Source organism: Pseudomonas emilianonis (assembly GCF_023072625.1).
GTDB classification, from domain to species: domain Bacteria; phylum Pseudomonadota; class Gammaproteobacteria; order Pseudomonadales; family Pseudomonadaceae; genus Aquipseudomonas; species Aquipseudomonas paraveronii.
Window position 1 is genome coordinate 1 of sequence record NZ_JAKNRV010000009.1, and the last position, 42868, is coordinate 42868.

The 42868-nt window shown below is 55.9% G+C and carries 50 protein-coding genes, 4 tRNA genes, 1 rRNA gene and 2 pseudogenes; 54 read left to right on the forward strand and 3 right to left on the reverse strand.

The features are described 5' to 3' along the window. Positions 1-208: 208 nt before the first annotated feature. From rrf to bfr, 50 genes are all read left to right on the forward strand, one after another. Positions 209-324: ribosomal RNA gene (gene rrf, locus L9Z73_RS02215) — 5S ribosomal RNA — on the forward strand. Between the two features lie 168 nt (positions 325-492). Beyond that, the gene (gene birA, locus L9Z73_RS02220; protein ID WP_247396012.1) at positions 493-1452 is read left to right on the forward strand and encodes a bifunctional biotin--[acetyl-CoA-carboxylase] ligase/biotin operon repressor BirA; all 960 of its coding nucleotides are present in this window, start codon (positions 493-495) and stop codon (positions 1450-1452) included. Further along, on the forward strand, positions 1442-2191 hold the full coding sequence (locus tag L9Z73_RS02225; RefSeq protein WP_247396013.1) for a pantothenate kinase: 750 nt from the start codon (positions 1442-1444) through the stop codon (positions 2189-2191). Before birA ends, L9Z73_RS02225 begins: the two co-directional genes overlap by 11 nt. A gap of 7 nt (positions 2192-2198) precedes the next feature. Beyond that, complete coding sequence (locus L9Z73_RS02230; RefSeq protein ID WP_247396014.1) at positions 2199-2645, forward strand: hypothetical protein; 447 nt, start codon at positions 2199-2201, stop codon at positions 2643-2645. 142 nt (positions 2646-2787) lie between these two features. Beyond that, positions 2788-2872: transfer RNA gene (locus L9Z73_RS02235), tRNA-Tyr, on the forward strand. A gap of 24 nt (positions 2873-2896) precedes the next feature. Next, positions 2897-2970 (forward strand) — tRNA-Gly (locus L9Z73_RS02240). Between the two features lie 26 nt (positions 2971-2996). Then, positions 2997-3072, forward strand: a tRNA-Thr gene (locus tag L9Z73_RS02245). Positions 3073-3233: 161 nt separating this feature from the next. Then, positions 3234-3309 (forward strand) — tRNA-Trp (locus tag L9Z73_RS02250). A gap of 45 nt (positions 3310-3354) precedes the next feature. Further along, positions 3355-3723, forward strand: coding sequence for a preprotein translocase subunit SecE (gene secE, locus L9Z73_RS02255; protein WP_003194658.1), 369 nt, complete (start codon positions 3355-3357; stop codon positions 3721-3723). 9 nt (positions 3724-3732) lie between these two features. Beyond that, positions 3733-4266 (forward strand): transcription termination/antitermination protein NusG, encoded by a 534-nt coding sequence (gene nusG, locus L9Z73_RS02260; protein WP_003176436.1) that lies wholly within the window; start codon positions 3733-3735, stop codon positions 4264-4266. A gap of 116 nt (positions 4267-4382) precedes the next feature. Next, a complete protein-coding gene (gene rplK, locus L9Z73_RS02265) occupies positions 4383-4814 on the forward strand; it encodes a 50S ribosomal protein L11 (RefSeq protein WP_003210097.1) in 432 nt (143 codons plus the stop codon). Further along, the gene (gene rplA / locus L9Z73_RS02270; RefSeq protein ID WP_150642949.1) at positions 4814-5509 is read left to right on the forward strand and encodes a 50S ribosomal protein L1; all 696 of its coding nucleotides are present in this window, start codon (positions 4814-4816) and stop codon (positions 5507-5509) included. The genes rplK and rplA overlap by 1 nt, the downstream gene beginning before the upstream one ends. A 199-nt stretch (positions 5510-5708) precedes the next feature. Beyond that, entirely contained in the window at positions 5709-6209 is a 501-nt protein-coding gene (gene rplJ / locus L9Z73_RS02275) for a 50S ribosomal protein L10 (protein ID WP_247396016.1), read from the forward strand. Between the two features lie 78 nt (positions 6210-6287). Continuing rightward, on the forward strand, positions 6288-6653 hold the full coding sequence (gene rplL / locus L9Z73_RS02280) for a 50S ribosomal protein L7/L12 (protein ID WP_247396017.1): 366 nt from the start codon (positions 6288-6290) through the stop codon (positions 6651-6653). 219 nt (positions 6654-6872) lie between these two features. Further along, positions 6873-10946, forward strand: coding sequence for a DNA-directed RNA polymerase subunit beta (rpoB, locus tag L9Z73_RS02285; RefSeq protein WP_247396018.1), 4074 nt, complete (start codon positions 6873-6875; stop codon positions 10944-10946). Positions 10947-11010: 64 nt separating this feature from the next. Then, a complete protein-coding gene (gene rpoC, locus L9Z73_RS02290; RefSeq protein ID WP_247396019.1) occupies positions 11011-15210 on the forward strand; it encodes a DNA-directed RNA polymerase subunit beta' in 4200 nt (1399 codons plus the stop codon). A 217-nt stretch (positions 15211-15427) separates the two neighbouring features. Continuing rightward, positions 15428-15799 (forward strand): 30S ribosomal protein S12, encoded by a 372-nt coding sequence (rpsL, locus tag L9Z73_RS02295; protein ID WP_002555494.1) that lies wholly within the window; start codon positions 15428-15430, stop codon positions 15797-15799. Between the two features lie 118 nt (positions 15800-15917). Then, positions 15918-16388: a 30S ribosomal protein S7 gene (gene rpsG / locus L9Z73_RS02300; protein ID WP_002555493.1), complete on the forward strand. Its 471-nt coding sequence runs from the start codon at positions 15918-15920 to the stop codon at positions 16386-16388. 30 nt (positions 16389-16418) lie between these two features. Further along, positions 16419-18524 carry an elongation factor G gene (gene fusA, locus L9Z73_RS02305; RefSeq protein WP_247396020.1) on the forward strand — a complete coding sequence of 702 codons (2106 nt, stop codon included), beginning with the start codon at positions 16419-16421 and terminating at the stop codon, positions 18522-18524. Between the two features lie 30 nt (positions 18525-18554). Continuing rightward, positions 18555-19748: an elongation factor Tu gene (gene tuf, locus L9Z73_RS02310; protein WP_247396021.1), complete on the forward strand. Its 1194-nt coding sequence runs from the start codon at positions 18555-18557 to the stop codon at positions 19746-19748. Between the two features lie 158 nt (positions 19749-19906). Continuing rightward, positions 19907-20218: a 30S ribosomal protein S10 gene (gene rpsJ, locus L9Z73_RS02315; protein WP_003186070.1), complete on the forward strand. Its 312-nt coding sequence runs from the start codon at positions 19907-19909 to the stop codon at positions 20216-20218. An 81-nt stretch (positions 20219-20299) separates the two neighbouring features. Then, complete coding sequence (rplC, locus tag L9Z73_RS02320; RefSeq protein ID WP_007253310.1) at positions 20300-20935, forward strand: 50S ribosomal protein L3; 636 nt, start codon at positions 20300-20302, stop codon at positions 20933-20935. Between the two features lie 12 nt (positions 20936-20947). Then, a complete protein-coding gene (gene rplD / locus L9Z73_RS02325) occupies positions 20948-21550 on the forward strand; it encodes a 50S ribosomal protein L4 (RefSeq protein WP_003210082.1) in 603 nt (200 codons plus the stop codon). Continuing rightward, positions 21547-21846: a 50S ribosomal protein L23 gene (rplW, locus tag L9Z73_RS02330; protein WP_002555488.1), complete on the forward strand. Its 300-nt coding sequence runs from the start codon at positions 21547-21549 to the stop codon at positions 21844-21846. Before rplD ends, rplW begins: the two co-directional genes overlap by 4 nt. A 14-nt stretch (positions 21847-21860) precedes the next feature. Beyond that, positions 21861-22685, forward strand: a complete 825-nt coding sequence (gene rplB / locus L9Z73_RS02335) for a 50S ribosomal protein L2 (RefSeq protein ID WP_003210080.1) — start codon at positions 21861-21863, stop codon at positions 22683-22685. 16 nt (positions 22686-22701) lie between these two features. Further along, the gene (gene rpsS / locus L9Z73_RS02340) at positions 22702-22977 is read left to right on the forward strand and encodes a 30S ribosomal protein S19 (RefSeq protein WP_003232420.1); all 276 of its coding nucleotides are present in this window, start codon (positions 22702-22704) and stop codon (positions 22975-22977) included. An 11-nt stretch (positions 22978-22988) separates the two neighbouring features. Continuing rightward, a complete protein-coding gene (rplV, locus tag L9Z73_RS02345; protein ID WP_003103908.1) occupies positions 22989-23321 on the forward strand; it encodes a 50S ribosomal protein L22 in 333 nt (110 codons plus the stop codon). Positions 23322-23334: 13 nt separating this feature from the next. Continuing rightward, positions 23335-24021, forward strand: a complete 687-nt coding sequence (rpsC, locus tag L9Z73_RS02350; protein WP_003176422.1) for a 30S ribosomal protein S3 — start codon at positions 23335-23337, stop codon at positions 24019-24021. 12 nt (positions 24022-24033) lie between these two features. After that, entirely contained in the window at positions 24034-24447 is a 414-nt protein-coding gene (gene rplP / locus L9Z73_RS02355) for a 50S ribosomal protein L16 (protein WP_003232424.1), read from the forward strand. Then, on the forward strand, positions 24447-24638 hold the full coding sequence (gene rpmC, locus L9Z73_RS02360; RefSeq protein WP_002555481.1) for a 50S ribosomal protein L29: 192 nt from the start codon (positions 24447-24449) through the stop codon (positions 24636-24638). Before rplP ends, rpmC begins: the two co-directional genes overlap by 1 nt. Before the next feature lie 2 nt (positions 24639-24640). Then, positions 24641-24907 (forward strand): 30S ribosomal protein S17, encoded by a 267-nt coding sequence (gene rpsQ / locus L9Z73_RS02365; protein ID WP_003176419.1) that lies wholly within the window; start codon positions 24641-24643, stop codon positions 24905-24907. A gap of 23 nt (positions 24908-24930) precedes the next feature. Continuing rightward, positions 24931-25299: a 50S ribosomal protein L14 gene (gene rplN, locus L9Z73_RS02370; protein ID WP_002555479.1), complete on the forward strand. Its 369-nt coding sequence runs from the start codon at positions 24931-24933 to the stop codon at positions 25297-25299. Between the two features lie 11 nt (positions 25300-25310). Continuing rightward, positions 25311-25625, forward strand: coding sequence for a 50S ribosomal protein L24 (gene rplX / locus L9Z73_RS02375; RefSeq protein WP_003176416.1), 315 nt, complete (start codon positions 25311-25313; stop codon positions 25623-25625). A 20-nt stretch (positions 25626-25645) separates the two neighbouring features. Further along, positions 25646-26185 carry a 50S ribosomal protein L5 gene (gene rplE, locus L9Z73_RS02380; protein WP_003176415.1) on the forward strand — a complete coding sequence of 180 codons (540 nt, stop codon included), beginning with the start codon at positions 25646-25648 and terminating at the stop codon, positions 26183-26185. 13 nt (positions 26186-26198) lie between these two features. Beyond that, complete coding sequence (rpsN, locus tag L9Z73_RS02385; RefSeq protein WP_003176414.1) at positions 26199-26504, forward strand: 30S ribosomal protein S14; 306 nt, start codon at positions 26199-26201, stop codon at positions 26502-26504. 208 nt (positions 26505-26712) lie between these two features. Continuing rightward, positions 26713-27105 (forward strand): 30S ribosomal protein S8, encoded by a 393-nt coding sequence (gene rpsH / locus L9Z73_RS02390; protein WP_003186040.1) that lies wholly within the window; start codon positions 26713-26715, stop codon positions 27103-27105. A 12-nt stretch (positions 27106-27117) separates the two neighbouring features. Next, positions 27118-27651: a 50S ribosomal protein L6 gene (gene rplF, locus L9Z73_RS02395; protein WP_003176412.1), complete on the forward strand. Its 534-nt coding sequence runs from the start codon at positions 27118-27120 to the stop codon at positions 27649-27651. Between the two features lie 10 nt (positions 27652-27661). Then, a complete protein-coding gene (gene rplR, locus L9Z73_RS02400) occupies positions 27662-28012 on the forward strand; it encodes a 50S ribosomal protein L18 (protein WP_003186037.1) in 351 nt (116 codons plus the stop codon). A 3-nt stretch (positions 28013-28015) separates the two neighbouring features. Next, entirely contained in the window at positions 28016-28516 is a 501-nt protein-coding gene (rpsE, locus tag L9Z73_RS02405; protein WP_003186035.1) for a 30S ribosomal protein S5, read from the forward strand. A 2-nt stretch (positions 28517-28518) separates the two neighbouring features. Continuing rightward, the gene (gene rpmD / locus L9Z73_RS02410) at positions 28519-28695 is read left to right on the forward strand and encodes a 50S ribosomal protein L30 (protein ID WP_003176408.1); all 177 of its coding nucleotides are present in this window, start codon (positions 28519-28521) and stop codon (positions 28693-28695) included. Positions 28696-28698: 3 nt separating this feature from the next. Then, on the forward strand, positions 28699-29136 hold the full coding sequence (gene rplO / locus L9Z73_RS02415; protein WP_003176407.1) for a 50S ribosomal protein L15: 438 nt from the start codon (positions 28699-28701) through the stop codon (positions 29134-29136). Further along, positions 29137-30465, forward strand: coding sequence for a preprotein translocase subunit SecY (gene secY, locus L9Z73_RS02420; protein WP_003176406.1), 1329 nt, complete (start codon positions 29137-29139; stop codon positions 30463-30465). A 27-nt stretch (positions 30466-30492) separates the two neighbouring features. Continuing rightward, a complete protein-coding gene (gene rpmJ / locus L9Z73_RS02425) occupies positions 30493-30609 on the forward strand; it encodes a 50S ribosomal protein L36 (protein ID WP_002555468.1) in 117 nt (38 codons plus the stop codon). A gap of 129 nt (positions 30610-30738) precedes the next feature. Continuing rightward, positions 30739-31095 carry a 30S ribosomal protein S13 gene (gene rpsM, locus L9Z73_RS02430; RefSeq protein ID WP_003210063.1) on the forward strand — a complete coding sequence of 119 codons (357 nt, stop codon included), beginning with the start codon at positions 30739-30741 and terminating at the stop codon, positions 31093-31095. A 30-nt stretch (positions 31096-31125) separates the two neighbouring features. Further along, positions 31126-31515, forward strand: a complete 390-nt coding sequence (gene rpsK, locus L9Z73_RS02435) for a 30S ribosomal protein S11 (protein WP_002555466.1) — start codon at positions 31126-31128, stop codon at positions 31513-31515. Positions 31516-31533: 18 nt separating this feature from the next. Then, positions 31534-32154, forward strand: a complete 621-nt coding sequence (gene rpsD / locus L9Z73_RS02440; RefSeq protein WP_003176404.1) for a 30S ribosomal protein S4 — start codon at positions 31534-31536, stop codon at positions 32152-32154. Between the two features lie 22 nt (positions 32155-32176). Then, positions 32177-33178 (forward strand): DNA-directed RNA polymerase subunit alpha, encoded by a 1002-nt coding sequence (locus L9Z73_RS02445; RefSeq protein ID WP_003176403.1) that lies wholly within the window; start codon positions 32177-32179, stop codon positions 33176-33178. Between the two features lie 41 nt (positions 33179-33219). Beyond that, on the forward strand, positions 33220-33606 hold the full coding sequence (gene rplQ / locus L9Z73_RS02450; protein WP_247396022.1) for a 50S ribosomal protein L17: 387 nt from the start codon (positions 33220-33222) through the stop codon (positions 33604-33606). A gap of 238 nt (positions 33607-33844) precedes the next feature. Further along, the gene (locus L9Z73_RS02455) at positions 33845-35293 is read left to right on the forward strand and encodes a catalase (protein ID WP_247396023.1); all 1449 of its coding nucleotides are present in this window, start codon (positions 33845-33847) and stop codon (positions 35291-35293) included. Between the two features lie 155 nt (positions 35294-35448). Next, the gene (gene bfr / locus L9Z73_RS02460) at positions 35449-35913 is read left to right on the forward strand and encodes a bacterioferritin (protein ID WP_247396024.1); all 465 of its coding nucleotides are present in this window, start codon (positions 35449-35451) and stop codon (positions 35911-35913) included. 66 nt (positions 35914-35979) lie between these two features. Here bfr and uvrA read toward each other — a convergent pair whose 3' ends face one another. Next, positions 35980-38814: an excinuclease ABC subunit UvrA gene (gene uvrA, locus L9Z73_RS02465; RefSeq protein ID WP_247396026.1), complete on the reverse strand. Its 2835-nt coding sequence runs from the start codon at positions 38812-38814 to the stop codon at positions 35980-35982. A 178-nt stretch (positions 38815-38992) separates the two neighbouring features. On the opposite strand from uvrA, the gene L9Z73_RS02470 reads away from it, so the two are divergent. Next, positions 38993-40387: an MFS transporter gene (locus L9Z73_RS02470; RefSeq protein WP_247396028.1), complete on the forward strand. Its 1395-nt coding sequence runs from the start codon at positions 38993-38995 to the stop codon at positions 40385-40387. A 9-nt stretch (positions 40388-40396) separates the two neighbouring features. Beyond that, the gene (locus L9Z73_RS02475; protein ID WP_099235124.1) at positions 40397-40924 is read left to right on the forward strand and encodes a single-stranded DNA-binding protein; all 528 of its coding nucleotides are present in this window, start codon (positions 40397-40399) and stop codon (positions 40922-40924) included. A 73-nt stretch (positions 40925-40997) separates the two neighbouring features. Here L9Z73_RS02475 and L9Z73_RS02480 read toward each other — a convergent pair. Further along, positions 40998-41174, reverse strand: a pseudogene (locus L9Z73_RS02480) (alpha/beta fold hydrolase); the annotation flags it as partial. Positions 41175-41243: 69 nt separating this feature from the next. Here L9Z73_RS02480 and tam point away from each other — a divergent pair. After that, positions 41244-42005, forward strand: a complete 762-nt coding sequence (tam, locus tag L9Z73_RS02485; protein ID WP_247396031.1) for a trans-aconitate 2-methyltransferase — start codon at positions 41244-41246, stop codon at positions 42003-42005. A 21-nt stretch (positions 42006-42026) separates the two neighbouring features. Here tam and L9Z73_RS02490 read toward each other — a convergent pair whose 3' ends face one another. Further along, positions 42027-42587 carry a cysteine hydrolase family protein gene (locus L9Z73_RS02490; protein WP_247396033.1) on the reverse strand — a complete coding sequence of 187 codons (561 nt, stop codon included), beginning with the start codon at positions 42585-42587 and terminating at the stop codon, positions 42027-42029. A gap of 96 nt (positions 42588-42683) precedes the next feature. Here L9Z73_RS02490 and L9Z73_RS02495 point away from each other — a divergent pair. Further along, positions 42684-42868: pseudogene (locus L9Z73_RS02495) on the forward strand (GlxA family transcriptional regulator); the annotation flags it as partial.

Here is a 42868-nt window from a genome sequence, read left to right on the forward strand (position 1 = left end):
CTGTGAGGCGTTGAGCTAACCAATACTAATTGCCCGTGAGGCTTGACCATATAACACCCAAGCAATTTGACTACTCGAAAGAGCATCAGATTGCGGTGTGTGAAGACGAAACGAACCGAAAGTTCGAGATCTCACAAAACACCGAAAGCTATCACATACCCAATTTGCTGAAGCGAGGCCATCAGGTCACGACTCAGTACCCGAATTTCTTGACGACCATAGAGCATTGGAACCACCTGATCCCATCCCGAACTCAGTAGTGAAACGATGCATCGCCGATGGTAGTGTGGGGTTTCCCCATGTGAGAGTAGGTCATCGTCAAGATTAAATTCCAGAACCCCTGTTTGCTCACGCAGACAGGGGTTTTGTTTTGCGCGCTCGGAAAGTGCGAAGAGGCTCATCGCGATAGTCTTCAGTGCTAAGGTCCGGCCTTTCTATGCAATGACCCTGCGCATGGCTATCATGCGTGCCTCATTGTGAGGCGATACTTGCATGCTGACGTTGTTAAAACTTCTGAAAGATGGCCGATTCCACTCCGGGGAAGCACTTGGCGCCGCCCTGGGCGTCAGTCGCAGTGCTGTATGGAAGCAGCTTCAGCATCTTGAGGCTGAGTTGAACTTGCCCATCCACAAAGTGCGTGGCAGGGGGTATCAGTTGGCATCGCCGCTGGTGTTCTTGAATGCTGAAGACATTGCGCTAAAGGCGCCTTCATTGGCATGGCCCGTCCACATCTCTGATTCCATTGACTCCACCAATGCCGAGGCCTTGCGCCTTGTCGATGCGGGGTGCGCAGCGCCATTTCTAGTGCTCGCGGAGCAACAAACCGCAGGAAGAGGCCGGCGGGGGCGCAAGTGGGTCAGTCCGTTCGCTCAGAATGTGTATTACAGCCTCGTGCTGCGCATCGAGGGCGGCCTACGGCAACTAGAGGGGCTGAGCCTGGTTGTGGGGCTTGCGGTTATGCAGGCCCTGCGTGAGTCGGGCGTGCAAGGGGCTGCCTTGAAATGGCCAAACGACGTCCTGGTTGGGCAGAAAAAAATTGCCGGAATCCTGTTGGAGTTGGTGGGCGATCCTGCTGATATCTGTCACGTTGTTCTCGGAATCGGCATTAACGTGAATATGCAGAAAGCCACTGCAGTTGATCAGCAGTGGACGTCGGTGCAGCTGGAAACAGGCCTTCCTGTGGATCGTAATCTACTTGTGGCGCAGCTGGGTCTGCAGTTGCAAAACTACCTGCAGCGACATACAGCCTCCGGCTTTGCGGCGCTTCAGGAAGAGTGGGAGCAGAATCACCTATGGCAGGGCAGGGCGGTGTCCCTCATTGCTGGAGTCAATCGTATTGACGGGGTGGTCCTGGGTGTCGACCGCCAGGGGGCGTTGCGTTTGAACGTGGATGGTGTTGAAAAAATATATAGCGGTGGTGAGTTAAGCCTGAGGTTGCGTGATGATTCTTGAGCTCGACTGTGGGAATAGCTTTATCAAATGGCGCGTACTTGAATCGGATCAGGCGAAAGCATCCGCCGAAGGTGTTGTAGGTTCGGATTTCGCATTGATTGAAAGCCTGGCGGCGCTACCTGGGCTGTCGTTGACGCGTTGCCGCTTGGTGAGCGTTCGGGCTTTGGAAGAAACCAATAAGCTGGTCGAGGTGTTGCAAGGGGCTTTCGGTGTTGCCGTATCCTGTGCTGTGTCCGCGCGTGAGATGGCCGGAGTGCGCAATGGCTACGAGGACTTCGAGCGTCTCGGTCTTGATCGCTGGTTGGCGATGCTGGGTGGCTTCAAGCTGGCGCCGGGCGCGTGCCTGGTGCTGGATTTTGGTACCGCGGCCACGGCAGATTTCATCGCGGCGGATGGAGAGCACCTGGGAGGCTTCATTTGCCCCGGCATGCCGTTGATGCGCAACCAGTTGCGAACGCACACCCGCAAGATACGCTACGACGACGCGGCTGCTGAGCGTGCCCTGGAGCGGCTTTCCCCTGGGCGCACGACCGCAGAGGCTGTCGAGCGAGGCTGTACTCTGATGCTCAGAGGGTTCGTGTTGACCCAGCTTGAGTTGGCCCGAAGCTACTGGGGTGATGATTTCACCGTATTCCTCACGGGTGGGGATGCTGATCTAGTCTCGGATGCTGTGCCGCAGGCGCGGTTGGTTCCGGACCTGGTTTTCGTTGGTCTGGCAATGGCGTGTCCTTTGTCCTGAGGTGCTTATGCGTTGGCTGTTTTTACTTTTACTCGTTCTTAATGCCTTCTATTACGTTTGGCATCAGCAAGAGGCTCCGTTGCGCGCCAAGGATGTCACGCCCCTGAGTCTTTATCGTGGCCCTCAGCAGGATATTCGGCTGCTGAGTGAATCCTCGGATTCGGTGTCTCGGCGCGACCGAGCAAAAGCGCCTGACGCGCAGAATACCTGCTTATACATCGGCGGCTTTGCCGACCAGCGTCAGGCACAGTCTGTTGAGCAGCGTCTTACAAGCCTGGATATAAAGGTCAAGGTTCAGCTGTTGAGCACGCCTGAGGCATCCGGTTACTGGCTTCGTGTGGCCCCTGAAAGCCGACGCCTGGCTGAGGATCTGCCGTTTGAAAACCTTGCTAAAGAATTCAATGAGTTAAAACATAAAATAATGCTGTGCGAAGGCATTGCAACTCTCGAATAGTTTGCATAGAATGGCGCCCGCTTCGCAGTGAAGACCTTTAAGGTCTGCAGCGTGAAGCGAACGTCAACGCAGCTAACCTCATATTTTTAATGAGAAAATGCTTGACAGAAGGCCGGCGTGATGTAGAATGCCGGCTCGCTTAGGAGGGGTTCCCGAGCGGCCAAAGGGATCAGACTGTAAATCTGACGTCTACGACTTCGAAGGTTCGAATCCTTCCCCCTCCACCATTTTTAGCGTGAGCTGCAAGCTCCGCGGGTATAGTTTAGTGGTAGAACCTCAGCCTTCCAAGCTGATGATGCGGGTTCGATTCCCGCTACCCGCTCCAAGTTTGCAGGTTGTGCAGCGTGTTTTGCTCTTGTAGCTCAGTTGGTAGAGCACACCCTTGGTAAGGGTGAGGTCAGCGGTTCAAATCCGCTCAAGAGCTCCATATAACAAGGCAGATATGAAAATATCTGCCTTTGTTTTAACGGCTATCTCGGCTTGATCCTGTTGTAGTTGGCGTTTATGCCAGGTGGTATCAAGTCTCTTGGGGTTGGCTGTTGTAAAGTCTTTTTCAGGCCTGCATAATGGTCGGCCTGATTTTGTTTTAGGTCAGTAGCTCAATTGGCAGAGCGACGGTCTCCAAAACCGTAGGTTGGGGGTTCGATTCCCTCCTGACCTGCCAGATTCACGTGGTGTATCTGGCTTTCTTTTCACAGGATCTTCATAGATGACTCCTAAGGCTGAAGCTCAAAGCTCTCGTTTCGATCTGGTCAAGTGGCTTGCTGTAGTCGCATTGGTGGTCGTAGGCGTTGTTGGCAATCAGTACTATTCTGCTTCGCCGATCCTGTACCGTGTGCTCGCTTTGCTCGCCCTCGCTGCTGTAGCTGCCTTTGTAGGCCTGCAGACTGCCAAAGGCAAGTCTTTCGCGGTCCTGGTAAAGGAAGCTCGCACCGAGATTCGTAAAGTCGTTTGGCCGACTCGCCAAGAAACCACGCAGACCACGTTGATTGTTGTGGCTGTTGTTCTGGTTATGGCGTTGCTGTTGTGGGGGCTTGATTCCCTGCTCGGCTGGCTTGTTTCCTTGATTGTTGGCTAAGGGTGTACCGTGGCTAAGCGTTGGTACGTTGTGCATGCTTACTCGGGTTACGAGAAGCATGTTATGCGCTCTTTGCTGGAGCGCGTAAAGCTGGCAGGCATGGAAGATGGCTTCGGCGAAATTCTGGTTCCCACTGAAGAAGTGGTTGAAATGCGGAATGGTCAGAAGCGCAAGAGTGAACGCAAGTTCTTCCCTGGCTACGTGCTGGTTCAGATGGACATGAATGAAGGTACTTGGCACTTAGTCAAGGATACCCCTCGTGTCATGGGTTTCATTGGCGGTACTGCCGATAAGCCTGCTCCGATCACCGACAAAGAAGCAGAAGCGATTCTGCGTCGTGTTGCTGACGGTAGCGACAAGCCCAAGCCGAAGACGTTGTTCGAGCCGGGTGAGGTTGTTCGTGTTACCGATGGTCCGTTTGCTGATTTCAACGGCACCGTCGAAGAAGTTAACTACGAAAAGAGCCGGATCCAAGTGGCGGTGCTCATTTTCGGACGCTCTACTCCGGTAGAGTTGGAGTTCAGTCAGGTCGAGAAGGTCTAGCTGAGCAAGCATCCCAACCCCGCAGCCTAGGCTGTGGGGTTTTGTCGTCACTGGGATAAACGCGCAAGTAACCGGGGAGCCTTTCGAGGCGTTCGAACCCGTAATTGGAGTGCCTCATGGCCAAGAAGATTACCGCTTACATCAAGCTGCAAGTGAAGGCCGCTCAGGCCAACCCTAGCCCACCCGTCGGCCCAGCTCTGGGTCAGCACGGCGTGAACATCATGGAATTCTGCAAGGCCTTCAACGCCCGTACACAGGGTATTGAGCCAGGTCTGCCGACTCCAGTGATCATCACTGTATACAGCGACCGTAGCTTCACCTTCGAAACCAAGTCGACCCCGGCTTCGGTTCTGTTGAAGAAAGCTGCTGGTCTGACTAGCGGTTCCGCTCGTCCTAACACCGTTAAGGTTGGCACCGTGACTCGTGCTCAGCTGGAAGAAATCGCGAAAACCAAAAACGCGGATCTGACTGCAGCTGATATGGATGCAGCCGTGCGTACCATCGCCGGTTCTGCTCGTAGCATGGGCCTTAACGTGGAGGGTGTGTAATGGCTAAGCTGACCAAACGCCAAAAGGCTATCGCCGGCAAAATCGAAGCAGGCAAGGCCTACAACTTTGTAGACGCTGCTGCACTGCTGACCGAGCTGTCGACTGTCAAGTTCAGCGAGTCCGTTGACATTGCTGTAAACCTGGGTGTTGACCCACGTAAATCCGACCAGGTCGTTCGTAGCGCTACTGTGCTGCCACACGGTACTGGCAAGACTGTACGTGTTGCTGTCTTCACCCAAGGTCCAGCAGCTGAAGCTGCTCTGGCCGCTGGCGCCGATCGCGTTGGCATGGACGACCTGGCTGCCGAAATGAAAGGCGGCGACCTGAACTATGACGTCGTTATTGCTTCCCCGGATGCAATGCGCGTTGTAGGTCAGTTGGGTCAGATCCTCGGTCCACGTGGTCTGATGCCTAACCCGAAAGTCGGCACCGTAACCCCAGACGTAGCTACCGCGGTTAAAAACGCCAAGGCTGGTCAGGTTCGTTATCGCACTGACAAAAACGGCATCATTCACACTTCCGTTGGCAAAGTCGGCTTCGATGCCGTCAAGCTGAAGGAAAACGTTGAAGCCCTGATCGCTGATCTGAAGCGTATCAAGCCAGCTTCTTCGAAAGGCATCTACGTCAAGCGCGTTACCCTGAGCACCACTATGGGCCCAGGTCTGGTCATCGACCAAGGCTCGCTGGACGTATAAGACACACGTTGGCGTGAGCGATCGCGCCAATTGAAAAAATTGGGGTCCCTGCCTGGCGGGGGCTATCCAAGACCGTAGGCGGCGCAAGTCTTAAACCTCAAGCCTACGCAGATGGTGCTCCCGGTTCCTTACCGAATCAGACACCAAAACGACATCCGGCTTCGGCCAGATGAAACGGTAACAAGCAGGAGTTTAACCCGTGGCAATTAATCTCGAAGACAAGAAGGCCATCGTCGCTGAAGTCAACGAGGCTGCCAAAGCTGCTCTGTCCGCTGTCGTGGCTGATGCCCGTGGTGTGACAGTAGGCGCTATGACCGGACTCCGTAAAGAGGCTCGTGAAGCTGGCGTATACGTACGTGTTGTACGTAACACCCTGCTCAAGCGCGCTGTTGCTGACACTGAATACAGTGTTCTCAACGACGTGTTCACCGGCCCGACTCTGATCGCGTTCTCCACAGATCATCCAGGCGCTGCTGCCCGTTTGTTCAAGGAATTTGCCAAGAGTCAGGATAAGTTCGAGATCAAGGCAGCTGCGTTCGAGGGCAAGTTCCTCGCAGCTAACCAAATCGACGTACTGGCAACACTGCCGACCCGTAACGAAGCTATTTCGCAGCTGATGAGCGTGATTCAAGGCGCTACCAGCAAGCTGGCTCGTACTCTGGCTGCAGTTCGCGAGCAAAAAGAAGCTGCCGCAGCCTAAGGCTGAGCATTTTCTCTCGCGTATTTTTGTTTATTTCGATGGCCGCGTAGGCCGTCCCCCAATTCAGGAAATACAGTAATGTCTATCTCCCAAGAAGATATCCTCAACGCCGTAGCTGAAATGTCGGTTCTGCAGGTTGTTGAGCTGATCAAAGCTTTCGAAGAAAAATTCGGCGTTTCCGCTGCCGCTGCTTCCGCTGGCCCAGCCGCTGTTGCTGCTGTTGCTGAAGAGCAAACCGAATTCAACGTCATGCTGCTGGAAGCTGGCGAGAAGAAAGTAAACGTGATCAAGGCAGTTCGTGAACTGACCGGTCTGGGCCTGAAAGAAGCCAAGGCTGTAGTTGACGGCGCTCCTGGCGTTGTTCTGGAAGCTGTGTCGAAAGACGCCGCTGACAAAGCCAAAGCTGCTCTGGAAGAAGCAGGCGCTAAAGTCGAGCTGAAGTAAGCATCGACCTTGCGTCTCCAGCCCAAGCGTTAAGCTGAAGGCTGATGGCTGGTGGCTCATGCCACCGGCCTTTTTCCGTTCTTGGCTGTCGACTCGGTCGCCGCCATTAACGCGCTGTAGCCACCCGATGCGGTGGTGCAAACCAAGGGGTTTGCAAGATTTTCTGGCTGCTCCCGTCGGGAGGGCCAAACAAGCAGGTGACCAAGCTGGGGAACGCTGATGGCTTACTCATATACTGAGAAAAAACGTATCCGCAAGGACTTTAGCAAGTTGCCGGACGTCATGGATGTCCCGTACCTTCTGGCTATCCAGCTGGATTCGTATCGTGAATTCTTGCAGGCGGGAGCGACCAAAGATCAGTTCCGCGACGTGGGCCTGCATGCGGCCTTCAAATCCGTTTTCCCGATCATCAGCTACTCCGGCAATGCTGCGCTGGAGTACGTCGGTTATCGCCTGGGCGAACCGGCATTTGATGTCAAAGAATGCGTGTTGCGCGGTGTTACGTACGCCGTACCTTTGCGGGTAAAAGTCCGTCTGATCATTTTCGACAAAGAATCGTCGAACAAAGCGATCAAGGACATCAAAGAGCAAGAAGTCTACATGGGCGAAATCCCACTGATGACTGAAAACGGTACCTTCGTTATCAACGGTACCGAGCGTGTTATCGTTTCCCAGCTGCACCGTTCCCCGGGCGTGTTCTTCGACCACGACCGCGGCAAGACGCACAGCTCCGGCAAGCTCCTGTACTCCGCGCGGATCATTCCGTACCGCGGTTCGTGGTTGGACTTCGAGTTCGACCCGAAAGACTGCGTGTTCGTGCGTATCGACCGTCGTCGCAAGCTGCCGGCCTCCGTGCTGCTGCGCGCGCTCGGCTATACCACTGAGCAAGTGCTGGACGCTTTCTACACCACCAACGTATTCAGCCTGAAGGATGAAACCCTCAGCCTGGAACTGATTGCTTCGCGTCTGCGTGGTGAAATTGCTGTCCTGGATATCCAGGACGAAAATGGCAAGGTCATCGTTGAAGCCGGCCGCCGTATCACTGCGCGCCACATCAACCAGATCGAAAAGGCCGGTCTCAAGTCGCTGGACGTGCCTCTGGACTACGTCCTGGGTCGCACGACCGCCAAGGTCATCGTTCACCCGGCTACAGGCGAAATCCTGGCTGAGTGCAACACCGAGCTGAACACCGAAATCCTGGCAAAAATCGCCAAGGCTCAGGTTGTTCGCATCGAAACCTTGTACACCAACGATATCGACTGCGGTCCGTTCGTCTCCGACACCCTGAAGATCGACTCCACCAGCAACCAATTGGAAGCGCTGGTCGAGATCTATCGCATGATGCGTCCTGGCGAGCCACCTACCAAAGACGCTGCCGAAACCCTGTTCAACAACCTGTTCTTCAGCCCTGAGCGCTATGACCTGTCTGCGGTCGGCCGGATGAAGTTCAACCGTCGTATCGGTCGTACCGAGATCGAAGGTTCGGGCGTGCTGTGCAAGGAAGACATCGTTGCGGTCCTGAAGACTCTTGTCGACATCCGTAACGGCAAAGGCATCGTCGATGACATCGATCACCTGGGTAACCGTCGTGTTCGCTGCGTAGGCGAAATGGCCGAGAACCAGTTCCGCGTTGGCCTGGTACGTGTTGAGCGTGCGGTCAAAGAGCGTCTGTCGATGGCTGAAAGTGAAGGCCTGATGCCGCAAGACTTGATCAACGCCAAGCCAGTGGCTGCAGCGGTGAAAGAGTTCTTCGGTTCCAGCCAGCTCTCGCAGTTCATGGACCAGAACAACCCGCTCTCCGAGATCACCCACAAGCGCCGTGTATCCGCACTGGGCCCGGGCGGTCTGACCCGTGAGCGTGCTGGCTTTGAAGTCCGTGACGTACACCCGACGCACTACGGTCGTGTTTGCCCGATCGAAACGCCGGAAGGTCCGAACATCGGTCTGATCAACTCCCTGGCTGCCTATGCGCGCACCAACCAGTACGGCTTCCTTGAGAGCCCGTACCGTGTGGTGAAAGACGCTCTGGTCACCGACGAGATCGTGTTCCTGTCCGCCATCGAAGAAGCTGATCACGTGATCGCCCAGGCTTCGGCCACGATGAACGACAAGAAAATGCTGATCGACGAGCTGGTAGCTGTTCGTCACTTGAACGAATTCACCGTCAAGGCGCCTGAAGACGTCACCTTGATGGACGTTTCGCCGAAGCAGGTAGTTTCGGTTGCAGCGTCGCTGATCCCGTTCCTGGAACACGATGACGCCAACCGTGCGTTGATGGGTTCCAACATGCAGCGTCAAGCTGTACCGACCCTGCGCGCTGATAAGCCGCTGGTAGGTACCGGCATGGAGCGTAACGTTGCGCGTGACTCCGGCGTTTGCGTCGTGGCCCGTCGTGGCGGTGTGATCGACTCCGTTGACGCCAGCCGTATCGTGGTTCGTGTTGCTGATGACGAAGTTGAAACTGGCGAAGCCGGTGTCGACATCTACAACCTGACCAAATACACCCGCTCGAACCAGAACACCTGCATTAACCAGCGTCCGCTGGTGCGTAAGGGTGATCGCGTTCAGCGTAGCGACATTATGGCCGACGGTCCTTCCACCGATATGGGTGAGCTGGCTCTGGGCCAGAACATGCGCATCGCGTTCATGGCCTGGAACGGTTACAACTTCGAAGACTCCATCTGCTTGTCCGAGCGTGTTGTTCAAGAAGACCGTTTCACCACGATCCACATCCAGGAACTGACCTGTGTGGCGCGTGACACCAAGCTTGGGCCTGAGGAAATCACTGCAGACATCCCGAACGTGGGTGAAGCTGCACTGAACAAGCTGGACGAAGCCGGTATCGTTTACGTAGGTGCTGAAGTTGGCGCAGGCGACATTCTGGTCGGTAAGGTCACTCCGAAAGGCGAGACCCAACTGACTCCGGAAGAGAAGCTGCTGCGTGCCATCTTCGGTGAAAAAGCCAGCGACGTGAAAGACACTTCCCTGCGTGTACCGACCGGTACCAAGGGCACTGTCATCGACGTACAGGTCTTCACCCGCGACGGCGTTGAGCGTGATGCTCGTGCTCTGTCCATCGAGAAGATCCAACTCGACGAGATCCGCAAGGACCTGAACGAAGAGTTCCGTATCGTTGAAGGCGCGACCTTCGAACGTCTGCGTTCCGCTCTGGTAGGCCGCAAGGCTGAAGGCGGCGCCGGCCTGAAGAAAGGTCAGGACATCACCGACGAAGTACTCGACGGTCTTGAGCACGGCCAGTGGTTCAAACTGCGCATGGCTGAAGACGCTCTGAACGAGCAGCTCGAGAAGGCCCAGGCCTACATCGTTGATCGTCGCCGTCTGCTGGACGACAAGTTCGAAGACAAGAAGCGCAAACTGCAGCAGGGCGATGACCTGGCTCCAGGCGTGCTGAAAATCGTCAAGGTTTACCTGGCAATCCGTCGCCGCATCCAGCCGGGCGACAAGATGGCCGGTCGTCACGGTAACAAGGGTGTGGTCTCCGTGATCATGCCGGTTGAAGACATGCCGCACGATGCCAATGGCACCCCGGTCGACGTCGTCCTCAACCCGTTGGGCGTACCTTCGCGTATGAACGTTGGTCAGATCCTTGAAACCCACCTGGGCCTCGCGGCCAAAGGTCTGGGCGAGAAGATCAACCGTATGATCGAAGAGCAGCGCAAGGTTGCTGACCTGCGCAAGTTCCTGCACGAGATCTACAACGAGATCGGCGGCCGCAAAGAAGAGCTGGATACCTTCACCGACCAGGAAATCCTGGATCTGGCGAAGAACCTGCGCGGCGGCGTTCCAATGGCTACCCCGGTGTTCGACGGTGCCAAGGAAAGCGAAATCAAGGCCATGCTGAAACTGGCAGACCTGCCGGAAAGCGGCCAGATGCAGCTGTTCGACGGCCGTACCGGCAACAAGTTCGAGCGCCCGGTTACTGTTGGCTACATGTACATGCTGAAGCTGAACCACTTGGTAGACGACAAGATGCACGCTCGCTCTACCGGTTCGTACAGCCTGGTTACCCAGCAGCCGCTGGGTGGTAAGGCTCAGTTCGGTGGTCAGCGTTTCGGGGAGATGGAGGTCTGGGCACTGGAAGCATACGGTGCTGCTTACACTCTGCAAGAAATGCTCACAGTGAAGTCAGACGATGTGAACGGTCGGACCAAGATGTACAAAAACATCGTGGACGGCGATCACCGTATGGAGCCGGGCATGCCCGAGTCCTTCAACGTGTTGATCAAAGAAATTCGTTCCCTCGGCATCGATATCGATCTGGAAACCGAATAACACGTGACGCGAATCGAGAGCGGGGCTATTTAGCCCGCTCTCTGCTCCGCCAGGAGGAAAGGCCTTGAAAGACCTACTGAATTTGCTGAAAAACCAGGGTCAAGTCGAAGAGTTCGACGCCATCCGTATTGGACTGGCATCGCCTGAGATGATCCGTTCGTGGTCGTTCGGTGAAGTTAAAAAGCCGGAAACCATCAACTACCGTACGTTCAAACCTGAGCGTGACGGCCTGTTCTGCGCCAAGATCTTTGGCCCGGTAAAGGATTACGAGTGCCTGTGCGGTAAGTACAAGCGCTTGAAGCACCGTGGTGTGATCTGCGAGAAGTGCGGCGTTGAAGTCGCACTGGCCAAGGTTCGTCGTGAGCGCATGGCGCACATCGAACTGGCTTCGCCGGTTGCCCACATCTGGTTCCTGAAATCGCTGCCGTCCCGTATCGGCTTGCTGATGGACATGACCCTGCGTGATATCGAACGCGTTCTCTACTTCGAGAGCTATGTCGTTATCGATCCAGGCATGACCACCCTTGAAAAAGGTCAGCTGCTGAACGACGAGCAGTACTTCGAAGCGCTGGAAGAGTTTGGCGACGATTTCGATGCCCGCATGGGTGCCGAAGCTGTCCGCGAACTGCTGCACGCTATCGACCTGGAACACGAGATTGGCCGCCTGCGTGAAGAAATTCCGCAAACCAACTCCGAAACCAAGATCAAGAAGCTGTCCAAGCGTCTGAAGTTGATGGAGGCCTTCCAGGGTTCCGGCAACTTGCCAGAGTGGATGGTGCTGACCGTTCTGCCGGTTCTGCCGCCAGACCTGCGTCCGCTGGTACCGTTGGACGGTGGTCGTTTCGCGACGTCCGACCTCAACGACCTGTACCGCCGCGTGATCAACCGTAACAACCGCTTGAAGCGCCTGCTCGATCTGTCCGCTCCGGACATCATCGTGCGCAACGAAAAGCGTATGTTGCAAGAAGCCGTCGATGCCCTGCTCGACAACGGTCGTCGTGGCCGCGCTATCACCGGTTCGAACAAGCGTCCTCTGAAATCCTTGGCTGACATGATCAAGGGTAAGCAAGGTCGTTTCCGTCAGAACTTGCTCGGTAAGCGTGTTGACTACTCCGGTCGTTCGGTAATTACCGTAGGCCCGACCCTGCGTCTGCACCAGTGCGGTCTGCCTAAGAAGATGGCCCTTGAGCTGTTCAAGCCGTTCATCTTCGGCAAGCTGGAAATGCGTGGTCTCGCGACCACCATCAAAGCGGCCAAGAAAATGGTCGAGCGCGAACTGCCAGAGGTTTGGGACGTTCTCGCTGAAGTGATTCGCGAACACCCGGTTCTCCTCAACCGTGCACCGACCCTTCACCGTCTGGGTATCCAGGCGTTTGAGCCGGTACTGATCGAAGGTAAGGCTATCCAGCTGCACCCTCTGGTCTGTGCTGCGTACAACGCCGACTTCGACGGCGACCAAATGGCCGTGCACGTACCGCTGACACTGGAAGCCCAGTTGGAAGCGCGTGCGTTGATGATGTCGACCAACAACATCCTGTCGCCAGCCAACGGTGAGCCAATCATCGTTCCGTCGCAGGACGTTGTATTGGGTCTGTACTACATGACCCGTGAAGCGATCAACGCCAAGGGCGAAGGTCGTGTATTCGCTGACCTGCAGGAAGTTGACCGTGTGTTCCGTGCCGGCGAAGCCGCACTGCACGCCAAGGTCAAAGTGCGGATTCACGAAACCGTGAACGACCGTGACGGCGGCAGCGTGAGCAATGTCCGTATCGTCGACACCACTGTCGGCCGTGCGCTGTTGTATCAGGTTGTGCCAAAAGGTCTGTCTTACGACGTCGTCAACCTGCCGATGAAGAAAAAGGCGATCTCCAAGCTGATCAACCAGTGCTACCGCGTGGTTGGTCTGAAAGAGACCGTGATTTTCGCTGACCAGTTGATGTACACCGGTTTTGCTTATTCGACCATTTCCGGCGTTTCCATCGGTGTTAACGACTTCGTTATCCCGGATGAAAAAGCCCGCATCATCAGTGCTGCTACTGATGAAGTGAAAGAGATCGAAAGCCAGTACGCCTCCGGCCTGGTAACCCAGGGCGAGAAGTACAACAAAGTGATCGACCTTTGGTCCAAGGCCAACGACGAAGTGTCGAAGGCGATGATGTCTAACCTCTCAAAAGAGAAGGTTATCGACCGTCATGGCGTGGAAGTCGATCAAGAGTCGTTCAACTCGATGTACATGATGGCTGACTCGGGCGCACGGGGTTCTGCTGCGCAGATCCGTCAGCTCGCCGGTATGCGTGGCCTGATGGCCAAGCCGGACGGCTCCATCATCGAAACGCCAATTACTGCGAACTTCCGTGAAGGTTTGAGCGTACTTCAGTACTTCATCTCCACTCACGGTGCTCGTAAAGGTCTGGCGGATACCGCGTTGAAAACCGCGAACTCCGGTTACCTGACTCGTCGTCTGGTAGACGTGGCACAAGATCTGGTTGTAACCGAGATCGATTGCGGCACCGAACACGGTCTGCTGATGACACCGCACATTGAAGGCGGTGACGTTGTAGAGCCGCTGGGTGAGCGCGTATTGGGTCGTGTTATTGCCCGTGACGTATTCAAACCAGGTACCGAGGAAATTATCGTTCCTGCCGGCACCCTGGTTGACGAGAAGTGGGTCGAGTTCATCGAACTCAACAGCATCGACGAAGTGATCGTTCGCTCGCCGATCAGCTGCGAAACCCGCTTCGGCATTTGCGCCAAGTGCTATGGCCGTGACTTGGCTCGTGGTCACCAGGTGAACATCGGTGAAGCGGTCGGCGTTATCGCTGCCCAGTCCATCGGTGAGCCGGGTACCCAGCTGACCATGCGTACATTCCACATCGGTGGTGCGGCAAGCCGGACCTCCGCAGCCGACAGCGTTCAGGTGAAGAATGGCGGTACCGTCCGCCTGCACAACCTGAAACACGTTGAGCGAGTGGATGGTTGCCTGGTTGCTGTGTCCCGTTCGGGTGAGCTGGCAATCGCTGATGACTACGGTCGTGAGCGTGAGCGTTACAAGCTGCCGTATGGTGCTGTGATTTCGGTTAAAGAAGGTGACAAGGTCGACGCTGGCGCAATCGTGGCCAAGTGGGATCCGCACACTCACCCAATCGTTACCGAAATGAAAGGTACCGTGACCTACGTGGGCATGGAAGAAGGCATCACGATCAAGCGTCAGACTGACGAATTGACCGGTATGACCAACATTGAAGTACTCGACGCGAAAGATCGTCCAGCTGCCGGTAAAGACATCCGTCCTGCCGTGAAGATGGTCGATGACAACGGCAAGGATCTGTTGCTGCCAGGCACTGACGTAATCGCTCAGTACTTCCTGCCAGCCAACGCCCTGGTCGGTGTAGCGGATGGTGCGAAGATCGCGATCGGCGACGTTATCGCGCGTATCCCGCAAGAGACTTCGAAGACCCGTGACATCACCGGTGGTCTGCCGCGTGTTGCCGACTTGTTCGAAGCTCGTCGTCCGAAAGAAGCGTCGATTCTGGCTGAAGTCAGCGGCACCATCGCGTTCGGTAAAGAGACCAAGGGCAAGCGCCGCCTGGTCATTACCCCGAACGACGGTAGCGATCTGTATGAAGAGCTGATTCCGAAGTGGCGTCACCTGAACGTGTTCGAAGGCGAACAGGTAAACCGCGGCGAAGTTATCTCCGACGGTCCTAGCGATCCACACGACATCCTGCGTCTGCTGGGTGTGAGTGCGCTGGCCAAGTACATCGTTAACGAGATCCAGGACGTTTACCGCCTGCAAGGCGTGAAGATCAACGATAAGCACATCGAGACCATCCTGCGTCAGATGCTGCGTAAAGTTGAAATCGCTGAATCCGGCGATTCTACTTTCATCAAGGGCGACCAGATGGAACTGACTCACGTACTGGTAGAGAACGAGCGTCTGGCAGCCGACGAGAAATTTGTTTCCAAATTTACTCGTGTACTGCTGGGTATCACCAAGGCGTCGTTGTCCACTGAATCGTTCATCTCGGCGGCCTCCTTCCAGGAGACCACTCGTGTACTGACCGAAGCAGCGGTAACCGGCAAGCGCGATTACCTGCGCGGCCTGAAAGAAAACGTGGTTGTGGGTCGTCTGATCCCAGCCGGTACCGGTTTGGCTTACCACAGCGAGCGCAAGCGCCGCCGTGAAGCTGACAAGCCGTTGCGCGTAAGCGCCAGTGAAGTGGAAGCTGCACTGACCGAAGCGCTGAACTCAAGCGGTAACTGAGTTCTGCGATAAATAAGTCTGGGCCCTGGCAGCCCCCATTCGTCGGATCGAGGCAGTTTTGCCCCGGTTCGTTGAGAGGGGAGGTCGGGGCCTTGCCTTGACTGGGGACAAGATCCTCTTTAGACTCTTGTACCCCTAAATTTGGCGGGAATTCGTTCCTGCCATTTTGCTTTTCTTGCAAGACAATAGCGTCGCAAGACAACAGTGGAGCTAGTAGATGGCAACTATCAACCAGCTGGTACGTCAGCCGCGTAAGCGTATCGTCGAGAAATCCGACGTGCCTGCGCTGCAGAACTGCCCGCAACGTCGTGGCGTATGCACTCGCGTGTATACAACTACGCCGAAAAAACCTAACTCGGCACTGCGTAAAGTATGCCGTGTGCGCCTGACCAACGGTTTCGAGGTTTCCTCGTACATCGGCGGTGAAGGCCACAACCTGCAAGAGCACAGCGTGGTACTGATCCGCGGCGGTCGTGTAAAAGACTTGCCAGGTGTTCGTTACCACACCGTACGCGGCTCCTTGGATACTTCCGGCGTTAAAGGTCGTAACCAGGGTCGTTCGAAGTACGGTACCAAGAAGCCTAAGTAGTAGCGGCTTTTTGTAAAACTGAATCATCTTATTTTCTGAGTCGATAAGAGTAAGGTCGGAGGCGTCCCGAAAGGGCACCGATTCCGAGCGAACCTGAAGACCGTTTGAGGGCTTATCCATGCCAAGAAGACGCGTAGCAGCCAAGCGCGAAGTGCTTGACGATCCAAAATACGGAAGCCAAATTCTGGCCAAGTTCATGAACCACGTGATGGAAAGCGGCAAGAAAGCCGTTGCCGAGCGTATCGTTTATGGCGCGCTGGAAAAGGTTAAAGAACGCAAGAACAGCGACCCCCTGGAAATCTTCGAGAAAGCTCTCGACGCCATCGCTCCGCTGGTCGAAGTGAAGTCGCGCCGTGTAGGCGGTGCTACTTACCAGGTTCCGGTCGAAGTTCGTCCGTCCCGTCGTAACGCCCTGGCAATGCGCTGGTTGGTAGACTTCGCCCGTAAGCGTGGCGAGAAGTCTATGGCTCTGCGTTTGGCTGGCGAACTGTTGGACGCTGCTGAAGGTAAAGGTGCTGCTGTTAAGAAGCGTGAAGACGTGCACCGTATGGCTGAAGCTAACAAAGCTTTCTCGCACTACCGCTTCTAATTCTAGCTTCACTAATTTTGCGAGGGCTTTATGGCTCGTACTACTCCGATTAGTCGCTACCGTAACATCGGTATCGTCGCTCACGTGGATGCTGGTAAAACCACCACCACCGAGCGCGTCCTTTTTTACACCGGCAAAAGTCACAAGATGGGCGAGGTGCATGACGGCGCCGCGACCACAGACTGGATGGTTCAGGAGCAGGAGCGTGGTATTACCATTACTTCTGCTGCTATTACCGCCTTCTGGAAGGGTTCCGAGAAGCAGTACAAAGATGAGCACCGCTTCAACGTAATCGATACCCCGGGCCACGTAGACTTCACCATTGAAGTTGAGCGTTCCCTGCGTGTACTCGACGGCGCTGTCGTTGTGTTCTGCGGCACCTCGGGTGTTGAGCCTCAGTCGGAAACCGTATGGCGTCAAGCCAACAAATACGGCGTTCCACGTCTTGTTTACGTAAACAAGATGGACCGTGCTGGTGCGAACTTCCTGCGCGTGATCGGTCAGATCAAGCAACGTCTGGGTCACACCCCGGTGCCAATCCAGTTGGCTATCGGTTCCGAAGACAACTTCCAGGGGCAGATCGATCTGCTGGCCATGGAAGCTGTTTACTGGAACGATGCTGACAAAGGTATGGTTCCTCGTCGCGAAGCTATCCCAGCAGACATGCAGGAATTGGCTGACGAGTGGCGCAATAACATGGTTGAGGCTGCAGCCGAAGCCAACGAAGAGCTGATGAACAAGTACCTCGAAGGTGAAGAACTCACCAACGCGGAAATCAAGGCCGCTCTGCGTCAGCGTACTATCGCTGGTGAGATCGTCTTGGCTGTTTGCGGTTCTTCCTTCAAGAACAAGGGTGTTCCCCTGGTTCTCGACGCCGTGATCGACTACCTGCCGGCGCCGGTTGATATTCCTGCCATCAAGGGTACTGACCCGGATGACGAGACTATCGAGCTGGAGCGTCATGCAGACGACAGCGAGCCGTTCTCGGCTCTGGCGTTCAAGATCGCTACCGACCCATTCGTGGGTACCCTGACCTTCGTCCGCGTTTACTCGGGCGTGTTGAACTCCGGCGACGGCGTGATCAACTCGGTCAAGGGCAAGAAAGAGCGCGTGGGTCGTATGGTGCAAATGCACGCAAACGCCCGTGAAGAGATCAAGGAAGTACGCGCTGGTGACATCGCGGCCTTGATCGGCATGAAGGACGTCACCACTGGTGAAACTTTGTGCAACGCTGACAAGCCAATCATCCTGGTTCGTATGGACTTCCCGGAGCCGGTTATTTCGGTTGCCGTAGAGCCTAAGACCAAGGATGACCAGGAAAAAATGGGTATCGCTCTGGGCAAACTTGCTCAGGAAGATCCATCTTTCCGCGTCAAGACTGATGAAGAGACTGGTCAAACGATCATCTCCGGCATGGGCGAGTTGCACCTGGACATCCTGGTTGACCGGATGCGCCGTGAGTTCAACGTCGAAGCCAACATCGGTAAGCCTCAGGTTTCCTATCGTGAGCGCATCACGAAGAACTGTGAAATCGAAGGCAAGTTCGTTCGTCAGTCCGGCGGTCGTGGTCAGTTCGGTCACTGCTGGATCCGTTTTGCTCCTGCTGATGAAGGTCAGGAAGGTTTGCAATTCGTGAACGAAGTAGTGGGTGGTGTTGTTCCTAAGGAATACATCCCTGCTATCCAGAAGGGTATCGAAGAGCAGATGAAGAACGGTGTTGTTGCCGGCTATCCGCTGATCGGCCTGAAAGCAACCGTTTTTGACGGTTCTTACCACGACGTCGACTCCAACGAGATGGCGTTCAAGGTGGCTGCTTCCATGGCAACCAAGCAACTGGCCCAGAAGGGCGGTGGTGAGTTGCTTGAGCCAATCATGGCGGTAGAAGTTGTTACACCTGAAGACTATATGGGTGATGTCATGGGCGACCTTAACCGTCGTCGCGGCATGATCTTGGGTATGGAAGACACGGTTTCCGGCAAAGTGATTCGCGCCGAGGTTCCGTTGGGTGAGATGTTCGGTTATGCGACCGACGTTCGCTCCATGTCCCAGGGTCGCGCAAGCTACTCTATGGAATTCAAAAAATACAACACAGCTCCGGCGCACATCGCTGAAACTGTATCCAAAAAACAAGGCTGATTCAGTCCTTTAGGCAAGGAGTTAATTGTCGTGGCTAAAGAAAAATTTGATCGTTCCCTACCGCACGTCAACGTTGGCACTATCGGTCACGTTGACCACGGTAAAACCACTCTGACTGCTGCTCTGACTCGCGTTTGCTCCGAAATTTTCGGTTCTGCAATCGTTGATTTCGATAAAATCGACAGCGCACCAGAAGAAAAAGCTCGTGGTATCACCATCAACACCGCTCACGTTGAATACAACTCGCTGATCCGTCACTACGCTCACGTTGACTGCCCAGGTCACGCTGACTATGTGAAGAACATGATCACCGGTGCTGCCCAAATGGACGGCGCGATCCTGGTTTGCTCGGCCGCTGATGGTCCGATGCCACAAACCCGTGAGCACATCCTGCTGTCCCGCCAGGTTGGCGTTCCGTACATCGTGGTTTACCTGAACAAGGCTGACCTGGTAGACGACGCTGAGCTGCTGGAACTGGTTGAGATGGAAGTGCGCGATCTGCTGAGCACTTACGACTTCCCAGGCGACGACACTCCGATCATCATCGGTTCTGCTCGTATGGCTCTGGAAGGCAAAGACGATAACGAAATGGGCACCACGTCCGTTCGTAAACTGGTTGAGACTCTGGACAGCTACATCCCAGATCCAGTTCGTGTTATCGACAAGCCGTTCCTGATGCCAATCGAAGACGTATTCTCGATCTCCGGTCGTGGTACTGTTGTTACCGGTCGTATCGAGCGCGGTATCGTTAAGGTTCAAGATCCACTGGAAATCGTTGGTCTGCGTGACACTACCGTCACCACCTGCACCGGTGTTGAAATGTTCCGTAAGCTGCTCGACGAAGGTCGTGCTGGCGAGAACTGCGGCGTTCTGCTGCGTGGTACCAAGCGTGACGACGTTGAGCGTGGCCAGGTTCTGGTTAAGCCAGGTTCGGTTAAGCCGCACACCAAGTTCGAAGCTGAAGTGTACGTGCTGAGCAAAGAAGAAGGCGGTCGTCACACTCCGTTCTTCAAAGGCTACCGTCCACAGTTCTACTTCCGTACTACTGACGTGACTGGTAACTGCGAACTGCCGGAAGGCGTTGAAATGGTAATGCCAGGCGACAACATCAAAATGGTTGTCACCCTGATCAAAACCATCGCAATGGAAGACGGTCTGCGCTTCGCTATCCGTGAAGGCGGCCGTACCGTTGGTGCTGGCGTTGTAGCTAAAATCATCGAGTAAGCTCTTTTTTGAGTTAGCTTCGAGGTTTTGAGAAAGCCCCCGCTTAGCGGGGGCTTTTTTTATTGGGTTGACACCCATCTGGGGCGTCTATAGAATTGCGCCTCCTTTTAACGGGCGTATTGCGCTCGCTGGGAATAGCAGCCGGAGTCTGAAATCCAATGCAAAATCAGCAAATCCGTATCAGGTTGAAGGCTTTTGACCATCGCCTGATCGACCAATCCACCCAGGAAATCGTGGAAACCGCGAAACGTACTGGTGCTCAAGTGCGTGGTCCAATTCCACTGCCTACCCGTAAAGAGCGGTTCACCGTTCTGGTCTCCCCGCACGTCAACAAAGACGCGCGTGACCAGTACGAGATCCGTACTCATAAGCGCGTACTGGACATCGTCCAGCCAACGGATAAAACCGTTGATGCACTTATGAAGCTTGATCTGGCGGCCGGTGTGGAAGTACAGATCAGCCTCGGCTAAGACTTGGGTCTTAGTCGTGTAACGCTCTGAAATGGGCGGCCATAGCGGGTGAAAGCCCCGTACACTCATGAGGTTTACAACATGACTATTGGTGTAGTCGGTCGTAAATGCGGTATGACCCGTATTTTCACCGAAGAAGGTGTCTCCATTCCGGTTACGGTCATTGAGATCGAGCCGAATCGCGTCACCCAGTTTAAAACTGAAGAAACCGATGGCTATCGTGCAGTGCAAGTCACTGTCGGCGAGCGTCGTGCTTCGCGCGTGACTGCTGCTCAAGCAGGTCACTTCGCTAAGGCAAACGTTGCAGCTGGTCGCACTGTTATGGAGTTCCGTCTTGAAGAAGGCGACTACCAGGCTGGCGATCTGATCAACGCTGAAATCTTCGCCGCTGGTCAACTGGTTGATGTAACCGGTCAGTCCAAAGGTAAAGGCTTCCAGGGTACGATCAAGCGTTGGAATTTCCGTGGCCAAGACAACACTCACGGTAACTCCGTTTCCCACCGCGTCCCGGGCTCTATTGGCCAGTGCCAGACTCCTGGTCGTGTATTCAAGGGCAAAAAAATGTCCGGTCATATGGGCGCTGAGCGCGTGACCGTGCAGTCCCTCGAAGTAGTGCGCGTCGACGCTGAACGCAATCTGTTGTTGGTCAAGGGTGCTGTTCCTGGCGCTACTGGCGGCAACCTGGTTGTACGTCCAGCGGCCAAGGCTCGCGGTTAAGGGGAAGCTGACATGCAATTAAATGTAAATGACGCTCAAGCGATCGAAGTTTCCGAACTGACATTTGGCGGCGAATTCAACGAGACGCTCGTTCACCAAGCAGTCGTGGCCTACATGGCCGGCGGCCGTCAAGGTAGCAAGCAGCAAAAGACCCGTTCCGACGTTCGTGGTGGCGGTAAGCGCCCTTGGCGTCAGAAAGGTACTGGCCGTGCTCGTGCCGGTACTATCCGTAGCCCAATCTGGCGCGGCGGCGGTACCACTTTCGCAGCTCGTCCTCAGGATCACACTCAGAAGCTCAACAAGAAGATGTACCGCGCAGCACTGCGCTCCATCCTTGCTGAACTCGTGCGTACTGATCGTCTGGTCGTGGTTCAGGACTTCGCTGTTGAAGCACCGAAAACCAAAGATCTGCTGAACAAGCTGAACGGCATGGGCCTGACTGACGTCCTGATCGTGTCTGAAGCTGTTGATCAGAACCTGTACCTGGCTGCTCGCAACCTGCCACACGTTGATGTACGTGACGTGCAAGGTTCCGATCCAGTTAGTCTGATCGCATACGACAAGGTGTTGATCACCGTGTCGGCCGTGAAGAAATTCGAGGAGCTGCTGGGATGAACCAGGAACGCGTATTTAAAGTTCTGCTTGGCCCGCACGTTTCCGAAAAGGCTACGGTTCTGGCTGACAAGAAAGGCCAGTTCGTTTTCAAGGTTGCAACTGACGCAACCAAGCTGGAAATCAAGAAGGCCGTCGAAAGCCTGTTCAGCGTGAAAGTAGAGCGTGTTACTACCCTGAATGTTCTGGGTAAGAGCAAGCGCACTGCTCGCGGTCTGGGCAAGCGTAATGACTGGAAGAAGGCGGTTATCTCCCTTCAGCCAGGCCAAGATCTCGATTTCAGCAGCAGTGCTGAGTAAGGAAGGGGTGCATCATGGCAATCGTTAAATGCAAACCGACTTCCCCTGGCCGCCGTTTTGTGGTCAAGGTGGTCAACCAGGAGCTGCATAAAGGCGCTCCTCACGCACCGCTGCTCGAGAAGAAATCGAAGACTGGTGGTCGTAACAACAATGGTCGCATTACCACTCGTCACATCGGTGGTGGCCATAAGCAGCATTATCGTCTGGTCGACTTCCGTCGCAACGACAAAGATGGCATCGCTGCCACTGTCGAGCGTATCGAATACGATCCAAACCGTACTGCTCACATCGCTCTGCTGCTGTACGCAGATGGCGAGCGTCGCTACATCATCGCCCCTAAAGGCGTGAGTGCTGGCGACCAGCTGATCGCAGGTGCCCTGGCACCGATCAAGCCGGGCAACGCTCTGCAACTGCGTAACATTCCAGTTGGTAGCACCGTACACGGCATCGAATTGAAGCCAGGTAAAGGCGCGCAAATCGCTCGTTCCGCTGGTGCTTCGGCTCAGCTGATCGCTCGTGAAGGTGTCTACGTGACCCTGCGTCTGCGTTCTGGTGAGATGCGTAAAGTGCTGGCTGAATGCCGCGCGACCTTGGGCGAAGTCTCGAACTCCGAGCACAGCCTGCGTTCGCTGGGTAAAGCTGGTGCCAAACGCTGGCGTGGCGTTCGCCCAACCGTTCGTGGTGTTGCCATGAACCCGGTTGACCACCCACACGGTGGTGGTGAAGGTCGTACCTCTGGTGGTCGTCATCCGGTATCGCCATGGGGCTTCCCGACTAAGGGCGCGAAGACTCGTGGTAATAAGCGTACCGACAAAATGATCGTCCGTCGTCGCAAGTAAATAGAGGGATACGACAGTGCCACGTTCTCTGAAAAAAGGTCCTTTTATTGATCTTCACCTACTGAAGAAGATCGAAGTGGCGGCGGAAAAGAACGATCGCAAGCCGGTGAAAACCTGGTCGCGTCGTTCGATGATCCTGCCACAAATGGTCGGTTTGACCATCGCAGTACACAACGGTCGCCTTCACGTCCCAGTTCTCGTGAACGAAGACATGGTCGGCCACAAACTAGGCGAGTTTGCCGGTACCCGCACATATCGTGGGCACGTGGCAGACAAGAAAGCCAAGCGTTAAGGGGTTAGGAAATGGAAGTAGCCGCTAAGTTGTCGGGCGCTCGAATCTCCGCCCAGAAAGCCCGCTTGGTCGCCGACCAGATCCGCGGGAAGAAGGTGGGCGAAGCGCTCAACCTGTTGGCTTTCAGCAGTAAGAAAGCCGCCGAGATCATGAAGAAAGTGCTGGAGTCGGCCGTAGCCAACGCCGAGCATAACGAAGGCGCAGACGTTGATGACCTGAAGGTCAGCACCGTTTTCGTCAACGAAGGGCGTTCGCTGAAGCGTATCATGCCGCGTGCCAAAGGCCGTGCTGATCGCATCGTCAAGCGGTCTTGCCATATCACTGTCAAGGTTGCTGACAAGTAACGGAGTCGAAGAGATGGGTCAGAAAGTACATCCCATTGGCATTCGCCTGGGAATCGTCAAGGAGCACACCTCCGTCTGGTACGCAGACGGTCGGACTTATGCGGACTATTTGTTCGCTGATCTGAAGGTGCGTGAGTATCTCCAAGACAAACTAAAAAGCGCGTCCGTAAGCCGTATCGATATCCATCGTCCGGCACAAACTGCACGTATCACCATCCACACCGCTCGTCCAGGTATCGTTATCGGGAAGAAAGGTGAAGATGTTGAGAAACTGCGTCAGGACCTGACCAAGCAAATGGGTGTGCCTGTGCACATCAATATCGAAGAGATCCGCAAGCCGGAGCTCGACGGTATGCTGGTTGCGCAGAGCGTAGCTCAGCAGCTGGAGCGTCGCGTCATGTTCCGTCGCGCTATGAAGCGCGCCGTACAGAACGCCATGCGCATTGGTGCCAAAGGCATCAAAATCCAAGTGAGCGGTCGTCTCGGCGGTGCTGAAATCGCACGTACTGAATGGTATCGCGAAGGTCGTGTGCCATTGCACACCCTGCGTGCCGACATCGACTATGCCAACTACGAAGCTCACACCACTTACGGTGTGATCGGTGTAAAGGTTTGGATCTTCAAAGGCGAAGTAATTGGTGGTCGCCAAGAAGAACTGAAACCACAAGCACCAGCGCCTCGTAAAAAAGCTGCTAAGTAAGGGGTACGCCAAATGTTGCAACCAAAGCGTACGAAGTTCCGCAAGCAGATGACAGGCCACAACCGTGGTCTGGCTCAGCGCGGTAGCAAAGTCAGCTTCGGCGAATTCGCGCTGAAGTCTGTAGCTCGTGGTCGTCTCACCGCTCGTCAGATCGAGTCAGCGCGTCGTGCTCTGACCCGTCACGTAAAACGTGGCGGCAAGATCTGGATCCGTGTATTCCCGGACAAGCCAATCTCCAAAAAGCCCCTCGAAGTTCGGATGGGTAAAGGTAAGGGCAACGTGGAATACTGGGTTGCCCAGATTCAGCCAGGCAAAGTCCTGTATGAAATCGAGGGTGTAACTGAAGAGCTGGCGCGTGAGGCTTTTGCCCTGGCTGCTGCAAAGCTGCCGCTCGCCACCGCCTTTGTTAAACGGACGGTGATGTGATGAAAGCGAATGAACTTCGTGAAAAATCCGCACAGCAGCTGAACGAGCAACTGCTCGGCCTGCTGCGCGACCAGTTCAATCTGCGCATGCAGAAAGCAACTGGCCAGTTGGGGCAGTCTCATCTGCTCTCGCAAGTTAAGCGTGACATCGCTCGCGTGAAGACTGTGCTCAACCAGCAGGCAGGTAAGTGATCATGGCTGAAGCCGAAAAGACTGTCCGTACGCTGACTGGCCGTGTTGTCAGCGACAAGATGGACAAAACCATCACCGTTTTGATCGAGCGTCGCGTTAAGCACCCGATCTACGGTAAATATGTTAAGCGTTCGACTAAGCTGCACGCGCACGACGAAACCAACCAGTGCCACATCGGCGACAAGGTCACTATTCGTGAAACTCGTCCGCTGGCCAAGACCAAGTCTTGGGCACTGGTTGATGTTCTCGAACGCGCTGTGGAAGTCTAAGGACTAGGGGTCGGAGAAATTATATGATTCAGACTCAATCCATGCTCGATGTGGCCGATAACAGCGGCGCTCGCCGTGTTATGTGCATCAAGGTGCTGGGTGGCTCCCATCGTCGTTACGCTGGTATCGGTGACATCATCAAGGTTACCGTGAAGGAAGCAATTCCTCGCGGTAAAGTGAAAAAAGGCCAAGTGATGACTGCTGTTGTAGTCCGCACTCGTCACGGTGTTCGCCGTGCAGATGGCTCCATTATCCGCTTTGATGGCAACGCTGCTGTTCTTCTGAACAACAAGCAAGAGCCGATCGGCACCCGTATCTTTGGGCCAGTGACCCGTGAACTTCGTACTGAGAAGTTCATGAAGATCGTCTCGCTCGCCCCAGAAGTGCTGTAAGGAGATCCGACATGCAAAAGATTCGTCGTGACGACGAGATCATCGTGATCGCCGGCAAAGACAAAGGTAAGCGCGGTAAGGTGCTTAAGGTTCTCGCTAATAACCGTCTGGTTATTGGTGGTCTGAACCTGGTTAAGCGTCATACCAAGCCTAACCCGATGTCGGGCGTACAAGGCGGTATCGTCGAAAAAGAAGCTCCGCTGGACGCTTCTAACGTCGCCATTTTCAACGGCGAAACCAACAAGGCAGACCGCGTTGGTTTCAAAGTAGAAGATGGCAAGAAAATTCGTGTCTTCAAGTCGACCCAAAAAGCGGTTGATGCTTGAACACTGCTAGGTAGAAGACCATGGCACGACTAAAAGAGATTTATTGGAAAGAAATCGCACCGAAGCTTAAGGAAGAACTTAAGCTTTCGAACGTGATGGAAGTTCCACGCGTTACCAAAATCACCCTGAACATGGGTCTGGGCGAAGCGGTCGGCGACAAAAAAGTCATCGAGCACGCTGTTGCTGACCTGGAAAAGATCACCGGTCAAAAAGTCGTTGTGACTTACGCTCGGAAATCCATCGCTGGCTTTAAAGTCCGTGAAGGTTGGCCGATCGGCGTCAAAGTGACTCTGCGCCGTGAGCGTATGTACGAATTCCTGGATCGTCTGCTGTCGATCTCCCTGCCTCGGGTCCGCGACTTCCGCGGCCTGAATGCCAAGTCCTTCGATGGTCGTGGTAACTACAGCATGGGCGTGAAAGAGCAGATCATCTTCCCGGAAATCGACTACGACAAGATCGATGCTCTCCGCGGTCTGGACATCACCCTGACCACCACTGCCAAGAACGATGATGAAGGTCGCGCCCTGCTGCGTGCTTTCAAATTCCCGTTCCGCAACTGATTGGAGTAGGACCATGGCCAAGATGAGCATGAAAAACCGCGAGCTGAAGCGTCAGCTCACGGTTGCCAAGTACGCCAAGAAGCGTGCAGCACTGAAAGCAATCATCGTTGATCTGAACGCAAGTCCAGAAGCACGTTGGGAAGCGACAGTAGCACTGCAGAAGCAGCCACGTGACGCAAGCGCCTCGCGCATGCGTAACCGCTGCCGCCTGACCGGTCGTCCACACGGCGTTTACCGCAAGTTCGGCCTCGGCCGTAACAAACTGCGTGAAGCGGCAATGCGTGGTGACGTACCAGGTCTGGTTAAAGCTAGCTGGTAAGTACTTTCAACGTCCAGGCGGTCGGTTTCGCAAGATACTGACCGCCGGTGGCCTTGAATCTGGAACAAGCCCCTTTTGGGGCTTGTTTCATTTCCGTAGTGTGTCTAAAATACGCGGCTCGCCTGAGCCCGTGTGTTTTATGCTCGGAGATTCTCGGTGACATATGTAGCCGCAAGGCTAATTTTTTTGTATTAGGAGCGTCTAGCCCATGAGTATGCAGGACCCGTTAGCGGACATGCTAACTCGTATCCGTAATGCCCAGATGGCTGAAAAGTCCGTCGTAAGCATGCCATCTTCCACGTTGAAGGTTGCTGTTGCCAAAGTCCTGAAAGACGAAGGCTACATTGCGGGTTATCAGATCAGCAGCGAAATCAAACCACTGCTGTCCATCGAGCTGAAGTACTTCGAAGGCCGTCCGGTCATCGAGGAAGTGAAGCGCGTTAGCCGTCCAGGCCTGCGTCAGTACAAGTCCGTCGATGATCTGCCAAAAGTTCGTGGCGGTCTCGGTGTGTCTATCGTCTCCACCAACAAAGGTGTGATGACGGATCGTGCTGCGCGCGCTGCCGGTGTCGGCGGCGAAGTTCTTTGCACTGTGTTCTAAGGGGGGATAAGCATGTCACGCGTCGCTAAGAACCCCGTTAAGCTGCCAGCCGGTGTCGAAGTAAAATTCGCAGGCCAACAGCTTTCGGTGAAGGGTGCCAAGGGTACCCTCGAACTGAACATCCATTCGTCGGTTGAGATCGTTGAAGAAGCTGGTGAGCTGCGTTTCGCTGCTCGCAATGGCGATCAACAAACTCGCGCAATGGCCGGTACCACTCGTGCGTTGGTAAACAACATGGTCCAAGGCGTAAGCCAAGGCTTCGAGCGTAAGCTCCAGCTGGTCGGTGTTGGTTACAAAGCGCAAGCAAAAGGCACGGTTTTGAACCTGGCCCTTGGCTTCTCGCACCCAGTGGATTACGAACTGCCGGAAGGCATCACCGCTGAGACCCCGAGCCAAACCGATATCCTGATCAAGGGTATTGATAAGCAGCTGGTAGGTCAGGTGGCCGCTGAGATCCGCGACTTCCGTCCACCAGAGCCGTACAAAGGCAAAGGTGTGCGCTACGCGGACGAAGTCGTCCGTCGTAAAGAAGCCAAGAAGAAGTAGGGCATAGCAAATGACCGACAAAAAAGTTACTCGACTGCGTCGCGCTCGCAAAGCACGCCTGAAAATGCACGAACTCGAAGTCGTGCGTCTCTGCGTGTTCCGCTCGTCGCAGCACATCTACGCCCAGGTCATCTCGGCCGACGGCAACAAAGTCCTGGCGAGCGCCTCGACTTTGGATAAAGAACTGCGTGATGGTGCCACTGGCAACATCGACGCGGCCACTAAGGTTGGCCAGCTGGTCGCTACGCGTGCAAAAGCCGCTGGCGTCTCGCAGGTGGCTTTCGACCGCTCTGGCTTCAAGTATCACGGTCGCGTCAAGGCGCTGGCTGATGCTGCTCGTGAAGCTGGGCTGGAGTTCTAAGTTATGTCAAATAACGACCAAAAGCGCGACGAAGGCTACATTGAGAAGCTGGTTCAAGTTAACCGCGTAGCCAAAACCGTTAAAGGCGGCCGTATCTTCACTTTCACCGCGTTGACCGTGGTTGGTGATGGTAAAGGGCGTGTTGGCTTCGGCCGTGGCAAGTCACGTGAAGTGCCTGCTGCGATCCAGAAGGCAATGGAAGCTGCTCGTCGCAACATGATCCAAGTTGATCTGAACGGCACTACTCTGCAGTACGCAATGAAGTCCGCCCATGGCGCTTCGAAGGTGTACATGCAGCCTGCTTCTGAAGGTACCGGTATCATCGCTGGCGGCGCTATGCGTGCTGTCCTCGAAGTTGCTGGCGTTCAGAACGTTCTGGCCAAGTGCTACGGCTCGACTAACCCAGTAAACGTGGTTCACGCCACTTTCAAGGGTTTGAAAGCAATGCAGTCTCCTGAATCCATTGCCGCCAAGCGTGGCAAAAGCGTCAAGGAGATCTTCTGATCATGGCTACCGTTAAAGTAACGCTGATCAAAAGCATGACCGGTCGCATCCCTAACCACAAATTGTGCGTTAAGGGTTTGGGTCTGCGTCGCATCGGTCACACTGTAGAAGTCCAGGATACTCCCGAGAATCGCGGGATGATCAACAAGGCTTACTACATGCTGCGTGTCGAGGGTTAATCGATGAAACTCAATGATCTGAGTCCAGCGCCGGGTTCCCGTCGCGAAAAGCATCGTCCGGGCCGTGGTATCGGTAGCGGTTTGGGTAAGACTGGTGGCCGTGGCCACAAAGGTCAAACCTCCCGCTCCGGTGGCACCATCGCTCCAGGCTTTGAAGGCGGTCAACAGCCGCTGCATCGTCGCCTGCCTAAGTTCGGTTTCGTATCCCTGAAAGCTATGGATCGCGCAGAAGTGCGTTTGTCCGAGCTGGCTAAAGTGGAAGGCGACATCGTTACTGTGCAGACCCTGAAAGATGCCAACGTGATCAACGTCAACGTACAGCGTGTGAAAATCATGCTGTCCGGTGAAGTGACCCGCGCTGTCACTATCGGCAAGGGAATCGGCGCCACCAAAGGTGCGCGTTCGGCTATCGAAGCAGCTGGCGGCAAGTTCGAGGAATAAATGGCTAAGCAAGGTGCTCTCTCAGCGCTCGGCAAAGGCGGTATGTCTGAACTTTGGGCTCGTCTGCGTTTTCTGTTCCTGGCGATTATCGTCTACCGAATAGGCGCACACATCCCGGTTCCAGGTATCAACCCGGACCGACTCGCAGACCTGTTTCGACAGAATGAGGGGACCATTCTTAGCTTGTTCAACATGTTTTCCGGCGGCGCGCTGGAACGGATGAGCATCTTTGCACTGGGGATCATGCCGTACATTTCGGCATCGATCATCATGCAGTTGATGACCGCCGTCAGCCCGCAGTTGGAACAGTTGAAGAAGGAAGGTGAAGCTGGCCGTCGCAAGATTAGCCAGTACACCCGCTACGGCACTGTCATCCTTGCCCTGGTTCAAGCTATCGGCATGTCCGTTGGCTTGGCGGGGCAGGGTGTTGCGTTCACTGGTGACTTTGGCTTCCATTTCGTCGCGGTATCCACATTTGTGGCTGGTGCGATGTTTATGATGTGGCTGGGTGAGCAGATTACTGAGCGTGGTGTTGGTAACGGTATCTCGATGTTGATTTTCGCAGGTATCGTCGCCGGTCTTCCGAGAGCAATCGGGCAGTCTTTCGAGTCTGCGCGTCAGGGTGATATCAATATTTTTGCCCTGGTTGCCATCGGTTTGCTGGCAGTAGCGATTATCGGTTTTGTGGTGTTCATTGAGCGTGGCCAGCGTCGTATTGCTGTTCACTACGCCAAGCGTCAGCAGGGCCGCAAGGTTTTTGCTGCGCAGACCAGCCACTTGCCGCTGAAAGTGAATATGGCCGGTGTTATTCCGGCAATTTTCGCGAGCAGCATTTTGCTGTTTCCGGCTTCGTTGGGTACCTGGTTTGGTCAGTCTGAAAACATGGGCTGGCTGCAGGACCTTTCTCAGTCGATCGCTCCTGGTCAGCCGTTGAATATTCTGCTGTTTAGTGCAGGGATTATTTTCTTCTGCTTCTTCTATACGGCGTTGATGTTCAATCCGAAAGACGTAGCGGAAAACCTGAAGAAGTCCGGTGCCTTTATTCCGGGCATCCGTCCAGGTGAGCAGTCTGCACGCTACATTGATGGCGTTCTGACTCGTTTGACCCTGTTCGGTGCTCTATATATGACGGCCGTGTGCTTGTTGCCCCAGTTCCTGGTGGTTGCAGCAAACGTACCGTTCTACCTTGGCGGGACCTCGTTGCTGATCGTCGTCGTGGTTGTGATGGACTTCATGTCCCAAGTACAATCGCACCTCGTTTCGCACCAGTACGAATCCCTGATGAAGAAAGCCAACCTGAAGGGTTACGGCAGCGGCATGTTGCGCTGAGTACCCATAAGGTTCGAGGAGTTGGTGATGAAAGTTCGTGCATCGGTGAAAAAGCTGTGCCGTAACTGCAAAATTATTCGCCGCGAAGGTGTTGTTCGAGTAATTTGCAGCGCGGAACCGCGTCACAAACAGCGCCAAGGCTGAGTGTGATCCGCTTGAAGCCCGGCAGCTAGTGCGCTGCCGGGTTGATTATTTGTTATTACAGCGATATTATCTCGCGCCCTATTTCTTGGCTTCCGGGGCGTAGGTAGCTGTCAATTGGAGTCCCACTGAATGGCCCGTATTGCAGGCGTTAACATTCCAGATAACAAGCACACTGTTATCTCGCTGACCTACATCTATGGTGTTGGTCGCACTACTGCGCAGAAAATTTGCGCAGATACTGGGGTAAACCCAGCCGCAAAGATTAAAGATCTGAGCGACGAGCAGATTGAGCTGTTGCGTGGCGAAGTGGCGAAGTTCACCACTGAAGGTGACCTGCGTCGCGAAATCAACATGAAAATCAAGCGTTTGATGGACCTCGGTTGCTACCGTGGTCTGCGTCATCGTCGTGGTCTTCCAGTGCGCGGTCAGCGTACCAAGACTAACGCGCGTACCCGTAAAGGTCCGCGTAAGCCGATCCGCAAGTAATCGCCCACGCGAATCGACAGGAAATTAATCATGGCAAAACCTGCTGCTCGTCCTCGTAAAAAAGTTAAAAAGACAGTGGTTGATGGCATCGCCCACATCCATGCTTCTTTTAACAACACAATCGTGACCATCACCGACCGTCAAGGTAACGCGCTTTCTTGGGCTACCTCCGGTGGTTCGGGTTTCCGCGGTTCCCGCAAGTCCACCCCGTTTGCTGCTCAAGTAGCTGCTGAACGTGCTGGTCAAGCTGCGCTGGAATACGGCCTGAAAAACCTTGACGTTAACGTCAAAGGTCCAGGTCCAGGTCGTGAGTCTGCTGTCCGTGCTTTGAACGGCTGTGGCTATAAGATCGCCAGCATCACCGACGTGACGCCAATCCCGCACAACGGGTGCCGTCCGCCGAAGAAGCGCCGCGTGTAATCCAGGAGATTGTAAAGAATGGCTCGTTACATTGGTCCAAAATGCAAACTCGCTCGTCGCGAAGGCACCGATCTCTTCCTGAAGAGCGGCGTGCGCGCGATCGAATCGAAGTGCAACATTGAAGCAGCACCTGGTATCCACGGCCAACGCCGCGGTCGCCAGTCCGATTACGGCACCCAACTGCGTGAAAAGCAGAAGGTCCGTCGTATTTACGGCGTTCTCGAGCGTCAGTTCAGCGGCTACTACAAAGAAGCTGCTGGCAAGAAAGGTGCAACCGGTGAAAACCTGCTGCAACTGCTCGAATGCCGTCTGGACAACGTTGTATACCGTATGGGCTTTGGTTCTACTCGTGCCGAATCCCGTCAGCTGGTATCGCACAAGTCGATCAGCGTTAACGGTCAGACCGTGAACGTTCCGTCCTACCAGGTTCGTGCTGGTGACGTGGTCGCTGTCCGCGAGAAAGCAAAAAACCAACTTCGCATTGTCCAAGCTCTCGATCTGTGTGCCCAACGTGGCCGCGTAGAATGGGTAGAAGTAGACACTGAGAAGAAGTCGGGCGTTTTCAAGAACGTTCCTGCTCGCAGTGATCTGTCCGCCGACATCAACGAAAGCCTGATTGTCGAGCTCTACTCCAAGTAAGGGCTAGAAAATAGGTGCATCCATGCAGATTTCGGTAAATGAGTTCCTGACACCCCGCCACATTGATGTGCAGGTTGTCAGTCCAACCCGCGCCAAAATCACTCTCGAGCCTCTCGAGCGTGGTTTTGGCCACACCCTGGGCAACGCGCTGCGCCGCATCCTGTTGTCCTCAATGCCCGGCTGTGCAGTAGTCGAGGCCGAGATTGACGGTGTGCTCCACGAGTACAGCGCCATCGAAGGTGTACAGGAAGACGTAATTGAAATCCTGTTGAACCTTAAAGGTCTGGCTATCAAGCTGCACGGCCGTGACGAAGTTACGCTGACCTTGTCGAAGAAGGGTTCGGGGGTGGTTACCGCTGCCGATATTCAGCTGGATCATGATGTCGAGATCGTTAACCCCGATCACGTAATCGCTAACCTGGCGTCTAACGGCGCCCTGAACATGAAGCTCACTGTAGCTCGTGGTCGTGGTTATGAACCGGCCGACTCGCGTCAGAGCGATGAAGACGAAAGCCGCAGCATTGGTCGCTTGCAGCTTGATTCTTCGTTCAGCCCGGTTCGCCGCATCGCATACGTGGTGGAAAACGCCCGTGTCGAGCAGCGTACTAACCTGGACAAGCTGGTTATTGATCTGGAAACCAACGGTACTCTGGACCCTGAAGAGGCTATCCGTCGCGCTGCAACCATTCTGCAACAGCAGTTGGCTGCGTTCGTCGACCTCAAAGGTGACAGCGAACCAGTGGTAATCGAGCAGGAAGACGAGATCGATCCGATCCTGCTTCGCCCGGTTGACGATCTGGAACTGACTGTACGTTCGGCTAACTGCCTTAAGGCGGAAAACATTTACTACATCGGCGACCTGATTCAGCGTACCGAAGTAGAACTGTTGAAGACTCCGAACCTGGGCAAGAAATCCTTGACTGAAATCAAGGACGTTCTGGCCTCCCGCGGTCTGTCCCTCGGCATGCGCCTCGACAACTGGCCGCCTGCAAGTCTTAAGAAGGACGACAAGGCGACTGCCTGATCGTCGTAATCACCGAACGTGAGTTTGGTAAGGAATGAACCATGCGTCATCGTAAAAGTGGACGTCACCTGAGCCGTACCAGCTCGCACCGTAAGGCCATGTTTCAAAACATGGCGGTGTCGCTGTTCGAGCACGAGCTGATCAAAACTACACTGCCGAAAGCTAAAGAACTGCGTCGCGTTGCTGAGCCGCTGATCACTTTGGCTAAGACAGACAGCCTGGCTAACCGCCGTCTGGCATTCGACCGTACTCGTTCGAAAGCTATCGTTGGTAAGCTCTTCAACGACCTGGGCAAGCGTTACGCTACCCGTGAGGGTGGCTACCTGCGCATCCTCAAGTGCGGTTTCCGCTCTGGCGACAACGCGCCTATGGCGTATGTCGAGTTGGTTGATCGTGCTACTGCCGGCGAAGCTGTAAGCGCCGAGTAAGACGACAGTCTGTAACGAAGAACCGGGCCTAGTGCCCGGTTTTTTGTGCGCGTAAGAAAAGCGCCATTTGTACAAGCTGCGTCAGGTCGACACCGGCACTATGGTGGTCAGGTGTATTGGTAGTAATTTTCTATTGATTCCCACAATTTAATGAATTTGTAGGTGTCATGTTGATGATCAATACTCACTGCAAGCCGATTAGCCGGCAGTTCCAAGTCCGACCTGAGGAAGATTGAGCATGAGCCAGAACAAAATTCTTACCACCGCCAGCGGCGCTCCAGTGGCGGATAACCAGAACTCCCGTTCCGCCGGCCCACGTGGCCCGTTGCTTCTCGACGATTTTCACCTGATCGAGAAGCTCGCGCACTTCAATCGCGAGAACATCCCTGAGCGTCGAGTGCATGCCAAAGGTTCGGGTGCTTACGGCACGTTCACCGTTACCCAGGACATCACTGAATACACCAGCGCCAAGCTGTTCGAGTCGGTGGGTAAACAAACTCCGACCTTTCTGCGCTTCTCCACAGTAGGTGGGGAACGTGGTTCGGCTGATACCGAACGCGACCCTCGTGGCTTTGCCTTGAAGTTCTACACCGAAGAAGGCAACTGGGACATCGTCGGTAACAATACGCCGGTGTTCTTCATCCGTGACCCTCTGAAGTTCCCTGATTTTATCCACACCCAGAAACGCCTGCCGCAAAGCAATCTGAAAAGTGCGCAGATGATGTGGGACTTCTGGTCGCACTCCCCGGAGGCGCTGCACCAGGTCACCATCCTGTTTTCGGACCGTGGTATACCTGACGGTTACCGTCACATGCACGGCTTCGGTAGCCATACCTACAGCCTGATCAACGCCAAGGGCGAGCGGCACTGGGTAAAGTGGCACTACAAGACCAAGCAAGGCATCAAGAACCTGGCACCGGCCGAGGCCGCACGCTTGGCTGGCACCGACCCTGATTACGCACAGCGCGATCTGTTTGGTGCGATCGAGCGCGGCGATTTCCCGAAATGGCGCGTCTGCATTCAGATCATGACCGAGGCCCAAGCCAACGTACATTACGAGAACCCCTTTGACGTGACCAAAACCTGGTCACAAAAGGAATTCCCGCTGATCGAAGTCGGTGAACTGGAACTCAACCGCAATCCACAGAACTACTTCGCCGAAGTGGAGCAAGCTGCGTTCGGCCCGAGCAACATGGTCCCCGGCGTTGGCCTGTCGCCAGACCGCATGCTGCAAGGTCGCGTTTTCGCTTACGCAGATGCCCACCGCTACCGTATCGGCACCAACCACCAACAATTGCCGGTGAATGCCCCGCGCAGCCCGGTCAACAGCTACCAGCGTGACGGTTCGATGGCCTTCGGCAGCAACGGCGGTGCGGCTCCCAACTATGAGCCAAACAGCTACGCCGACGCGCCGAAACAAGCGCCACAGTACGCCGAGCCTGCATTGGCCCTGAGTGGTGCCGCAGATCGTTACGATCACCGCGAAGACACCGACTATTACAGCCACGCCGGTGCGCTGTTCCGCCTGATGAGCGATGAGCAGAAAGCCTTGCTCACCGGCAACATCGCCGGCGCCATGTCGGGGGTTTCCAGTGATGTGGTCCAGCGTCAGTTGCAACACTTCTTCAAAGCCGATCCGGCTTATGGAGAAGCAATTGCAAAGGCACTGGGTGTATCGCTTAACTGACTCTAAACGATAAGCAGAACCGCCCTCATTTGGGCGGTTTTAGCGTTAATTCAGCTACTTTTCTCTGTAAATCTTCACTTTTCTGCCGTTGGTTCCGTGACCTATAGGTCAGCATGGTTCAAACTACAGACTTTCAAGCAGGGAGATGTAGGGCGATGCAAGGTCACCCCAACGTAATCGATTACCTCAACACGTTGCTGACGGGCGAACTGGCTGCTCGTGACCAATATTTCATTCATTCGCGTATGTACGAAGACTGGGGCTTCACCGAGCTCTATGAACGTATCAACCACGAGATGGAAGAAGAGACGCAGCACGCCGATGCGCTGATGCGCCGTATCCTGATGCTCGAAGGCACGCCACGCATGCGTCCGGACGACCTGGACGTAGGCACCACGGTGCCTGAGATGCTCGCAGCCGACCTTCGCCTCGAGTACAAGGTCCGTGCCGCGCTGTGCAAGGGCATCGAGCTGTGCGAGCAGCACAACGACTATGTCACTCGTGAAATTCTGCGCGTGCAGTTGGCCGACACCGAAGAAGATCACACCTACTGGCTGGAAAAGCAGTTGGGCCTGATCAAGCTGGTCGGCCTGGAGAATTACCTGCAATCGCAGTTCTGATTCCCGGCTGCAAAAAAGCCCCTGTCACCGTTGAGGTGACAGGGGCTTTTTATTGGGTCGGATAAATCAGGCCCGGTCGCGTGCGAGCAATGGTTTCAAGTAGTAACCCGTGTACGACTGAGGCATTTCGGAGACCTGCTCCGGCGTACCCACCGCGATGATCTGGCCGCCCTTGGAACCGCCTTCCGGTCCGAGGTCGACCAGCCAGTCGGCGGTCTTGATCACATCCAGGTTGTGTTCGATCACTACCACAGTGTTGCCGTGGTCACGCAGGCGGTGCAACACATCCAGTAATTGCTGAATATCCGCGAAGTGCAGGCCCGTGGTCGGTTCATCGAGGATATACAGGGTTTTACCCGTATCCCGCTTGGACAGCTCGCGGGACAGCTTGACCCGCTGCGCCTCACCACCGGACAGCGTGGTCGCCGATTGCCCCAGCTTGATGTACGACAAGCCCACATCCATCAGTGTCTGCAGCTTGCGCGCCAACGCCGGAACCGCGTCGAAGAACACCCGCGCTTCTTCGATGGTCATCTCCAGGGTTTCGTGGATGTTCTTGCCCTTGTATTTGATCTCAAGGGTTTCGCGGTTATAGCGCTTGCTCTTGCACACATCGCAGGGCACGTAGATATCCGGCAGGAAGTGCATTTCCACTTTGATCAAGCCATCGCCCTGGCACGCTTCGCAGCGCCCGCCCTTGACGTTGAACGAGAACCGGCCTGGCCCGTAGCCCCGCGAGCGGGATTCCGGCACGCCAGCGAACAACTCGCGGATGGGCGTAAACAACCCGGTATAGGTCGCCGGGTTGGAGCGTGGTGTGCGGCCAATCGGGCTCTGGTCGATATCGACCACTTTGTCCAGTAGCTCAAGGCCCTTGATGCTGTCATGTGCGGCCGCTTCCAGAGTGGTCGCGCCGTTCAAGGCGGTGGCGCTCAATGGGAACAGGGTGTTGTTGATCAGCGTCGACTTGCCCGAGCCGGAAACACCGGTCACACAGGTCAGCAGGCCCAGGGGAATCTCCAGGTCGACATTGCGCAGGTTGTTGCCACGCGCGCCCTTGAGGTGCAACGCCATCTTCTTGTTGCGTGGCGTGCGCTTGGCCGGCACCTCAATCTTCACGCGACCGGACAGGTATTTGCCCGTCAGTGAGTCCGGATGGGCCATCACCTCGGCAGGCGTACCTTGGGCGACGATATGTCCACCATGCACGCCGGCACCCGGGCCGATATCGACCACATAATCCGCCAGGCGAATCGCGTCTTCATCGTGCTCGACCACAATCACCGTGTTGCCGATATCCCGCAGGTGCTTCAGCGTGCCCAGGAGGCGATCGTTGTCGCGCTGGTGCAAGCCGATCGATGGTTCATCGAGGATATACAACACACCCACCAGGCCGGCACCGATCTGGCTGGCCAGGCGAATACGCTGGGCTTCACCGCCAGACAAGGTATCGGCGCTGCGGTCCAGCGACAGGTAGTCCAGCCCGACGTTAACCAGGAACTGCAGGCGCTCGCGAATCTCCTTGAGGATCTTGTCGGCAATCTCCCCACGGCGTCCGGTCAGCTTGAGGGCACCAAAGTATTCACAGGCATCACCGATCGGCAGGTTGGTCACTGCCGGCAGGGTCTTCTCGCCAACCCATACGTGCCGCGCCTCACGGCGCAGGCGGGTGCCACGGCAATCCGGGCAGGACTGGGTGCTGAGAAACTTCGCCAGCTCTTCACGCACGCTCGCCGACTCGGTCTCGCGGTAGCGGCGTTCAAGGTTCGGCACGATGCCTTCGAACGGGTGTGAGCGTTTGACGATGTCGCCACGGTCGTTGAGGTATTTGAAGTCGACACTCTGCGAACCGCTGCCGTTGAGAATGACCTTCTGCTGATCCGCCGGCAGTTGGTTGAACGGTACTTCCAGGCTGAACTTATAGTGCGACGCCAACGACCCGAGCATCTGGAAGTAATAGACGTTACGCCTGTCCCAGCCGCGTATCGCACCTTCTGCCAGCGTCAGTTCGCCATTGACCAGGCGCTTGATGTCGAAGAACTGCTTCACCCCCAGGCCATCACAGGTCGGGCATGCGCCGGCCGGGTTGTTGAAGGAAAACAGTTTGGGTTCCAGCTCGCTGATGGCATGGCCACAGATCGGGCAGGCAAAGCGCGCGGAGAAGATGATCTCTTCGCCAGGCTCGTCGTCCATCGGAGCGACCAGGGCAATCCCGTCCGCCAGCTTCAGGGCGGTCTCGAAGGATTCCGCCAGGCGTTGCTGCAAGTCGGCGCGCACTTTGAAGCGGTCGACCACGACATCAATCGAGTGCTTCTTCTGCTTGTCGAGCTTCGGCGCTTCGTCCAGCTCATACAGCTTGCCGTTGATCCGCGCACGCACGAAACCTTGGGCCCGCAGTTCTTCAAACACCGAAAGGTGTTCACCCTTGCGCTCGCGAATTACCGGCGCCAGCAACATCAGCTTGGCGCCTTCCGGTTGGGCCAGCACCAGGTCGACCATCTGGCTGACGGTCTGGGCTTCCAGCGGAATGTCGTGGTCCGGGCAGCGCGGGATACCTACGCGCGCATAGAGCAGGCGCAGGTAGTCGTAGATCTCGGTGATGGTGCCCACGGTGGAGCGCGGGTTATGGGACGTCGACTTCTGCTCGATGGAAATCGCCGGCGACAGGCCTTCGATGGTGTCGACGTCGGGTTTTTCCATCATCGACAGGAACTGGCGGGCATAGGCCGACAGCGACTCGACATAGCGCCGCTGGCCTTCGGCGTACAGCGTGTCGAACGCCAGCGACGATTTGCCGGACCCGGACAAACCGGTGATGACGATCAGTTTGTCCCGGGGCAGGGTCAGGTCGATGTTCTTCAGGTTGTGGGTTCTAGCCCCACGAATCAGGATCTTGTCCAAGATGGCCTCGCACGGCGGGCGTAAATAATGCAGGAGTATACGGATAAAGACTGGATGAATATACACTGTCAAGGTGCTAGGTGCAGCCTTACATGAAACCTGCGCGGCAAAGCGCCGCATATACCCTCTCAATCGATGGGACTGGTAGAATCGCCGCCGGTTCACACGAGGTTTTTCCATGCACGATCCCCACAGCGAACGCATGAGTAGCGGCGAGACCCGAGCGGCAAGCGGTCTGGCCCTGGTGTTCGCCTTCCGTATGCTTGGCATGTTCATGGTGTTGCCGGTACTGGCGACCTACGGGATGGACCTCGCAGGCGCGACCCCCGCCCTGATCGGCCTGGCCATTGGCGCCTATGGCCTGACCCAGGCGATTTTCCAGATTCCGTTCGGGATCATTTCCGACCGCATCGGCCGCCGTCCGGTGATCTACCTTGGGTTGATCGTGTTCGCCCTCGGCAGCGTGCTCGCGGCCCAGTCCGATTCTATCTGGGGCGTGATCGCCGGACGTGTCCTTCAGGGCGCCGGGGCAATTTCTGCGGCGGTCATGGCCTTGCTGTCGGACCTGACCCGCGAACAACACCGTACCAAGGCCATGGCCATGATCGGCATGACCATCGGCCTGTCGTTTGCCGTCGCGATGGTGATCGGCCCGTTGCTGACCCGCGCCTTTGGTTTGCACGGACTGTTCCTGGCCACCGGCGGCATGGCCTTGTTCGGTATTGTGATCGTGGCCTTTATGGTGCCGCGCTCCACCGGCACCCTGCAGCACCGTGAGTCCGGGGTTGCGCGCCAGGCCCTGCTGCCGACGCTCAAGCATCCGGACCTGCTGCGCTTGGATTTAGGTATCTTTGTATTGCACGCGATGCTGATGAGCAGCTTCGTTGCCTTGCCCCTGGCCCTGGTTGAAAAAGCCGGGCTGCCCAAGGAGCAGCACTGGTGGGTCTACCTGACCGCACTGCTGATTTCATTCTTCGCCATGATCCCATTCATCATCTATGGCGAGAAGAAACGCAAAATGAAACGAGTTTTACTCGGCGCCGTCGTGACGCTGATGCTCACTGAGCTATTCTTCTGGCAGTTCGGCGACAGCCTGCGGGCGCTGGTAATCGGTACGGTGGTGTTCTTTACCGCGTTCAACCTGCTAGAGGCTTCGTTGCCTTCGCTGATCAGTAAAGTTTCACCGGCCGGCGGCAAGGGCACGGCGATGGGGGTGTATTCCACCAGCCAGTTCCTGGGCTCGGCACTGGGCGGCATCATGGGTGGCTGGATGTTTCAGCACGGCGGTTTGTCGGTTGTGTTCCTGGGATGCGCCGGGCTGGCTGCACTTTGGCTGGCCTTTGCTGTTACCATGCGCGAACCCCCATACGTCACAAGCCTGCGCCTGCCGTTGTCGCCCGAAGCCGTTCGTGAAGCTGGCTTGGTCGAGCGCCTGAAGGCCGTCGTTGGGGTAACCGATGCAGTCGTGGTTGCTGAAGAAGCGGCCATTTACATCAAATTGGACACCGAATTATTGGATCGCGCGACGCTCGAGCAACTGGTCAACCCAGTGCCGACAGCGCGCCCAGCTTAGGAGAACGTTATGGCCCGTGGGGTTAACAAAGTCATATTGGTCGGTACATGCGGCCAGGATCCCGAAGTTCGCTACTTGCCTAACGGTAACGCCGTGACCAACCTGAGTCTGGCGACCAGCGAACAGTGGACCGACAAGCAGACCGGCCAGAAGGTCGAGAAAACCGAATGGCACCGTGTGTCGATGTTCGGCAAAGTGGCAGAGATCGCCGGTGAATACCTGCGCAAAGGTTCGCAGGTCTACATCGAAGGCAAACTGCAGACCCGCGAGTGGGAAAAAGACGGCATCAAGCGTTACACCACCGAAATCGTGGTCGACATGCAAGGCACCATGCAACTGCTCGGCGGCCGTCCACAGGGCGACCAACAGGGCCAGGGCGGCATGTCCAACTCGGCACCGCGTCCACAGCAGTCGCGTCCGCAGCCAAGCCAGCAGCCAAGTCAGCAGCCACAGCGTGAGTCGCGCCCAGCGCCACAACAGGCTGCTCCGCAACCGGCTCCTGATTTCGACAGTTTTGATGACGATATCCCGTTCTAGCGGTTACCGAAGCAACAAGCTGCAAATTAAAAAACCGCGCCGCCCACAAGGCCGCGCGGTTTTTTTATACGTTTTATGCGGCCTTAGACTGCGCGAAGCGCAACATATCGGCGTTAACCCGCTGCTTGTGAGTGTCGGTCAACCCATGAGGGGCGCCTGAATACACCAACAACTGGGCGTCTGGAATGAGGCGTTTGCTCTCCAAGGCTGACGCCTGGATCGGCACGATCTGATCGTCGCCCCCGTGAACCCTGGCGTTTGTTCTCATGGCTCACACGATTTAGGCTGTGGCCAACCGTTAAACAAAAGGAAAGCCGTGATGACCTGGTCAGCCAAGCAATACACCCTGTTCGAGCAGCAGCGCACACGCCCCGTCCGCGATCTGGTTGCGGCCATTCCCAATACCGCTGTGCAAACCGCCGTTGACCTGGGGTGCGGCCCCGGTAATTCCACGCAAGTGTTGGCCGAGCGTTTTCCACAGGCTCACGTTACCGGCATGGACAGCTCCGACGACATGCTGGCCGACGCCCGCAAACGCTTGCCGGCGCTGAGCTTCGAACTGGCGGACATCGGCGCATGGACCCCGGCACAACCCTTCGATGTGATCCTGGCGAATGCTTCCCTGCAATGGCTGCCGGACCACGCCATGCTCTACCCGCACTTGGTCAGCCAACTGACACGCGGCGGAACCCTGGCGGTGCAAACCCCGGACAACCTCGACGAGCCCGCCCATCGGCTGGCCCGTGAGGTCGCGGCCGATGGCCCATGGGCTGCCAGGATTGGTGCGGTCAAACACAATGAACGGCACACGGCGAGCTATTACTACGAGCTGTTGAGCCAACACTGCAGCACCGTCGATGTGTGGCGCACCACCTACCTGCACCCGCTGGCGGATCACGCGGCCGTGGTGGAGTGGTTCAAGGCCTCGGCATTGCGGCCGTTCCTCGCGCCGTTGAGCGACGACGAAAAAACCGCTTTCCTGCAGGACTATCAGGCGCGGATCAGCCAGGCTTATCCGGCCCTGGCTGATGGCACCGTACTTCTGCCTTTCCCGCGCCTGTTCATCATCGCGACCCGCTAACGCCACGCCCGCACGTGGCGGTCAGGCCGCCGCTTGGGCCTGCAAGTATTCTTGCGTCGACACCACGCTCGCATACCCAAATGCCAGCGACGCCATATACGCCCCATGCACCTGCGCCGCCGGAATCACTTGCCCGTTGAATTCCTGATCCCGCGTGGCGCAGGCGTCATGGATCAGCGTGACCTTGTAGCCCAGGTCCGCCGCCGCCCGTACCACCGCGTCGATGCACATATGGCTCATGCTGCCGACCACCACCACGTCAGTGATGCTGCGTTGTTCCAGCACCGTGCGCAGTTGGGTTTCGCGAAACGCATTCACAAAGTGTTTAAGCACCACTGGCTCACTGCCTTCGTTCAGCACCTTGGGATGCAGGTGCGCGCCTTTGGAGCCTGGGGTGAAGAACGGCGCATCGTCCGAGGTGAACTCATGACGCACATGAATCACCGCATCGCCCTCCCGGCGAAATGCCTGCAGCACCTGCGCGGCCTTGTCTGCCGCAGCCTCCACGCCGTCGAGAGGCCACTTGCCCTGGGGGAAGTAGTCGTTCTGGATATCGATTAGGATGAGCGCTTGCTTGGCCATGTGTGTTGCCTCGTGATGGGTTGATGGGGCCAGTATCTTAGCTGGCGCGCAGAGCGGGGATTGGCTGCACCGACAATAACAGGGGGAAAACTGACAATGGCCGTGGAACGCTCGATCATCGAGCTGGGTGTGTTGATCTACCAGGGCGCGCAACTGGCGGCGGTGCATGGCTTGACCGATCTGTTCGGGGTGGCCAATCGGATCGCCGCGGCGCACCAATCCGCGCAATTGCCGCTGCTGCGGGTCAGCCATTGGCAGGTGGCGCCGGATGGCCAAGCAAG

What these genes read in the sequence shown, in the direction of transcription:
- L9Z73_RS02475 (WP_099235124.1), top strand. Translation starts at nt 40,397, where the DNA reads ATGGCCCGTGGGGTTAACAAAGTCATATTGGTCGGTACATGCGGCCAG.
- rplC (WP_007253310.1), top strand. Translation starts at nt 20,300, where the DNA reads ATGACTATTGGTGTAGTCGGTCGTAAATGCGGTATGACCCGTATTTTC.
- rpsN (WP_003176414.1), top strand. Translation starts at nt 26,199, where the DNA reads ATGGCCAAGATGAGCATGAAAAACCGCGAGCTGAAGCGTCAGCTCACG.
- rpsL (WP_002555494.1), top strand. Translation starts at nt 15,428, where the DNA reads ATGGCAACTATCAACCAGCTGGTACGTCAGCCGCGTAAGCGTATCGTC.
- rplR (WP_003186037.1), top strand. Translation starts at nt 27,662, where the DNA reads ATGACCGACAAAAAAGTTACTCGACTGCGTCGCGCTCGCAAAGCACGC.
- tam (WP_247396031.1), top strand. Translation starts at nt 41,244, where the DNA reads ATGACCTGGTCAGCCAAGCAATACACCCTGTTCGAGCAGCAGCGCACA.
- L9Z73_RS02225 (WP_247396013.1), top strand. Translation starts at nt 1,442, where the DNA reads ATGATTCTTGAGCTCGACTGTGGGAATAGCTTTATCAAATGGCGCGTA.
- L9Z73_RS02470 (WP_247396028.1), top strand. Translation starts at nt 38,993, where the DNA reads ATGCACGATCCCCACAGCGAACGCATGAGTAGCGGCGAGACCCGAGCG.
- rpsG (WP_002555493.1), top strand. Translation starts at nt 15,918, where the DNA reads ATGCCAAGAAGACGCGTAGCAGCCAAGCGCGAAGTGCTTGACGATCCA.
- rpsH (WP_003186040.1), top strand. Translation starts at nt 26,713, where the DNA reads ATGAGTATGCAGGACCCGTTAGCGGACATGCTAACTCGTATCCGTAAT.
- rplF (WP_003176412.1), top strand. Translation starts at nt 27,118, where the DNA reads ATGTCACGCGTCGCTAAGAACCCCGTTAAGCTGCCAGCCGGTGTCGAA.
- L9Z73_RS02445 (WP_003176403.1), top strand. Translation starts at nt 32,177, where the DNA reads ATGCAGATTTCGGTAAATGAGTTCCTGACACCCCGCCACATTGATGTG.
- rpmC (WP_002555481.1), top strand. Translation starts at nt 24,447, where the DNA reads ATGAAAGCGAATGAACTTCGTGAAAAATCCGCACAGCAGCTGAACGAG.
- rpsM (WP_003210063.1), top strand. Translation starts at nt 30,739, where the DNA reads ATGGCCCGTATTGCAGGCGTTAACATTCCAGATAACAAGCACACTGTT.
- rplK (WP_003210097.1), top strand. Translation starts at nt 4,383, where the DNA reads ATGGCCAAGAAGATTACCGCTTACATCAAGCTGCAAGTGAAGGCCGCT.
- rplQ (WP_247396022.1), top strand. Translation starts at nt 33,220, where the DNA reads ATGCGTCATCGTAAAAGTGGACGTCACCTGAGCCGTACCAGCTCGCAC.
- rpmJ (WP_002555468.1), top strand. Translation starts at nt 30,493, where the DNA reads ATGAAAGTTCGTGCATCGGTGAAAAAGCTGTGCCGTAACTGCAAAATT.
- rplW (WP_002555488.1), top strand. Translation starts at nt 21,547, where the DNA reads ATGAACCAGGAACGCGTATTTAAAGTTCTGCTTGGCCCGCACGTTTCC.
- birA (WP_247396012.1), top strand. Translation starts at nt 493, where the DNA reads ATGCTGACGTTGTTAAAACTTCTGAAAGATGGCCGATTCCACTCCGGG.
- rplO (WP_003176407.1), top strand. Translation starts at nt 28,699, where the DNA reads ATGAAACTCAATGATCTGAGTCCAGCGCCGGGTTCCCGTCGCGAAAAG.
- secE (WP_003194658.1), top strand. Translation starts at nt 3,355, where the DNA reads ATGACTCCTAAGGCTGAAGCTCAAAGCTCTCGTTTCGATCTGGTCAAG.
- rplL (WP_247396017.1), top strand. Translation starts at nt 6,288, where the DNA reads ATGTCTATCTCCCAAGAAGATATCCTCAACGCCGTAGCTGAAATGTCG.
- rplP (WP_003232424.1), top strand. Translation starts at nt 24,034, where the DNA reads ATGTTGCAACCAAAGCGTACGAAGTTCCGCAAGCAGATGACAGGCCAC.
- rpsJ (WP_003186070.1), top strand. Translation starts at nt 19,907, where the DNA reads ATGCAAAATCAGCAAATCCGTATCAGGTTGAAGGCTTTTGACCATCGC.
- rpsE (WP_003186035.1), top strand. Translation starts at nt 28,016, where the DNA reads ATGTCAAATAACGACCAAAAGCGCGACGAAGGCTACATTGAGAAGCTG.
- rplX (WP_003176416.1), top strand. Translation starts at nt 25,311, where the DNA reads ATGCAAAAGATTCGTCGTGACGACGAGATCATCGTGATCGCCGGCAAA.
- rplD (WP_003210082.1), top strand. Translation starts at nt 20,948, where the DNA reads ATGCAATTAAATGTAAATGACGCTCAAGCGATCGAAGTTTCCGAACTG.
- rplV (WP_003103908.1), top strand. Translation starts at nt 22,989, where the DNA reads ATGGAAGTAGCCGCTAAGTTGTCGGGCGCTCGAATCTCCGCCCAGAAA.
- rpsQ (WP_003176419.1), top strand. Translation starts at nt 24,641, where the DNA reads ATGGCTGAAGCCGAAAAGACTGTCCGTACGCTGACTGGCCGTGTTGTC.
- rpsC (WP_003176422.1), top strand. Translation starts at nt 23,335, where the DNA reads ATGGGTCAGAAAGTACATCCCATTGGCATTCGCCTGGGAATCGTCAAG.
- L9Z73_RS02490 (WP_247396033.1), bottom strand. Translation starts at nt 42,587, where the DNA reads ATGGCCAAGCAAGCGCTCATCCTAATCGATATCCAGAACGACTACTTC.
- fusA (WP_247396020.1), top strand. Translation starts at nt 16,419, where the DNA reads ATGGCTCGTACTACTCCGATTAGTCGCTACCGTAACATCGGTATCGTC.
- rpmD (WP_003176408.1), top strand. Translation starts at nt 28,519, where the DNA reads ATGGCTACCGTTAAAGTAACGCTGATCAAAAGCATGACCGGTCGCATC.
- rplA (WP_150642949.1), top strand. Translation starts at nt 4,814, where the DNA reads ATGGCTAAGCTGACCAAACGCCAAAAGGCTATCGCCGGCAAAATCGAA.
- rpoB (WP_247396018.1), top strand. Translation starts at nt 6,873, where the DNA reads ATGGCTTACTCATATACTGAGAAAAAACGTATCCGCAAGGACTTTAGC.
- L9Z73_RS02455 (WP_247396023.1), top strand. Translation starts at nt 33,845, where the DNA reads ATGAGCCAGAACAAAATTCTTACCACCGCCAGCGGCGCTCCAGTGGCG.
- rplE (WP_003176415.1), top strand. Translation starts at nt 25,646, where the DNA reads ATGGCACGACTAAAAGAGATTTATTGGAAAGAAATCGCACCGAAGCTT.
- L9Z73_RS02230 (WP_247396014.1), top strand. Translation starts at nt 2,199, where the DNA reads ATGCGTTGGCTGTTTTTACTTTTACTCGTTCTTAATGCCTTCTATTAC.
- rpsK (WP_002555466.1), top strand. Translation starts at nt 31,126, where the DNA reads ATGGCAAAACCTGCTGCTCGTCCTCGTAAAAAAGTTAAAAAGACAGTG.
- bfr (WP_247396024.1), top strand. Translation starts at nt 35,449, where the DNA reads ATGCAAGGTCACCCCAACGTAATCGATTACCTCAACACGTTGCTGACG.
- rpsD (WP_003176404.1), top strand. Translation starts at nt 31,534, where the DNA reads ATGGCTCGTTACATTGGTCCAAAATGCAAACTCGCTCGTCGCGAAGGC.
- secY (WP_003176406.1), top strand. Translation starts at nt 29,137, where the DNA reads ATGGCTAAGCAAGGTGCTCTCTCAGCGCTCGGCAAAGGCGGTATGTCT.
- rplB (WP_003210080.1), top strand. Translation starts at nt 21,861, where the DNA reads ATGGCAATCGTTAAATGCAAACCGACTTCCCCTGGCCGCCGTTTTGTG.
- rplN (WP_002555479.1), top strand. Translation starts at nt 24,931, where the DNA reads ATGATTCAGACTCAATCCATGCTCGATGTGGCCGATAACAGCGGCGCT.